The sequence below is a fragment of the Eikenella halliae genome (genome assembly GCF_001648475.1).
GTDB classification, from domain to species: Bacteria; Pseudomonadota; Gammaproteobacteria; order Burkholderiales; family Neisseriaceae; genus Eikenella; species Eikenella halliae.
This window is the reverse complement of sequence record NZ_LXSQ01000022.1, coordinates 1-52,463: the sequence shown is the minus strand read 5'-3', so window position 1 is coordinate 52,463 and position 52,463 is coordinate 1. Positions and strand designations below refer to the sequence as shown.

General features: G+C 55.5%; 50 protein-coding genes, 5 tRNA genes and 3 pseudogenes. 19 read left to right on the top strand and 39 right to left on the bottom strand.

The window, feature by feature from the left end; genetic code table 11:
- The 7 genes and pseudogenes from A7Q00_RS13635 to A7Q00_RS09635 all read right to left on the bottom strand — a co-directional run.
- Nucleotides 1–87 (bottom strand): annotated as a pseudogene (locus A7Q00_RS13635) (IS1595 family transposase); the annotation flags it as partial.
- Nucleotides 88–195: 108 nt separating this feature from the next.
- Nucleotides 196–280, bottom strand: a tRNA-Leu gene (locus A7Q00_RS09660).
- 134 nt (nt 281–414) lie between these two features.
- Nucleotides 415–699 carry a ribosome assembly RNA-binding protein YhbY gene (gene yhbY, locus A7Q00_RS09655; protein WP_064090342.1) on the bottom strand — a complete coding sequence of 95 codons (285 nt, stop codon included), beginning with the start codon at nt 697–699 and terminating at the stop codon, nt 415–417.
- A 90-nt stretch (nt 700–789) separates the two neighbouring features.
- Nucleotides 790–1,413 (bottom strand): superoxide dismutase [Mn], encoded by a 624-nt coding sequence (gene sodA, locus A7Q00_RS09650; RefSeq protein ID WP_064090341.1) that lies wholly within the window; start codon nt 1,411–1,413, stop codon nt 790–792.
- Nucleotides 1,414–1,676: 263 nt separating this feature from the next.
- Nucleotides 1,677–2,468, bottom strand: a complete 792-nt coding sequence (locus tag A7Q00_RS09645; RefSeq protein ID WP_064090340.1) for an SPOR domain-containing protein — start codon at nt 2,466–2,468, stop codon at nt 1,677–1,679.
- Nucleotides 2,465–4,195 carry a biotin--[acetyl-CoA-carboxylase] ligase gene (locus A7Q00_RS09640; RefSeq protein WP_064090339.1) on the bottom strand — a complete coding sequence of 577 codons (1,731 nt, stop codon included), beginning with the start codon at nt 4,193–4,195 and terminating at the stop codon, nt 2,465–2,467. Before A7Q00_RS09640 ends, A7Q00_RS09645 begins: the two co-directional genes overlap by 4 nt.
- Nucleotides 4,192–4,695, bottom strand: coding sequence for an adenylyltransferase/cytidyltransferase family protein (locus A7Q00_RS09635; RefSeq protein WP_064090338.1), 504 nt, complete (start codon nt 4,693–4,695; stop codon nt 4,192–4,194). Before A7Q00_RS09635 ends, A7Q00_RS09640 begins: the two co-directional genes overlap by 4 nt.
- Nucleotides 4,696–4,878: 183 nt before the next feature.
- Between A7Q00_RS09635 and A7Q00_RS09630 the strand changes: the two genes are divergently transcribed.
- The 8 genes and pseudogenes from A7Q00_RS09630 to A7Q00_RS09600 all read left to right on the top strand — a co-directional run bounded on the left by A7Q00_RS09630 (nt 4,879) and on the right by A7Q00_RS09600 (nt 11,252).
- Nucleotides 4,879–5,532, top strand: coding sequence for a cell division ATP-binding protein FtsE (locus A7Q00_RS09630; protein WP_064090337.1), 654 nt, complete (start codon nt 4,879–4,881; stop codon nt 5,530–5,532).
- Entirely contained in the window at nt 5,529–6,446 is a 918-nt protein-coding gene (gene ftsX, locus A7Q00_RS09625; RefSeq protein ID WP_064090336.1) for a permease-like cell division protein FtsX, read from the top strand. Before A7Q00_RS09630 ends, ftsX begins: the two co-directional genes overlap by 4 nt.
- A 318-nt stretch (nt 6,447–6,764) precedes the next feature.
- Nucleotides 6,765–6,883 (top strand): annotated as a pseudogene (locus A7Q00_RS14330) (IS5/IS1182 family transposase); the annotation flags it as partial.
- Between the two features lie 14 nt (nt 6,884–6,897).
- Nucleotides 6,898–8,922 (top strand): site-specific recombinase, encoded by a 2,025-nt coding sequence (locus tag A7Q00_RS09620; RefSeq protein WP_064090335.1) that lies wholly within the window; start codon nt 6,898–6,900, stop codon nt 8,920–8,922.
- Between the two features lie 101 nt (nt 8,923–9,023).
- Nucleotides 9,024–9,551, top strand: a complete 528-nt coding sequence (locus tag A7Q00_RS09615; RefSeq protein ID WP_064090334.1) for a hypothetical protein — start codon at nt 9,024–9,026, stop codon at nt 9,549–9,551.
- Nucleotides 9,552–9,851: 300 nt separating this feature from the next.
- Nucleotides 9,852–10,298 carry a hypothetical protein gene (locus tag A7Q00_RS09610; RefSeq protein ID WP_064090333.1) on the top strand — a complete coding sequence of 149 codons (447 nt, stop codon included), beginning with the start codon at nt 9,852–9,854 and terminating at the stop codon, nt 10,296–10,298.
- Nucleotides 10,299–10,325: 27 nt separating this feature from the next.
- Entirely contained in the window at nt 10,326–10,739 is a 414-nt protein-coding gene (locus A7Q00_RS09605) for a hypothetical protein (RefSeq protein WP_156503795.1), read from the top strand.
- Between the two features lie 63 nt (nt 10,740–10,802).
- Nucleotides 10,803–11,252: an EVE domain-containing protein gene (locus A7Q00_RS09600; protein ID WP_064090331.1), complete on the top strand. Its 450-nt coding sequence runs from the start codon at nt 10,803–10,805 to the stop codon at nt 11,250–11,252.
- A gap of 266 nt (nt 11,253–11,518) precedes the next feature.
- On the opposite strand, the gene A7Q00_RS09595 is transcribed toward A7Q00_RS09600, so the two are convergent.
- From A7Q00_RS09595 to A7Q00_RS09560, 8 genes are all read right to left on the bottom strand, one after another.
- A complete protein-coding gene (locus A7Q00_RS09595) occupies nt 11,519–12,325 on the bottom strand; it encodes an RNA methyltransferase (RefSeq protein WP_064090330.1) in 807 nt (268 codons plus the stop codon).
- Nucleotides 12,326–12,333: 8 nt separating this feature from the next.
- On the bottom strand, nt 12,334–12,954 hold the full coding sequence (locus tag A7Q00_RS09590; protein WP_064090329.1) for a lysophospholipid acyltransferase family protein: 621 nt from the start codon (nt 12,952–12,954) through the stop codon (nt 12,334–12,336).
- Nucleotides 12,951–13,571: a riboflavin synthase gene (locus tag A7Q00_RS09585; protein ID WP_064090328.1), complete on the bottom strand. Its 621-nt coding sequence runs from the start codon at nt 13,569–13,571 to the stop codon at nt 12,951–12,953. The genes A7Q00_RS09590 and A7Q00_RS09585 overlap by 4 nt, the downstream gene beginning before the upstream one ends.
- A gap of 68 nt (nt 13,572–13,639) precedes the next feature.
- Entirely contained in the window at nt 13,640–14,191 is a 552-nt protein-coding gene (locus tag A7Q00_RS09580) for a DUF2726 domain-containing protein (RefSeq protein WP_064090327.1), read from the bottom strand.
- Nucleotides 14,192–14,285: 94 nt separating this feature from the next.
- The gene (lptG, locus tag A7Q00_RS09575) at nt 14,286–15,356 is read right to left on the bottom strand and encodes an LPS export ABC transporter permease LptG (RefSeq protein ID WP_064090326.1); all 1,071 of its coding nucleotides are present in this window, start codon (nt 15,354–15,356) and stop codon (nt 14,286–14,288) included.
- A complete protein-coding gene (lptF, locus tag A7Q00_RS09570) occupies nt 15,353–16,465 on the bottom strand; it encodes an LPS export ABC transporter permease LptF (RefSeq protein WP_064090325.1) in 1,113 nt (370 codons plus the stop codon). Before lptF ends, lptG begins: the two co-directional genes overlap by 4 nt.
- A gap of 320 nt (nt 16,466–16,785) precedes the next feature.
- Nucleotides 16,786–17,142, bottom strand: a complete 357-nt coding sequence (locus A7Q00_RS09565) for a RidA family protein (RefSeq protein ID WP_064090324.1) — start codon at nt 17,140–17,142, stop codon at nt 16,786–16,788.
- Between the two features lie 244 nt (nt 17,143–17,386).
- Nucleotides 17,387–18,823 (bottom strand): porin family protein, encoded by a 1,437-nt coding sequence (locus A7Q00_RS09560; RefSeq protein WP_064090323.1) that lies wholly within the window; start codon nt 18,821–18,823, stop codon nt 17,387–17,389.
- 384 nt (nt 18,824–19,207) lie between these two features.
- Here A7Q00_RS09560 and A7Q00_RS09555 point away from each other — a divergent pair, with 384 nt between their 5' ends.
- A complete protein-coding gene (locus A7Q00_RS09555) occupies nt 19,208–20,032 on the top strand; it encodes a factor H binding protein domain-containing protein (protein WP_064090322.1) in 825 nt (274 codons plus the stop codon).
- 202 nt (nt 20,033–20,234) lie between these two features.
- Here the strand turns inward: A7Q00_RS09555 and A7Q00_RS09550 are convergent, their stop codons facing one another.
- A complete protein-coding gene (locus tag A7Q00_RS09550; protein WP_064090321.1) occupies nt 20,235–20,993 on the bottom strand; it encodes a class I SAM-dependent methyltransferase in 759 nt (252 codons plus the stop codon).
- A 417-nt stretch (nt 20,994–21,410) separates the two neighbouring features.
- Between A7Q00_RS09550 and A7Q00_RS09545 the strand changes: the two genes are divergently transcribed.
- Together A7Q00_RS09545 and A7Q00_RS13630 are read left to right on the top strand one after the other, a co-directional pair.
- Nucleotides 21,411–22,205, top strand: coding sequence for a DUF5339 domain-containing protein (locus A7Q00_RS09545; RefSeq protein ID WP_064090320.1), 795 nt, complete (start codon nt 21,411–21,413; stop codon nt 22,203–22,205).
- Between the two features lie 81 nt (nt 22,206–22,286).
- Nucleotides 22,287–22,712: a hypothetical protein gene (locus A7Q00_RS13630; protein WP_156503794.1), complete on the top strand. Its 426-nt coding sequence runs from the start codon at nt 22,287–22,289 to the stop codon at nt 22,710–22,712.
- 2 nt (nt 22,713–22,714) lie between these two features.
- Here A7Q00_RS13630 and rpoC read toward each other — a convergent pair whose 3' ends face one another.
- The 22 genes and pseudogenes from rpoC to A7Q00_RS09440 form a co-directional block, all read right to left on the bottom strand.
- A complete protein-coding gene (gene rpoC / locus A7Q00_RS09540; RefSeq protein ID WP_064090319.1) occupies nt 22,715–26,890 on the bottom strand; it encodes a DNA-directed RNA polymerase subunit beta' in 4,176 nt (1,391 codons plus the stop codon).
- A 193-nt stretch (nt 26,891–27,083) separates the two neighbouring features.
- Nucleotides 27,084–31,265 carry a DNA-directed RNA polymerase subunit beta gene (gene rpoB, locus A7Q00_RS09535; protein ID WP_064090318.1) on the bottom strand — a complete coding sequence of 1,394 codons (4,182 nt, stop codon included), beginning with the start codon at nt 31,263–31,265 and terminating at the stop codon, nt 27,084–27,086.
- 195 nt (nt 31,266–31,460) lie between these two features.
- Nucleotides 31,461–31,832 carry a 50S ribosomal protein L7/L12 gene (gene rplL, locus A7Q00_RS09530; RefSeq protein ID WP_064090317.1) on the bottom strand — a complete coding sequence of 124 codons (372 nt, stop codon included), beginning with the start codon at nt 31,830–31,832 and terminating at the stop codon, nt 31,461–31,463.
- A gap of 45 nt (nt 31,833–31,877) precedes the next feature.
- Entirely contained in the window at nt 31,878–32,381 is a 504-nt protein-coding gene (gene rplJ / locus A7Q00_RS09525) for a 50S ribosomal protein L10 (RefSeq protein WP_064090316.1), read from the bottom strand.
- Between the two features lie 233 nt (nt 32,382–32,614).
- Nucleotides 32,615–33,310: a 50S ribosomal protein L1 gene (gene rplA / locus A7Q00_RS09520; RefSeq protein WP_064090315.1), complete on the bottom strand. Its 696-nt coding sequence runs from the start codon at nt 33,308–33,310 to the stop codon at nt 32,615–32,617.
- Complete coding sequence (rplK, locus tag A7Q00_RS09515) at nt 33,310–33,741, bottom strand: 50S ribosomal protein L11 (RefSeq protein WP_064090314.1); 432 nt, start codon at nt 33,739–33,741, stop codon at nt 33,310–33,312. The genes rplA and rplK overlap by 1 nt, the downstream gene beginning before the upstream one ends.
- A 99-nt stretch (nt 33,742–33,840) precedes the next feature.
- On the bottom strand, nt 33,841–34,383 hold the full coding sequence (gene nusG / locus A7Q00_RS09510) for a transcription termination/antitermination protein NusG (protein WP_064090313.1): 543 nt from the start codon (nt 34,381–34,383) through the stop codon (nt 33,841–33,843).
- A gap of 17 nt (nt 34,384–34,400) precedes the next feature.
- Nucleotides 34,401–34,847, bottom strand: a complete 447-nt coding sequence (gene secE / locus A7Q00_RS09505; RefSeq protein ID WP_064090312.1) for a preprotein translocase subunit SecE — start codon at nt 34,845–34,847, stop codon at nt 34,401–34,403.
- 82 nt (nt 34,848–34,929) lie between these two features.
- A tRNA-Trp gene (locus A7Q00_RS09500) sits at nt 34,930–35,005 on the bottom strand.
- Between the two features lie 7 nt (nt 35,006–35,012).
- The gene (gene tuf / locus A7Q00_RS09495; protein ID WP_003825050.1) at nt 35,013–36,197 is read right to left on the bottom strand and encodes an elongation factor Tu; all 1,185 of its coding nucleotides are present in this window, start codon (nt 36,195–36,197) and stop codon (nt 35,013–35,015) included.
- Nucleotides 36,198–36,245: 48 nt separating this feature from the next.
- Nucleotides 36,246–36,320, bottom strand: a tRNA-Thr gene (locus A7Q00_RS09490).
- Between the two features lie 13 nt (nt 36,321–36,333).
- Nucleotides 36,334–36,407 (bottom strand) — tRNA-Gly (locus A7Q00_RS09485).
- 23 nt (nt 36,408–36,430) lie between these two features.
- Nucleotides 36,431–36,514 (bottom strand) — tRNA-Tyr (locus A7Q00_RS09480).
- Nucleotides 36,515–36,619: 105 nt separating this feature from the next.
- Nucleotides 36,620–36,877: a YfhL family 4Fe-4S dicluster ferredoxin gene (locus A7Q00_RS09475; RefSeq protein WP_064090311.1), complete on the bottom strand. Its 258-nt coding sequence runs from the start codon at nt 36,875–36,877 to the stop codon at nt 36,620–36,622.
- A 135-nt stretch (nt 36,878–37,012) separates the two neighbouring features.
- Nucleotides 37,013–37,579: a 16S rRNA (guanine(966)-N(2))-methyltransferase RsmD gene (gene rsmD / locus A7Q00_RS09470; protein ID WP_064090343.1), complete on the bottom strand. Its 567-nt coding sequence runs from the start codon at nt 37,577–37,579 to the stop codon at nt 37,013–37,015.
- Nucleotides 37,580–37,838: 259 nt separating this feature from the next.
- A complete protein-coding gene (gene rpsJ, locus A7Q00_RS09465; protein WP_002642322.1) occupies nt 37,839–38,150 on the bottom strand; it encodes a 30S ribosomal protein S10 in 312 nt (103 codons plus the stop codon).
- Between the two features lie 16 nt (nt 38,151–38,166).
- Nucleotides 38,167–39,351, bottom strand: a complete 1,185-nt coding sequence (gene tuf / locus A7Q00_RS09460; protein ID WP_064090310.1) for an elongation factor Tu — start codon at nt 39,349–39,351, stop codon at nt 38,167–38,169.
- Between the two features lie 133 nt (nt 39,352–39,484).
- Complete coding sequence (fusA, locus tag A7Q00_RS09455) at nt 39,485–41,590, bottom strand: elongation factor G (protein ID WP_064090309.1); 2,106 nt, start codon at nt 41,588–41,590, stop codon at nt 39,485–39,487.
- Nucleotides 41,591–41,608: 18 nt separating this feature from the next.
- Nucleotides 41,609–42,082, bottom strand: coding sequence for a 30S ribosomal protein S7 (rpsG, locus tag A7Q00_RS09450; protein ID WP_023887596.1), 474 nt, complete (start codon nt 42,080–42,082; stop codon nt 41,609–41,611).
- A gap of 117 nt (nt 42,083–42,199) precedes the next feature.
- Nucleotides 42,200–42,571: a 30S ribosomal protein S12 gene (rpsL, locus tag A7Q00_RS09445; protein WP_003824684.1), complete on the bottom strand. Its 372-nt coding sequence runs from the start codon at nt 42,569–42,571 to the stop codon at nt 42,200–42,202.
- Nucleotides 42,572–42,803: 232 nt separating this feature from the next.
- Nucleotides 42,804–42,910: pseudogene (locus tag A7Q00_RS14325) on the bottom strand (IS5/IS1182 family transposase); the annotation flags it as partial.
- A 74-nt stretch (nt 42,911–42,984) separates the two neighbouring features.
- Entirely contained in the window at nt 42,985–44,520 is a 1,536-nt protein-coding gene (locus A7Q00_RS09440) for a helicase HerA-like domain-containing protein (RefSeq protein ID WP_064090308.1), read from the bottom strand.
- A 408-nt stretch (nt 44,521–44,928) separates the two neighbouring features.
- Here A7Q00_RS09440 and pyrB point away from each other — a divergent pair, with 408 nt between their 5' ends.
- The 8 genes from pyrB to A7Q00_RS09405 all read left to right on the top strand — a co-directional run bounded on the left by pyrB (nt 44,929) and on the right by A7Q00_RS09405 (nt 51,910).
- The gene (gene pyrB / locus A7Q00_RS09435; protein WP_064090307.1) at nt 44,929–45,849 is read left to right on the top strand and encodes an aspartate carbamoyltransferase; all 921 of its coding nucleotides are present in this window, start codon (nt 44,929–44,931) and stop codon (nt 45,847–45,849) included.
- Between the two features lie 278 nt (nt 45,850–46,127).
- On the top strand, nt 46,128–46,433 hold the full coding sequence (locus A7Q00_RS13900) for a hypothetical protein (protein ID WP_179946227.1): 306 nt from the start codon (nt 46,128–46,130) through the stop codon (nt 46,431–46,433).
- Nucleotides 46,403–47,287 carry a glycoside hydrolase family 16 protein gene (locus tag A7Q00_RS09430; RefSeq protein WP_082887815.1) on the top strand — a complete coding sequence of 295 codons (885 nt, stop codon included), beginning with the start codon at nt 46,403–46,405 and terminating at the stop codon, nt 47,285–47,287. Before A7Q00_RS13900 ends, A7Q00_RS09430 begins: the two co-directional genes overlap by 31 nt.
- A 69-nt stretch (nt 47,288–47,356) precedes the next feature.
- Nucleotides 47,357–47,815, top strand: a complete 459-nt coding sequence (pyrI, locus tag A7Q00_RS09425) for an aspartate carbamoyltransferase regulatory subunit (RefSeq protein ID WP_064090305.1) — start codon at nt 47,357–47,359, stop codon at nt 47,813–47,815.
- 117 nt (nt 47,816–47,932) lie between these two features.
- Nucleotides 47,933–48,376: a hypothetical protein gene (locus A7Q00_RS09420; protein ID WP_064090304.1), complete on the top strand. Its 444-nt coding sequence runs from the start codon at nt 47,933–47,935 to the stop codon at nt 48,374–48,376.
- Nucleotides 48,377–48,461: 85 nt separating this feature from the next.
- Nucleotides 48,462–49,160 (top strand): 6-phosphogluconolactonase, encoded by a 699-nt coding sequence (gene pgl, locus A7Q00_RS09415; protein ID WP_064090303.1) that lies wholly within the window; start codon nt 48,462–48,464, stop codon nt 49,158–49,160.
- A 367-nt stretch (nt 49,161–49,527) separates the two neighbouring features.
- Nucleotides 49,528–50,742, top strand: coding sequence for a sodium/glutamate symporter (gene gltS, locus A7Q00_RS09410; RefSeq protein ID WP_064090302.1), 1,215 nt, complete (start codon nt 49,528–49,530; stop codon nt 50,740–50,742).
- A 259-nt stretch (nt 50,743–51,001) separates the two neighbouring features.
- Nucleotides 51,002–51,910, top strand: coding sequence for an acetamidase/formamidase family protein (locus A7Q00_RS09405; RefSeq protein ID WP_064090301.1), 909 nt, complete (start codon nt 51,002–51,004; stop codon nt 51,908–51,910).
- A gap of 177 nt (nt 51,911–52,087) precedes the next feature.
- On the opposite strand, the gene A7Q00_RS09400 is transcribed toward A7Q00_RS09405, so the two are convergent.
- Nucleotides 52,088–52,463: integrase core domain-containing protein (locus A7Q00_RS09400; RefSeq protein WP_156503792.1), on the bottom strand; the 376-nt coding region annotated here is incomplete at its 5' end.

Genomic DNA, 52,463 nt, shown 5'->3' with positions numbered 1-52,463 from the left:
AGCGGAACGGGTGGTAACTTGGAGTACGAAAAATTCAAGCAGTTTATTTTGAACTCTCTTGCTTAATTTACAATTGGTTATCTGCATTTTCGTAGCCTAGCATAACTACTAATCTACGTCAGCCCCAAAAGAAAAACGCCCGATGACGTAATTTGCACCAAGCGTTATATAACAATATGAAAAATATGAATATATTGGTGCGGACGGAGAGACTCGAACTCTCACACCTCTCGGCGCCAGAACCTAAATCTGGTGCGTCTACCAATTTCGCCACGTCCGCAGGAAAGGCGGCATTATACTGCAATATGCCGGTTTGGCAAGATGCTGTTTGAAATCGGATATATTGCGGAATAACAAATCAACCGCCACCGATACAGCTTTGGCCTGCCCTGCATGAAAAAATGCACAGCCGCCCTACTCTTTTTCTTCGGGCTTCGGCCGCCACAGCACCAGCTGTTTGCCGATGTGCTGCACCAGTTCGGCACCGGTGGCGGCGCAGAGGGCTTCGGCGATGGCGATGCGCTCCTGCCTGTCGTCGCCGGCCACTTGCACTTTAATCAGCTCGCGGGCGGTAAGGCGGGTGTCGGTTTCTTTGATAACGGCTTCGGTGAGCCCTTGTTTGCCGATGAGCACGGTGGGGCGCAGTTGCTGGGCTTGTTGTTTGAAGCGGCGGATGTCTTCGTTGCTGAGTGTTGCCATTTTATTGATTGGTATTTGCTAAGTAATTGGAAAAGGCTACCTGAACATGCCGAACGGGCTTTCAGGTAGCCTGTTTCATCAGGCAGGCGCTTAGGCGGCCACGCTTTCAAAACGGCGGGCGGCTTCGTCCCAGTTGACCACTTGCCAGAAGGCTTTGATGTAGTCGGGGCGGCGATTTTGGAACTTCAGGTAGTAGGCATGTTCCCACACATCCAAGCCGATAATCGGGTAGCCGGATGCGCCGGATACGGCCTGCCCCATCAGTGGGGAGTCTTGGTTGGCGGTGGAAACGACTTTGAGCTTGCCGTCTTCATACACCAGCCAAGCCCAGCCTGAACCAAAACGGGTGGCGGCGGCTTTTTCAAACTCGGCCTGGAAGGCTTCCACGCTGCCGAAATCGCGCTCGATGGCGGCTTTGAGCTTGCCTTGCAGGGTGGTGCCGGTTTTCAGGATTTGCCAAAACAGGCTGTGGTTGGCGTGGCCGCCGGCGTTGTTGCGCAGCGGGGTGCGCACGTTTTCAGGCAGCTCGGCCAGGCGGGCAATCAGCTCTTCGGCCGACAGTTTTTCCCACTCGGGCAGGTTGGCGAGCACGGCATTGGCGTTGTTTACATAGGCCTGATGGTGCTTGCTGTGGTGGATTTCCATGGTTTGCGCATCAAAATGCGGCTCCAGCGCGTCGTAGGCGTAGGGCAGTGCGGGCAGTTGGTATGCCATAATCAGTTTCCTTTTTCAGATGTGTTTTGCGAATGGGCAATGATAAGTTTTATCCATTGGCAGTTCAAGGTTTTTCTCAAAGAAGAAGAGGCTACCTGAAATCCGGGCGGCGCGGAAACCGCGCTGCGCCACGTTTTAACTTCGTTGAAGCTAAAGTTTTCAGGTAGCCTTTTTATTGTTTGCCGCCGAAATACTTTTCCTACTCCTGCCTGCGGCTCGCCTCCATGTGAAGGAGCATTATTTCAGCCACACGCTTCGGTTGTTTATTTGCGGCAGGGGGCGCGGCGCAGGTGGGAGTAGCGGCCGATGACGCTGCTGATACCGGCGGCGGCGTTGTCGTCCACATTCATAAACGTTACCTGCATTTTGGATTCGCCCAATTCAGCAGATTGGTCGCCGCCGGATGCGCCGGTGCGGGCGATCTGCGGATTGAGACCGGCTTGGCGGGCTTTGACGGCGGTTTGCTCGGCCTGCTGTTCGCTGCTAAACGAACCGAGGCTCATGCGGCCGCCGGCGACGCTGGCGTTGCGGAAGCCCTGCGAGCGCAGTTTGGCGGTGAATTCCTGCACGTCGCCTTCGATGGTAACGCTCACTTGGTAGCGTTCACTGCCACGCTGAGCGTGGCCGGAATCGCGGCGGCGCTCCACCACTCGGGTGGCGGCGTGCGGCCAGCGGGCGAGCAGGCCTTTGATGCGGTGGTAGTCGTCTTCCGGCAACACGGCCACGGCAGTGCAGGCGGTGTTGGGCGCGCGGATGCCGCTTTCGGGGGTGGGCTTGGGCTGGGCTTCACCGGCGGGTTTGGCCGGGGTGTTGGGGCGGCCGGGGGCAGCAGGCACGGTACGGGGGCGGCCTGTATCCACCGGCGGCACGGGTGTGGCCGGTTGCTGCGGGGCGGCGGGCTGGGCGGGGGCGGTTTGCACCACCACGGTGGTGGGCTGCGGCTGTTGTTGCTGCACAACGGGCACGGGCTGCTGCTGTTGCGCCATGCGCGTTACCAGCATCCCGCCGAAGACGATGATGTTTAATGCTACCAAAACGGCAAACAGCCACTTCATGTTTGTGCAGCCCAGTTGAGTAATCCGTGAAGCACGAGATTATCCACAATTTGAATGGGGTTGTCCAAAGCAAATTGTTCAGGTAGCCCTTGTTTTACTTTGGCAGCGCCGCCGCCGGTGATGATCACGGCCACGGTTTGGCCAGGGTGTTTTTGCTGCAGGCGGGTGTGCATCAGCAAAACCGCGCCGCAGATGGCGTCGAGCATGCCGCCGGCCATGGCGTTGGCGGTGGTGGTGCCGAAGGGGTAGGCGCGGCCGGCGGGGCGGTTGAGGTTGGCGGTGTGTTGCGCCATCGCCTCTTTCATCAGGTTGAAGCCGGGCATGATGCTGCCGCCCAAGTAATGATTGTCGGCGGTAAGGGCGTCGATGGTTACGGCGGTGCCGCAGCTCACCACCACGCAGGCGTGTTCAGTGAAGAGGCGGCTGCCGAGGATATTGAACCAGCGGTCGGCACCGTGTTCGTTCACGCGGCGGTAGTGGTTGCGGATGCCCAAAGCCTGCGGCATCGAGCCGAGCCATTCCGGCGTGCGGCCGAGCTGTTCGGCCACGGCCTGCTGCTTGGCTTCACCGCACACTGCCGAGCCGATGATGCGCACATGTTCGCCGCCGTACTGCTGCCAACTGTGGGCAAGCGGCTCGAGATTCCAATAGGCGGCTTTGTCTGCCGCCGTGATGCGGCCGTTTTCCACCCAGGCCCATTTGAGCTTGCTGTTGCCTGCATCGAGCAGCAGCATTTTGCCCTGTTTGTCATCGGGCGCTGCGGCGTTTTGGTTGTGCAGCGGGCGCAGGCTGATTTCGCCGCTCACCACATGGTGCTCCATACCTTCGGCATCGCGAATCCGCAACGCACCTCCTTCATCCACGCCCAAGGCCGTGCCTTGCAGCAGGGTTTGCCCGTCGCGCAGCAGGCGCACGGGTTGGTTTTGGTCGCGGTGGCAGGCGTGGTAGCCCGCGAGGAAGGGGGCAAGGCCTGCGCGGTCGAACTGCTCAAAAGTGTTCGCCAGTTCAGGCAGCAGGCGTTCGGTGAGGCGGCTCACGGCTATATTGGGCGCGCTGCCCTGCACGGCTTCAGCATCGGCCACCGCTTTGGGCTGCACGAAATTGATGCCGATGCCGATCACAACCGCCGTTTGGCCGTTGCAGCGCACGGTTTCGGTGAGGATGCCGCCGAGCTTTTCGCCGCCGATGACCAAATCGTTCGGCCATTTAATCTGCGCGGGCACGCCCAAATCGCGCAGCACGCGGCAGCAGGCCAACGCGGCGGCGAGCGTGAGGCCGCCCAACTCGGCCGGCGGGCGGGAAAAACACCAGCCTGCGCTGAACATTAAGCATTCGCCGATGCGGCTCTGCCAACTGCGCCCCTGGCGGCCTCGGCCTTGGGTTTGATCGTGCACAAACGCGATGCGGCGGTGGATCGGACTGCCGGATTTGGCTTGGGCGATGAGGTAACTGTTGCTGGAGGGGTGCTCGTGCAGCAGTTCGGCCTGCCAGCCTGCGGCTGCGGCCTGTTGTTGCAAAACGGCGTTGTCCAAAATCGCTAGCGGGCGCACCAGCCGCCAGCGGCCGTCTTGCTGGCGCAGCAGGCCGCGGATGTGCGGCGGCACTTGCTGCCAAAGCGCGTTGAGCTGCGGCGGCTTGCGGCCGATGAGGCGCGCCAGTTCGGTAACGTGGTGCGGCCGGCCGTCTGCCAAGGCGGCCAGCAGCTGCCAGTGTACGGCCTGCATCATGAGCCTTGCTCCGCGGCACGGATTTTGGCCAGGGTTTGGGTGGTGGAGGTTTGGTGCAGGAAGGGGATGGAATAGACTTTGCCGCCGCGCGCCAGGGTTTCGGCGGCGCCGACGATGTTTTCAGGTAGCCAGTCGCCGCCTTTCACTAGGATATCGGGGCGCACCAATTCGATGAGTTCGGCCGGGGTGTCGCTGTCGAACCAGGTAACCAAATCCACGCTCGCCAGCGAGGCGGCCACGGCGGCGCGGTTGGCCAGCGGGTTGATGGGGCGGTCGCTGCCTTTGCCCAACCGGCGCACGGAAGCGTCGGTATTGAGCGCGAGCACCATCGCCGCGCCTAGCGCGCGGGCTTGGGCGAGGTAGGTAACGTGGCCGCGGTGCAGGATGTCGAAGCAGCCGTTGGTGAACACCAATGGGCGCGGCAGCCCGGCCAATTTCCCGGCCAGCGCCTCGGGCGGGCAGATTTTGCGTTCGAAATCGGGGGTAGGCCAGGCAGTCATGGCGGCTCTTCCAAAGTAATAAAGCGCGGATGATACCATTTTTGCGCCGCCGCTTGGTGTTGGGCGGGCGGAAATTGCCGTATAATCCGCAGGCTGTTTTCAGGTAGCCTCCCGTTTCAGGTAGCCTTAAACGGCGTTTCCCCAAAGGCTACCTGAAACCCATTCACTCCCAATCCCCACATCATGATCCGTTTCGAACAAGTTTCCAAAACCTATCCCGGCGGCTTCCGCGCCCTGCAAAACGTCAGCTTTAAAATCAGCAAGGGCGAGATGATTTTCGTGGCCGGGCATTCCGGCGCGGGCAAATCCACCGTGCTCAAGCTGATTGCCGGCATCACCAAGCCCACTTCCGGCAAAGTGTGGATGAACAACCAAGACCTCGGCACGCTCAACGACAGCCGCCTGGGCTATCTGCGCCAGCACATCGGCCTGGTGTTTCAAGACCACAAAATCCTGTTCGACCGTAACGTGCTGCAAAACGTATTGCTGCCGCTGCGCATCATCGGCTACGACCGCGCAACCGCCGAAAAACGTGCCCGCATCGCCATTGAAAAAGTGGGCTTGGGCGGGCGCGAAACGGCCGATCCGATTACCCTGTCCGGCGGTGAGCAGCAGCGCCTGTGCATTGCCCGCGCCGTGGTGCACCAGCCCGGCCTCCTGATTGCCGACGAGCCTTCCGCCAACCTCGACCGCGCCTACGCGCTCGACATCATGGAGCTCTTCAAAACCTTCCACGAAGCCGGCACCACCGTCATCGTGGCCGCCCACGACGAAACCCTGATGGCCGACTACGGCCACCGCATTTTGCGTTTGCAGGAAGGCAGGTTTGCTGCATGAAACACTATCTCTCTCTGCATCTGGAAGCCGCCTGCCAGGCCTTTGCCCGCCTCGTGCGCCAGCCCTTGGGCACATTGATGGTGCTGCTGATGCTGGCCGCCGCCATGACCTTGCCGCTGATGCTCTATTTGGGCGTGCAAAGCAGCACCGAAGTGCTCGGCCGGCTCAACCAAGCCCCGCAGATGACCATCTACCTCACGCCCGAAGCCGCCGAGGCCGACATCGCCGCCATCCGCGCCAAGCTGGCGGAAGACAGCCGCATCGAAAAAGCTGAATACGTGAGCAAACAGCAGGGCATGGCCGAGCTGCAGCAGGCGTTTCAGGGGCAGGATTTGGTGTCGATGCTCGATACCAACCCGCTGCCCGATGCCTTCGTGATCACGCCCAAAGACGGTGCCACCCCCGAAGAGCAAACCGCCCTGCGGGCCGATTTGGCTGCGCTGCCCAAGGCCGAGAGCGTGCAGATGGATGCCGAATGGATGCAAACCCTGTTCCAAATCAACGAATTCGTGCATCAGGTGTTCCGCTTTTTGGTGATCACGCTGGGCGCGGCGCTGGTGTTGGTGGCGTATAACACCAGCCGCCTGCAAATCCTCAGCCGGCGCGAAGAAATCGAAATCACCAAGCTGTTGGGCGCGCCCGCTTCCTTCATCCGCCGCCCCTTCCTCTATCAGGCCTTGTGGCAGGGCGTGCTGTCTTCCGCCTTGAGCCTGGTGCTGTGCGGCTGGCTGATGCGCAGCACCCGCCCGCTGGTGGACCGAATTTTCAGGCCCTACGGCCTGAACTTAGACTGGCGCTTCTTCCACGGCTGGGAAATGGCCGTGATTATCGCCGTGGTGTGCGGCCTGGGCATGGCCGGCGCCTGGCTGGCCGGCAGCCGCCATTTGCAGGAATTCAAGGCCAAGAGCCATTAACAGCCAAAGGCTACCTGAAAGCCCTCAAACCATTTTTCAGGTAGCCCGATGCCATACCGTCAAGGCTACCTGAAAAACCAAAGGCTCCGATAAACCTCAACCCCCTTAGCATAAAGTTTCAGGTAGCCTTTAATCACACCATGAGGCTACCTGAAAAGCGGAAACCCTTTGCCAATCCATCTTCAGCCCACCATCATCCCTTCCCATTTCCCAGCCCGCCCTTTTTGCCCCAAACGGCAATCTGTTACAATCGCTCCCCCTTTTTTTCGTGAGGCTACCTGAAAAGGTGGCCACTGTTTTTCGCACATCCGCTCCCGGCTCCGGCCGGAACAATATAGTGGATTAAATTTAAATCAGGACAAGGCGGCGAGCCGCAGACAGTACACACGTTACGGCAAGGCGAGCCAACGCTGTACTGGTTTAAATTTAATTCACTATAAAAAGGAAAACCATGTTCACACGCAAACCCCGACACACGCTACCTGAAACCATCAGCCGATCCGCCGCCGAAGGCAACGCGCTGGGCGTGTTGCAGGCAGTGGTGACCTGGCTGCGGCAGGGCGGCGTGGCGGGCGCGCCGGTGCGTTTCGGCATTTTGTGCAACCATTTGCGGCAAGAAGGCGAAGGCAAAACCATCGCCACCCTGCTGTGCCGCTGGCTCTCCAGCGTGCGCGTGTATCCCACTCTGATCACCATCGGCATCTTCTCCCGCTCCGGCTTCGGTCACGAATTCCGCCACCGCCTCTACGAGCGCATCAACCCCGCCTATAAAGACTGCAACAACCTGCGCGACGTGCTCACGCTGCTGTTTTGCGGCGGCAACGACGGCGAATGGCTCGCCGCCATCCCACTTTCCGCCTGGCTGCGCCTCCTGAGCACCATCCAGCGGCAAACCGAGCCCGCCGTGCGCGAAATGTGCGGCCGCCACCTGCGCGACGAAAGCCTGTATGCCGTGGAAATGCTCTCCATCTGGGTGGCTGCCGAAGACCTCGACCACGACCTCATCCGCCTCGAGCCCAAACTGCTGGACGTGGATTCGCCATTCGTCGGGCTCATGCGCGAAGTGTCCGACTGGCTCGACTTCCAACGCAGCCGCCAGCCCGGCTCCCGCACCACCTACGATGCCGGCCATTTAGACGTGATGCTGGCGCAATGCCGCACCCTCATCGAACGCCTGCAGCGCAAAGGCACCGGCGCCGGTGCCGGCTCCTCCATGGCCGTGGCGCACCTGTTGCAACGCCTCCAGCAAACCCTCACCCGCATGGAACGGCTCATGGCGCTGTTTGCCGCGCGCACCCGCACCCAAAGCCTGCTGCGCACCTTGCTCCTGGCCAACGAAATCGCCGTGGCCGTGGTGGCGCAGCGGCGCATCCTGCCCCTGTGGCGCAGCAACGTGAAAATGCTCGCCCGCAGCATCAGCCAAAACTCCAGCCGCCACGGCGAACACTACATCACCCGCAACCGCAGCGAATACTGGGGCATGCTGCGCTCCGCAGCCGGCGGCGGCGTGCTCATCGCCCTGATGGCGCTGCTCAAAATCCACATCGGCAGCCTGCCCGGCGGCCACCTCTACCACGCCGTGCTCGCCAGCCTCAACTACGGCATCGGCTTCGTGCTCATCCACATACTGCACTTCACCGTGGCCACCAAACAGCCCGCCATGACCGCCGCCCGATTCGCCCAAGCCGTGGAACGCAGCAGCAGCGGCCGCGCCGTAAACCAAAAGCTCGCCCAGCTATTGATTGACGTAATCCGTTCGCAGGGCGTGGCCGTATTCGGCAACGTAGTCGTCGCCGTGCTGCTCGCCACCTTCATCAGCCACGCCTTCGCCCACCATTTCGGCAGCCCCCTGCTGGATACGGCCACCACCGCCTACCAGCTCAAATCCCTCGCCGTATTCAGCACCCCCGCGCTCTTGTTTGCCGCCATCGCCGGCGTGTGGCTGTTTTGCTCCGGCATCATCGCCGGTTTCTTCGACAACCGCGCCGACTACCTCAACCTCAAACTGCGCCTGCGCGAACACCCCCTGCTCAAACGCATCCTGCCCGCCGCCTGGCGGCAACGTTTGGCCGACTACATCCACCACCACTACGGCGCCATCATGGCCAACTTCTGCTTCGGCTGGCTCCTCGGCATGACCGGCTACCTCGGCCACCTCACCGGCCTGCCGCTCGACATCCGCCACGTTGCCTTCTCCTCCGCCAACCTGGGCTACGCCGCCGTGAGCGGCGACATCGGCTTCTTCTCCTTCACCGCCAATTTATTGATGGTGCTACTCATCGGCGCAGTGAACCTGCTGGTGAGCTTCTCCATCACCCTGTGGGTGGCCCTGCGCTCACGCGACGCCGTGCTGGACAACCCGCTGCAAATCATCGGCAGCACCATCTCGCTGGTGAAACAAAAACCCAAAAGCCTGTTCTTCCCGCCCAGCGACACGCCCGAAGCCGAGAAAAAACCCGCCGCGCCGGGAAAATAGCGGTATAGCGGGTAGGGAAAGGCTACCTGAAACCACTTGAGCATAACGGCCGTCCCGCCCAAGCTGCACTTGCCATAACCTATTTTTATAGGGATGAAAGCATGGATACCCAAAATTATCTTGTAAAAACCTTGTCGAAATTACGTGATATTAATGGTTCAGAATTAAAATATTCTCCCGGATACGAAGTTGAAAAAATCCCGACCTTGAAAAAAGGGGTCTACAGAAAGGCCTCCCCAATGCTATCCGTTAGATATTGCCAATATTCATCAATTTTAGACGCCACACATGGCGATTGGCTTTCCATTAGCGAAATGGAGGATTTATGGCTTCCTTACAAACAGATAAATGATGAAAGAGTAAGCGGCATAAAACACTCTTTGAGATCAAACATCAAAGAATGGGATAACAATGCTGGAAGCATTTTCCAACACGACAGATTATCCTTATTTGCCGGGAGTGCTTATACTTATGAGCAAGTCTATCTTCTGTGGTTAGATGATTATATCGAGCCGCAGATTTGGGTTTACGATGCCAATGGAAATTCACGATTTGACAACCTTGATGATTATTTAATCGCCTTCTTAAAAGGCAATTCATACGAGCAGAGCAAACCGATGATTTGGTAACCGTGAAATATAGCAAGTGTAACCTGCATAGATAGGGCGTATGCGGAACGCACGCCGTTTTAACTGCGTTGAAGCAAGCATAAGTTGGGCTGAATCCAACGTTTTCAGGTAGCCCTTCCCCTTTCAGGCTACCTGAAAAAGGTTTGGGCGAAGCAGCCGCCGCTCGGACTCTTGAACCCGGCATTTCAGGCATGACGGCAACAGCTTGCAATAATGGCAACGTTGCAGGTTTGCCGGATACCGGTATCCGGGCTACGCTTACTGCCGAATAATTTTCAGGTAGCCCGTACGAGGAAAGAAATGATTGAAGAAACCAAACCGGGCAACCGCCCATCCGCTTCCAAACCGCCGTATGCATGGCGGGTGCTGATTATTTACAGCCTGTTCGGCCCGCCCTTGGGCATAGTGTCGCTCATACTGTTCCTCACAGTGGAGTTCCATGTTGTCGCGTCTGAGCCACTACCTCCCTCAAATCAGTTTTTCAGAAACATGCCAGAATTCTTCCTGGCCAGTTACTGGTTTGGCGGCATCTCCGCCATCCTTACCGGCCTCTTGGCTATGCTGCTGCGCCTGAAGCGCAACCTGCCCGGCATCGCTGCCGTAACGGCAGCAGGCGCCCTGCTGTCGGTCATCTGTGATGCCGTCATGTTCGGCATGTCTGGTTCGGCTGAGAACTGGATGCTTTTTGGTTGCGGCGCGGCGGCGGCTTTCGTGTTATCGGTATTCCTGCCCAAGCCGGCAAAATAAATTTTCAGGTAGCCTGCCGAGGAAATCATGATGGAAGAGCCCAAACAAGATCATCTCAATCGTTCCGCCTCCAAACCGCCGTATGCGTGGCGGGTGCTGATTATTTACGGCCTGTTCGGCCCGCCCTTGGGCGCGGTGTTGTTGCTGCTTGGTTCCGGCTTGACCGACCCTAATCCAGAACAGGCTTTCCAGCTGATTCCTATTGCCATTCTGTTCAGCTATCCGGTAGGCGGCCTGCCCGCCTTCCTTACCGGCCTCTGGGCCATGCTGCTGCACCTGAAGCGCAACCTACCCGGCATTGCCGCCATAACGGCGGCGGGAGCGCTGCTGTCGGGCATTTGGTGGTTGCTCATGGATATGTTCAGCGGATTCGCCTTTGCTGCCTGCGGCGCGGCGGCGGCTTTCGTGTTATCGGTATGCCTGCCCGAACCGTCAAAATAAATTTTCAGGTAGCCTTCTGCCGGCCGCATAAGGCTACCTGAAACCCATCTGAAAAGGATACCTATGAAATACTGGATAGGCACGGTTTCCAAAGAGCACGTCCTGCGCGGCGTGGCAGGCGGCTTCTGCCAAGTGTGCCACGGCAAGGCCGCGCCGCTCAACCGCATGCAACGCGGCGACTGGCTGCTCTACTACAGCCCGAAAATCCGTTTGGACGGCCACGACAAACTGCAATCTTTCACCGCTCTCGGGCAGATTACCGACGACCAGGCCTACCCGTTTCAGATGAGCGCAAGCTTTATCCCCTTCCGCCGCAACGTGGCCTATGCCGAAATCCGGCGCGAATGCCCGATTGCCGTTATCCGCACGCATCCGGAATGGAAAAAATATGCCGTCCGGCTGCGCTACGGCCATTTTGAAATCAGCGAAGACTTCTTCACCTTCGTGCACGACTATATGCTGGCAGAATCCGAAACGCCCGCAACCGGCGCCCGCCAGGAAAGTTTGTTTTAACCGCCGCAGGCCGCTCCTGAATCCGACGCCCCGCCCAAAGGCTACCTGAAAAACTGCGCGGGCGGTAATCGCCCGCCTTTGCAGGGCATACGGGGATTAACAGGCAAACGCCCATCCTGCCCATGTATCGCCTCTTTCGCGTGCAGGCCATATATAAACCTAAGGCTACCTGAAAGTTTCAGGTAGCCTTTTGCACGATTGGCGGATTCAATTCAAACCAGTACGGCCTTGCCCTGATTTTTGTTAATCCACTATAAAAGCGCCGTTTAATCCTTCAGCCGCTGCGAAATCCTGTTCCACAGGCCGCGCAGCAGGTCGATGTCTTCTCGGCTGGGGGAGGCGCGGTTAAAGAAGCTGTGCAGGCGGCGCATCATGCGTTCTTGGTTGCGGCGGTTGGCAAAGCCGGTTTGTTCGATGATTTGCTCCAAGTGCTCCACCATGCCGCGCGTTTGGCTTTGCGTGGCGGGCGTGTGCGCCTGTTGCAGCTGGCTCATGCCGATGCCGGTTTGGCTGAAAATTTCGTAGCACACCACTTGCACGGCCTGGGCGAGGTTGAGCGAGAAATAGGCGGGATTGCCGCTGATGGTGAGCAGGCGGTTGCAGCGCTGCACTTCGTCGATATTCAGACCGAAGGTTTCGTTGCCGAATACGAGGGCTACCTGAAAACCTTGCTGCGCGGCCTGCAACAGCTCGGGCACGAGTTCGCGCGGGGTGTGCAGCGGGGCGGAGAGTTCGCGGCGGCGGCTGGTGAGGGCGCAGCTCAAGACGGTGTCGGCCAGCGCTTCATCCAAAGTAGCCACAATTCGCGCCTGCTCCAGCACGTCGCGCGCGCCGGAAGCGAGGATGAAGCTTTCTTCCGGCAGCCGGAACGCGGCAGCCTGGGCGGCATCGAAAGCGGGCGGCTCGGGAGTCATTGGCGTGGCCATCAGGTTGGGCGCGACCAGGGTGAGGCGGCTCAAGCCCATGGTTTTCATGGCGCGGGCGGCGGCGCCGATGTTGCCGGGATGGCTGGTGCGGGCGAGCACCACGCGGATGTGGCGCAGGTAGTCGGGAACGGTGGGGGTGTCTGTCATATCAATTATCAATCGGTTTCGGTCATCTGGGTTTCACGCAGCGGCCAAGACAAACGATGTTTATGCTTCGGCTCGATGCCGTGAAACAGCGCGGCCAGTGCGGCGTGGTCGGCGGCCATGTCGGCGGTGGGGGTAAACAGCGGCAGGAAGCGCACTTCGCGCCGCCCGTAGTCGATTGCCACCGGCAATACCGGCACACCGGCGCCGCGGGCAATCCGCCAGTAGCCGCTTTTCCATTTGGGCGCGGCGTGGCGCGTGCCTTCCGGCGAGATACCGAGAAACAGCTGCTCGCTGCGGCGGAAAGCGGCCACGGCTTCGTCCACCACGCCGCCGGCGCGTTTCCTATCCAGCGGCATCACGCCCGCCCAGCGCAAAAACGCCGCCAAACCGGGCACGGCAAACAGGCTTTTCTTGCCGAAGATGCTCATTTTCAAATCCAAAGCCAGCATGGCGGGCAGCACATACAGCCCGTCGAAATTCGACGTGTGTGGCACGGCCACCACCACGCATTTGGCCACATCCGGCACGCTGCCTGCAACGCGCCAGCCCAACAGCCGGAGTAAAGCGGCCGCCACCCGGCGGCTGATTCCGCCGCCCCGGCGCGGCACTTGCGGCGGCAGCGGCATCATGCCTTGTCCTTTTCCGCCAAAATCCGCGCCACGGTGTCCACAATCACCTGCGTTTGCGGATCGATTTCCACATTCACCCGCTCGCCAACGCGGCGGCTGCCAAACAGCGTGCGGTTCAAGGTTTCGGGGATGAGGTGTACATTGAATTCGCTGTCGCTTACCGTGCCGACGGTGAGGCTGCAGCCGTCCAGCCCGATGAATCCTTTAGGGAAAACATAGCCTTTCAGGTTTTCAGGTAGCCTGAACCACACGGTGCGGTTCAGCCCGTTCGCTTCGATGCGGCTGATTTCGGCGGTGGCGGTGATGTGGCCGCTCATGCTGTGGCCGCCGATTTCGTCGCCGAAGCGGGCGGCGCGCTCGATGTTTACCTTGTCGCCCGGCTGCAATGCGCCCAGATTGGTTTTGGCCAGCGTTTCGCCCATTAGGTCGAAATCCGCCGCGCCGTTTTCGTGTACGCGGGTGATGGTGAGGCAGCAGCCGTTGTGCGCCACCGATGCGCCCACGCGCAAATCGGCATCCGCACCCTCGGGCAGGCGCACGGTGTGGCTGCGGAAATCGGGCGCGCGCTGATCCACGGCCAGCACTTCGCCCAAGCCTTGTACGATTCCTGTAAACATGGTTTCTCCTTGATTATATTGGTTTTACAACAGAATAAAGGCTACCTGAAAAACGCCAAGCCCGGTTTTCAGGTAGCCTTTTGTTTCCGTGTCATCCGCTCCTGAAACATTGCTTGCTGCTGCCGTACAAGTGCCAAAATTTGCTCCGCAGAGGGTACATTCTGTTTCCGCCAACGGACGATTTTAATTCCCGCACCGGCCAAGGCCATCTCTTTTCGGCGGTCGGCATCTTGGCGGGTTGCCCTCTCATGCGTTGGATCATCCAATTCGATTACCAACAGGGGATAAGCGCTTTTATTACAAATCAGATAATCGTAACTCATACGACTAATCCGGTTAAGCCACGCCTGATTGTTCTCTCCTCGCTTTACCTTCAATACCCGTGAAGCCTGTACTTGCGCCAGCACTATATAGTCTGGCAAGGCCTGCACCAGCTTCCAATATACCTCTTGTTCATTTTGAGTCATAGCATAGCTAGGGTAGAACGGCCAAGGCCTATTCACGTCATCTGATGTTGTCCGTTGTGCCTTGGCAGCTCTTTTCCTGCCGCCATCTTTCTTTGAACCTGAAACCAAAGCCAAAACAATCACAACCACCAACACAGCCAGTATCAGCATCATTTCTTATTCTCCCGTTTATCCTGTCCATCCTAGCAACAGCACCCATCAATAAGCTACCTGAAAATACCAAGCCTGGTTTTCAGGTAGCCTTTCCTCAACGCGCTTCCTGCCGCCTAATCAGCCAGGCGGCGGCGATGGCGAATACCGTGCCGGGCAGGATGGCGGCGCCAAGGGGCGGCATGTTGGAGAGTTGGGCGATGTAGCCGGAGAGCAGGCCGGCGAAGTGGAAGGCGAGGCCCAGGCAGATGCCGAGGAACAGGCGCACGCCGATGTTGCCGTGGCGCGAACTTTGCGGGGTAAAGGCGAGTGCCACCAAGGCCATCACCGTACAAATCAGCGGATAGAGCAGCTTACGCCACCAGGCGGTGGCATAGGCGGCGGTTTGCTGGCCGTTGCTTTGCAGGTGGTCGATATACATTTTCAAGCTACGGGCCGACATTTGGTCGGTGTCCACCAAAAGCACGCCGAGCAGCTCCACGCCCACGTCGCTGGGCCATTCGGCGCTGGCAAGTCGTTCGGTTTGGGTGCGTTCGGCAGCAATATGGGTGCGCGCCACTTGCTTGAGCGTCCAAGTGCCGTTGCCGTTTACGCGGCCTTCGTCTGCCTGCCAGGCGGATTCCAGTGCGGCGTGTTGGTTGTAGCGGTAGATGCGGATGCCGAGCAGGCGGCCGTCGGGCAGCATTTCGCGCACGTTGATGTTGTCGCTGCCCTGCCGAAACCACAGGCCGCTGCCGCCTAGGCTTACGGTTTGCTGCACGGCATGCAGGCGCAGCCGCTCGGCGCGTTGTTCCATATACGGGGCAACCCATTCGCCCAAAGCCACGCCGAGCAGCCCGGCCAGCAAGCCCACTGAGGCGACGGTGCTAATGATGCGCTTGAGCGACGCGCCGCTGGTGCGGATAACCGTCCATTCGCTGGCGGAGGCGAGCTGGCTCAAGGCGGCCAGGCAGCCGATGAGCACGGCCAGCGGCAGCAGGGTATACATGTGCCCAAACAGGCGCATGCCCACATACAGAATCAGGGTGAGCACGGTGTAGTTGCCGTCGCCCACATCGTCTACGGCGTTAATCACTTCAAAAAACGAGAACAGCGCCACTAAGGCCAAGAGCGCATACAGCGTGGCTGTGCCCAAGCGGCGGATCAGATAGCGGGTGAGCAGTTTCATGCCGGTTTGCCTCCCAAGGCCAGGCGTAAAGCCTGCCAAAACGGTCGGGATGGCTGGCTGCGCACGCGCAACAGCAACACGGCCAGCATCAGCATCAAAAGATGCGGCACAATCAAACCCGGCCACAGCGGAATCTTGCCGCTGCTGATGCCGTCGCGCACCAGCGTGAGGCCGTTTTGATAGAGCAGAAACATGCCGATGGCGCTTAAGAGGCTGTAGCTGCGGCCGCTGCGGTTGTCCATATAGGAAAGCGGCAATGCCAACAGCGCCAAAATCAGCACGCTCACCGGCATGGTGATGCGCCACATCAATTCGCCGCGCAATTCGGGGTTGGTGTTGCCCCACAGCTGGGCCGTGGGCACGGTGCGGCGGTGCATATCGCGCTGCACCAGCTTGGGCGCGGTGCCCACCACCAAATGCAGTCGTTCGAACGATATCTCCTCATAATCTGCCATACCTGGTGTGCCCCTATAGCGGCGGCCGTTAAACAGTTCCAGCGTACGCTTATTGTCGGTTTCGGTAAAACGGCCGCGCTCGGCGGTAATCAGCGTATCGCGCCCTTGGAGGTTGAGCTCGCGGACAAACAAATTGCTCGCTTCGCCGCTGCCTGCATCGAATTTTTCCAGAAAATACACTCCGGCCACTTCTTTATTAAACTCTTGAAACACGCCCGGGCGCACCATAGAAGTATCCTGCCGCCGCTTCAGCACTTCGGCAAATTCGCGGCTGCGCGCATCCGCCCATGGCATCACCAGCATCGACACCAATGCCGTGAGCAGGGCGAAAGGCACGGCAAACGCCATCAACGGCTTAATCCAGCCGTAAAGCGACAGGCCGGACGAGAGCCACACCGCCATTTCGCTGTCGCGCCAATAGCGGGAAAGCACGGTAAGCGCACTGATATAGGCCGTGAGGATGAGCACGATGGGCATCAGCGCCACCGTCCAAAACGCCACCAGCGTGGCCACCGCATCTGCCGCCACCTTGCCGCCGGCCGCGCCACCCAACAGCTTCACCGCCTGCACCGCCACCAAGGTGGCCAAGAGCAGCACGAATACGCCCATCGCCGTTTGTGATACTTCTTTAATGAATTTTCTCTGATAAACCATATCGTTCCGTAGTTATGCCAGTTTCAGGTAGCCTGAAGCAGCTGTGGGCCGACGCCTCTCTTGCACACCAAACAAGATGCCGTTACAAAAAGGGATAAGTGCTTTAGGGGCTGCTAGCAATCACTTTTCCCAGTGGATTTTTGCCCCCAAGTAGCAGATTCAAGGCGGAAACCGCAGTAAGGCTGGACACCTTGCAATGATTTCCAACGTGGAAGACGCCGCCTTGGGGGAGCAAAAAGACGCGGAAACCGGTAATGACCAACAGTCCCTAGCCAGATAAAAAGAAACCGCGCGGATTGTACGGCAGAAGGCCGCTACTGTCATGCGGTGCGCTGCAGCGCCGTAATCTTGATTTCCACTTTCCAGCCCGCATCCGCCAGTGCGGCCTGCACGCAAGCGCGGGCAGGGGCTTTGCCGGGCGCCACCCAGGCATCCCACACGCGGTTCATGCCCGAGTAGTCGGCCATATCGGGCAGGTAGATGACCGCTTCGCAAATATGCGCCTTGTCTGAGCCGCAGTCGGCGAGAATACGGTCGATTTGCGCGAGCACGTCGGCGGTTTGCGCTTCGATATCGGCTTCAGGATTGGCGGGCACTTGGCCGGAGAGGAAAACGAAACCGTTGGCCACCACGGCTTCAGAATAGCGCGCGGCGGGAAGATGGTGGCGGAGGGGCATGGGAAGTCCTTTCTTGGGGAATGGGAAACGGCGAAAAGGCTACCTGAAAACTTGGCTTCACTGAAGTCATGCTTCAGGCACGGCTGAAACCGGTATGACTTCACGCCGGGCGGCAGGCTGCTGTCGGTATGAAAGCGAGGCGAGGCAAATCTAGATTGGTTTGCTCTGGCGGTTGAGTGGGCAGATTATAGGCTACCTGAAATTTTCAGGTAGCCTTTCTTTTGTCCCTTGCCAGCCTGCAACGTTAAAACGAACGCCCAAACTGGATAAACACATTGCCTTTGCGGTAGGGGTAGAAGAAGTGGTTGCTGTTTACGCGCTGCCAAGTGGCCACCAGCTGCGGGGTGATGCCAGCAAATTGCAGTTTGCGGTGGGAGAGCACCAGGCTGGCGGCCAACTCATGGTCGCGGCGGGTGATGCGGAACAGGTCGGGGGCGTCGTAGCTGCGGTGGCCGGCGCTGATTTGAGCGGAGGTGGTGAGCCCCCAGCCCCATTGCTGCGTCCAGCCCAGGCGCAGGCCTTTGCGGGTGTAGGATTCGCTGTTGTCTTCGGCGGTTTTGCGCAGCCAGTCGAGGCCGAAGCTGAAATATTGGGTGGGGCTGCACACGAAAAGCCAGGTGCCGGAAGCGGTGTAGCTGTCGCCGTCGAGCCAGCGGCGGCGGTCGTGCCTCTGCTCGCCGATTTCCAGCGCGCTCAATATTTTATGGCGCGGGGTGAGCCAATATTGCCATTCGGCGCGCACGCCGACTTCGCGCGAGTATTTGTGCGTGCCATACCAGCGGCGTTCGTAATAAGGGGTAACGGCGGCTTCGGCACGAGCGGTTTTGTAGGCGGGGCCGCTGCTAAGGCGGGCGATTTGGTCGTCGAATTTGTGGTTGTTCCAATAGAATTTGCCGTAGTCGTCGAGGCTGAGCCGCCAATAGAGGTTGCCGTGTACGTTCCAGTCGCGATCGGCATTGAGGCGGTAGGCGAAGCCTTGGGCGGATTCGGGCTCGGGCAGTTTCCACACGCCGCGCGGGGTGCGGATTTCGCGCTCGCTGCCGGCGTTGTTTACATTACTGTCGCTGATGAAGTTTACGCTGCCGCCGAAGCTCCAGCGGTCGCGTTTGCGCAGGGCTTCGAGGTATTGCCCGGTAAGCTGTTGCAGCTCGGGTGCGAGATTGGGGGTTTGGCGGAAGTGTTCGAACTCTTGCCGCGCATCTTTGTCGGCACGGTTTTCAAACAGGCTCTGCGCCAGCGAAAGGCGCACGGGCGGGATGTCGGGGTCGGCTGCCAATACGGCTCGGTAGAGGGCGATGGCGCGTTGGTAGTCGCCCTCGGCGCGGGCAATCAGCGCCTGCGCCAAAGCCACCAGCAGCGCATCGTGCGGTCCTGGGAGCTCAAGATAAATCGGCAGCAGCAGCGATGCGCCTTCGGCATTGTGGGTGAGCACGGCATAGCTGAGCGCCTGTTGCAGCAGCTCGGGGCGCTTGAGCAGCTCTTCGCGGCTCATTTGCAGGCGGTTGTCGGGCGGCGCGGCAGCAGGCGCGGGCGCGGCTTCCGCCTGCGGCGCGGCGGCTGGAGTGATGTCGAAGCCCGTGTCCGGCTCGGTTTCCAGCCTGCCTTCCGGTGCGGCCAAGGCTACCTGAAAAGGCAACAGCAGCAGGTAGGCGGCCAAGCAAGGCTTGTTCAGTATGCTCATCCAACGCTTTCTTCACGGCAAAATCTATAAACGGACGGATTATAGCGGATTCGATATGCCCGCCAAACCTGAACTAACATTTGTAAAACGCAGGAAATGATAATGACTCCGCTCCAATACAGCGGCTTCTTGTGGACAAAATGGCGAATTTCTCGCCCGTTTCAAACAGATTCGCCGATCCGGCCTAACCATTCATATCTTTTTCTATCATTTTTACATTCAAAAGGGAACGTAAACTTTCTTGCTTAAATTAACCAACAAACCAGCGGCAAACTACCAATAAATACCAAACTATTTGATATTCGTCATATTTCCTGCCAATCGCCGTGCTATACTGTATCCAGTCCAAGCAGTATCCCTCGCAACGAAACGAAAGGATTTGACATGAAAAAACATCACATTCTTTACATGATTCTCACCGCCCTCACCCTAGGCGGCTGCAGCAGCGCAGGCAGCTCGCTGGCTAATGCGATTACTGATCCGTTTACGCCGAAAGAAGGCGGTTATCGCCAACTGAGCAATATCGGTTCGGATGAATTCACCCGCACAGGCCTTCTGCCGGGAGCGGCGTCCAAAATCCAGGTTACCGATGACCAATTTATCAATACGCCCAATCATGTGAAAGAATACTCCAGCAGAGACTCTATCCAGATCGGCCACAAACGGCAGAATGCCTTCACTGCTCTGCCTTATGTGTTGAAGAATGCTGCCAACCAAGAGATAGAAAACGGCGTTTTGGAAGTCTACAAACAATCCTACTCCGCCGTGGTGGGTGCGCAACTGCACAACAGAATCGAGCCCGGCCATCCGGCCACGCCAACCCGCGACTTCTATGTTCGCTCCATCCAAGGTGAATTCACCAGCAACCTGCCCACCCAAGGCATCATCAACTATAAAGGCCGGGCAATGGCTGGTTCGGATAACAAAAGCAATGGCCTGAACTACCAAATTGATTACGGCGCAAGAAGAGGCCATGGCTCGATTACCGGCTTAAACGGCTTCGGCAATATCGATTTGGCAGACGCACCGATTACCCAAAACCCGAATGGTCATAACGTGATTAACGGCACAGCTCGTTCTGCCACTCACGGGGCGGGTAATTACGAGCTCGGCATTTTTGGCCCGCAGGCCAATGAAATTGCCGGCAAGGCACATTTCAACAATCAGCCGAACAAGGAAGTCGGCTTCGCCGGCGGCCGCGTAAATTAACCCTGCTTGCCGCGGCAGCCAACCGCTTTCTACCCTCTGCTTAGCACGGTTTCCCTGCTGAAAAGCGCACTTCCCAAGGGTAGGGCACGGCTGCCGCCAATAAAGGCTACCTGAAATTTTCAGGTAGCCTTTTTCCATGTTTGCCGACCAGCCGGTTCAGAAGGCGGCGGCAGTTGGGCGGATGCCCGGCCTGATTGGCAAGCTAGGCCTTGCGGCTGTGCACGGCGATATAGCCCATGGTTTTGGCCGGATCGTTGAAGGTACGGTACATGCGTTTGAAGGTTTCGCGGTTTTCGGCTTTGAGCGCGTTTTTCACGATTTGGAAGGCGCGCCGCCAGCCTTCGTCGTAAATCAAGCCTCTGGGCGAGAGCAGGGTCATGCCGCCGCTGATGGTGGTGATGTTGCTGAAGCCGCTGCGGTGGAAAAGATCGGTCCAGGCGTTTTCGGTGAGCGGGGTAACTTTTACTTGGATGGTGTCGCGCAGGCGTTCCACGGCTTCTTCGGTGTTGTGCTCGCTCACCACCACATCGTGCGTGAGCAGCACGCCGCCGGGCTTGAGCACGCGGAAGTATTCGGCCACCGCCATTTCTTTATTGGCCAGCGGTAGCATGGTGAGCATGGCTTCGTTGATGACGACATCGAAGCTATTGTCGGGGAAAGGCAGCTCGGTGGCGTTGGCGTGCTGCACCTGCACCAGATGTTCCAGCCCGGCGGCGCGGATGTTTTGCCGGGCCTTATTCAATGCGTTTTCGTCCAAATCCACGCCGGTAATGTGGCAGCCGAAGCGCTGCGCCAGCCCCACGGCGGTGGTGCCCATATTGCAGGCCACTTCGAGTACCTGCGTATCGGGGGCGAAGCGGGTTTGGTTGATCAGCCATTCGGTGGCGAAACGGCCGCCGGGGCGCAGGCGGGTTTTGCCGATGCGGGCGAGGAAATGATGGCCGGTTTGGTCTTTTTTCATAAGATTCTCCTGTGCGGATGCGGTGAGCGGGGCTGCCGCGCCCCAGGGTTTGCGTGTAGAAGGTTCAAAATAAGAATGTTGTTGCGTTGGTTCGCCTTACCCCATTCTTAATTTTGGTTCACTGCATATCCTGCCACGCAAACGATTGGGCAAAAGGCTACCTGAAAAACAGACGGCATTTCAGCACACACGCGGATGCGCGGCGGCCGGCGGCAGTTGGGGGAAACGGTGAAGTGGTTTGACGCGCCGATGAATAATGATGTTGTTGTATGTGGCGCGGAGGTGGTTATACTGCAAAAGCGTGCCTGCGGCAAGCGGCAGGCTACCTGAAAAGGCTGCCCGGCAACCGGCCGAAACGCCGCAAAAACCGCCCTGCCCTACCGCCGCCCTTCCCGAGCGGCACGGCTTGCGTGTAAGATGCGCAACGGCAACCGCCCCACACCCATATTCATCATGATGCAAGGCAAACCAAACTGGAAACAATACCGGCAGCGGCTGCAGGCCAAACTGCACGCTCTGCGGCCAAAACGGCAAGCTAAACCGCAAACCCCGCAACCCAAACCACCGGCAAAGCTGCGCGCCCTGTGGCAGAAACTGCGGGATAAACTGCGCACCCTGCCGCAGCAGTTGCGGGCAAAACCGCAGCTGCCGGCCGCGGCCGCCATCGTGGCCGGCTGCCTGCTGCTCGCCTTCGGGCTTTTATCCGGCGGCAACCGCAAACACCCCGCCCCCGCCGCCGAAACCGCAGCTTCGCAGGCCTCGGCACCGGCCGCAGGCAGCGCATCCGGCGTCGAAACGGCCACCGTATCGGTGGAACTGGTTACTCCCGAAGTGTCGGACGGCAATGCCGAAGACGACCCGCTCACCGCCGCCGAAGCCAACCCCGAGCCGGAACATGCCCTGCCGCCCACTACCGCCGACCACATGAACCCCGTGTGCGAAACCTATTTCCAACGCGCCCGCGCCTGCTTCCGCCAAGCTCCCGACGGCCAGGCCGATGCGCTGTTGCAATCGCTGGAAGCCACGCGCGGCGACCTCTCGCAACTGGATGCCGAAGGCTGCGAAGTGGTGAACCGCCAGTTTGAAGAAATGGTGCAGCAGATGGGCTGCGAACAAAAAGCTGCCGAGGGCAAGCCTGCCAAACCCCCGGCTCAGCAGGCCAAACCCGCCGAAGCCAAACCGCAGGCCGCCTCGGCAGCGCATAAGCGTTGAGGAGCAATACGAAAAAGGCTACCTGAAATTTCAGGTAGCCTTTCCCGCTCGGCCGAGCTGTGCGTTGTGTGAGGATATTGGATGAACAAAACCGCTAAAGATTGGCTCGCCTTGCCGTACTCCTTGTGCTGTCTGCGGCTCGCCGCCTTGCTCCGTTTTTGTTCATCCACTAAACGCATTTTTAAACGATTCGGCTTCAACCCCCCATGGGCACGTGGGTTGGACAACCCAACGGCAGCCGCACCTGCTTGGTTTGGTTACGCCTGCGGCCGACCCAACCGCTGCAACATCAAATATCGGATTCGAGAACCCGGCCTGCGGATTTCAGGTAGCCTTCAGCTAGGATGGCATCATGGGCGCTCGCCCTTCGGGGTCGCTTGGATTCTTGAATCCGACATTTCGTGTAAAGGCTACCTGAAAACAGAATTTCATCGGCTTCCTACCCATTTCACCCGAAAAAAGGCTGAAACCGCGCCTTACGGTTTCAGCCTTTTGCTTTTCAGGTAGCCTTATTCGACATCATCCACCTGGTCGTTCACTTGCGCTTCGTGATGCGCCTGCCACTGCGCACGGCGGCTGCGGTGGTAAGTGAGGCCGGTACCGGCCGGAATCAGGCGGCCGACAATCACGTTTTCCTTCAGGCCGCGCAGGTCGTCTTTCTTGCCCATGATGGCGGCTTCGGTGAGCACGCGGGTGGTTTCCTGGAAGGAAGCGGCGGAAATGAAGCTGTCGGTGGAGAGCGAGGCTTTGGTGATACCCAGCAGGATATTGTCGAAGCGTGCCGGTTCTTTGCCTTCGGCAACGGCGCGTTCGTTGGCCTGCATCACGTCGCCGCGCTCCACCTGCTCGCCGGTGATGAAGCCGGTTTCGCCGGCATCGGCAATGTTCACGCGGCGCAGCATCTGGCGGATGATTACTTCGATATGCTTATCGGAAATGCGCACACCTTGCAGGCGGTACACTTCTTGCACTTCCTGCACGATGTAGCGTGCCAGCGCTTCGATGCCTTGCAGGCGCAGGATGTCGTGCGGATCAACCGAGCCGTCTACGATAATCTCGCCACGGTTCACCACTTGGCCGTCGTGCACCAGAATCTGTTTCTCTTTGGAAATCAAAGTTTCGTGTGCCGCACCCTCCAAGTCGGTAATCACCAGGCGCTGTTTGCCTTTGGTTTCTTTACCGAAAGACACCGTGCCGGTTACTTCGGCCAGCATGCCGGCATCTTTGGGCACGCGGGCTTCAAACAGCTCGGCCACGCGCGGCAGACCGCCGGTAATGTCGCGGGTTTTGGAGGAGGCCTGCGGGATACGCGCCAGCACGTCGCCCTTGCCCACTTCCTGATCTTCGCGCACGGTAATCACCGCGCCCACGGGGAAGGCCATGGAAACGGGGGTTTCGGTGCCGGGCACGGTAACCTCTTCGCCGTTTTCGTCCAACAGCTTCACGGTGGGGCGCAGCAGCTTGCTGGTGCTGGTGCGGCGTTTGCCGTCGATCACCACCAAAGTGGAGAGGCCGGTGATTTCGTCGGTTTGACGGGTAACGGTTACACCTTCTTCCACGTTTTCGAAGCGCACGCGGCCGGCGTATTCGGTAATCATCGGGCGGGTATGCGGATCCCAAGTGGCCAGGGTTTGGCCGGCTTTCACCGCAGAGCCGTCCTGCACCAGCAAAGTGGCACCATAGGGCACTTTGTGGCGTTCGCGCTCGCGACCCACTTCGTCGTGAATCACCAGTTCGCAGGAGCGGCCAATCACCACCAATTCGCCTTTGTTGTTGGCCACATAGCGCATCTGGCTACTGAAACGGGCGGTACCGTTGGATTTGGCTTCCACTTGGCTGGCGGCAGCGGCACGGGAGGCGGCACCACCGATGTGGAAGGTACGCATGGTCAGCTGTGTGCCGGGCTCGCCGATGGATTGGGCGGCAATCACGCCAACGGCTTCGCCGGTGTTCACCAGCTTGCCGCGTGCCAAGTCGCGGCCGTAGCACTTGGCGCACAAGCCGTAGCGGGTTTTACAGGTAATCGGGGTGCGGACTTTCACTTCGTCCACGCCCGAGCGGTCGATCAGATCCACCAGCTGCTCGTTGAGCAGGGTGCCGGCTTCCACCAAAGTAGCGCCGCTGGAAGGGTCTACCACGTCTTGCGCGGTAACGCGGCCAAGGATGCGGTCGCGCAAGGCTTCAATCACGTCGCCGCCCTGTACCACGGCTTTCATTACGAAGCCGTCGTTGGTGCCGCAATCGTCTTCCACCACAACCAAGTCTTGGGTTACGTCCACCAAGCGGCGGGTCAGGTAACCTGAGTTGGCGGTTTTTAATGCGGTATCGGCCAAACCTTTGCGCGCACCGTGGGTGGCGATAAAGTATTGCAATACGGTGAGGCCTTCGCGGAAGTTGGAGGTAATCGGGGTTTCGATAATCGAACCGTCCGGCTTAGCCATCAAACCGCGCATACCGGAAAGCTGTTTAATCTGGGCGGCAGAACCACGCGCACCGGAGTCGGCCATCATGTAGATGGAGTTGAACGACTCCTGATCCACTTCTTTGCCTTCGCGGTCGATTACTTTCTGTTTGGAAAGATTGTCCATCATCGCCTTGGCAATTTTATCGCCGGCACGGCCCCAAATATCCACCACTTTGTTGTAGCGCTCGCCGTTAGTCACCAAACCTTGGCGGTATTGGTCTTCAATTTCCTTCACTTCGGCGTTGGCTTCGGCCAAAAGTTTGGCTTTCTCTTTCGGCACTTCCATATCGTCCACGCAGATGGAGATGCCGCCTTTGGCTGCGAAGCTGAAGCCGGTGTACATCAGGTGGTCGGCAAAAATAACCGTATCGCGCAAGCCGCACAGGCGGAACGAGGCGTTAATCAGGCGGGAGATTTCTTTTTTCTTCAGCGCCTTGTTGATGTATTCAAACGGTAAGCCTTTGGGCAGGATTTCAGACAGCAGAGCGCGGCCAACCGTGGTTTCGTAGCGTTTGGTAACCGGCTCGAACTCGTCTTGGTCGTTTTTCACCCATTCCTGCAGGCGCACGGTGATTTTGGTGCCCAATTCCACCTGCTTGGTGTAGTAAGCACGGTGCACTTCTTTCACGTCGGAGAACAGGCTGCCTTCGCCTTTGCCGTTGATTTTATCGCGGGTCATGTAGTAGAGACCCAATACGATATCTTGAGACGGCACGATAATCGGCTCGCCGTTGGCGGGCGAGAGCACGTTGTTGGAGGCCAGCATCAGGGTACGGGCTTCCATTTGCGCTTCCAGGCTCAACGGCACGTGTACTGCCATTTGGTCACCGTCGAAGTCGGCGTTGAACGCGGCGCACACCAAGGGGTGTAGCTGAATGGCCTTGCCTTCAATCAGAATCGGCTCAAAAGCCTGAATACCCAAGCGGTGCAGGGTCGGGGCGCGGTTGAGCATAATCGGATGTTCGCGGATCACTTCATCCAAAATATCCCACACCACCGGCACTTCCTGCTCCACCAGCTTTTTCGCTGCTTTCACGGTAGCCGCTTCACCGCGCACTTCCAGTTTGTGGAAGATGAACGGTTTGAACAGTTCCAAAGCCATGCGTTTGGGCAGGCCGCACTGGTGCAGGCGCAGGTAGGGGCCTACGGTAATCACAGAACGGCCGGAGTAGTCGACGCGTTTACCCAGCAGGTTTTGACGGAAGCGGCCGCCTTTACCTTTAATCATGTCGGCCAGCGATTTGAGCGGGCGTTTGTTGGCGCCGGTCATGGCTTTGCCGCGACGGCCGTTGTCCAACAGGCTGTCTACCGCTTCCTGCAGCATGCGTTTTTCGTTGCGCACGATGATGTCGGGCGCGTGCAGCTCCAGCAGGCGTTTGAGGCGGTTGTTGCGGTTGATCACGCGACGATAAAGGTCGTTCAAATCGGAAGTGGCGAAACGGCCGCCGTCCAACGGCACCAGCGGACGCAAATCGGGCGGCAGCACGGGCAGCACGTCCATAATCATCCATTCCAGCTTCATGCCGCTGCGCTGGAAGGCTTCCAATACTTTCAGGCGTTTGGCCAGCTTTTTGATTTTGGTTTCGGAACCGGTGCTTTCCAATTCCTGGCGCAGGATTTCGATTTCAGCCGGCACGTCCAGCAAACGCAACAATTCGCGAATGCCTTCGGCACCCATTTTGGCATCGAAGTCTTCGCCGTATTCATCCAGCTTGGCGTAGTAGTCTTCTTCAGTCAGCAGCTGGCGGCGTTGCAGCGGGGTCATGCCGGGGTCGGTTACCACAAAGGCTTCGAAATACAGCACACGCTCAATATCGCGCAGGGTCATGTCCAACACCATGCCGAGGCGGGAAGGCAGTGATTTCAAGAACCAAATATGGGCAACAGGCGCGGCCAGCTCGATATGCCCCATGCGCTCGCGGCGCACTTTGGAAAGGGTAACTTCCACACCGCATTTTTCGCAGGTTACACCTTTAAATTTCAAACGCTTATATTTGCCGCACAAGCATTCGTAGTCTTTTACCGGGCCGAAGATTTTGGCGCAGAACAAGCCGTCGCGCTCCGGCTTGAAGGTACGGTAGTTGATGGTTTCCGGCTTCTTCACTTCGCCGTAAGACCAAGAGCGGATGGTTTCGGGCGAGGCGATGCCGATTTTGATGGCATCGAATTCTTCTTCCATGCCGGCAGCTTGCAGGGGGTTAAACAGGTTCGACAGATTCATTTTTGCTCCCAATCAGGATTTTGTATTTTGCTCACTCTGTTTCAGACAGCCTTTGAGGCTACCTGAAAAATATGGGCGGGCGGCTTGGCCGGATTTTGCCCGGCGGCAAACGGCAGCTCGGCGGATATATTGCGCCGGCACAGTGGCCGTTTCTATTTTCAGGTAGCCTCAGAGGCTACCTGAAAAGCCCCGTTTAATACCGCTCCATATCAATATCCAAGCCCAGCGAACGGATTTCTTTTACCAACACGTTAAACGATTCGGGCATGCCGGCTTCGATTTTGTGTTCGCCTTTAACGATGTTTTCGTACATCTTCGTGCGGCCGGTTACGTCGTCCGATTTCACGGTCAGCATTTCCTGCAGCGTGTAGGCGGCGCCGTAGGCTTCCAGCGCCCACACCTCCATCTCACCGAAACGCTGGCCGCCGAACTGGGCTTTACCGCCGAGCGGCTGCTGGGTAACAAGCGAGTACGGGCCGGTTGAACGGGCGTGCATTTTTTCGTCCACCAAGTGATGCAGTTTCAGATAGTGCATCACGCCCACGGTTACCTTGCGGTCGAACGGTTCGCCGGAGCGGCCGTCATACAGGGTGATTTGGGTTTTGGTATCGTTGAAGCCCAGTTTCTGCACTTCAGGGTCGTCGCTCGGGTAGGCCAATTCGAGCATGTCGTAAATTTCCTGCTCTTTGGCACCGTCGAACACCGGCGAAGCGAAGGTGGCGCCGCCCTTGAGGTTTTCGGCCAAAGTGAGGATTTCTTCGTCGCTGAGCGATTTGAGGTCTTCCTTCTTGCCGCTGCCGTTGTAGAGTTTTTCTAGGAAGGCGCGGATTTCCTTCACTTTGCGCTGTTCAGCCAACATTTTTTCAATGCGTTGGCCGATGCCTTTAGCAGCCCAGCCCAAATGCACTTCCAGAATCTGGCCGATGTTCATACGCGAAGGTACACCCAGCGGATTGAGCACGATGTCTACGGTGCGGCCGTCGGCCATGTAGGGCATGTCTTCCACCGGCAGAATGCGCGATACCACGCCTTTGTTACCGTGGCGGCCGGCCATTTTGTCGCCTGCCTGCAGGCGGCGTTTGATGGCGATGAACACTTTGACCATTTTCTGCACACCGGGCGGCAGCTCATCGCCCTGGGTCATTTTTTTCTTCTTGATTTCGTATTGTTCGTCGGCCTCTTCTCGTTTCTGCTGCAGGCTGAGCTTAATCAATTCAAGCTGTTTGGCCAGCTCTTCATCCGACAGGCGGATGTCGAACCAATCGTGCTTGCTCGGCAGGGAAGCCAGGTATTCGGCAGTAATTTCTTTGCCTTTGCCCAGTTTCATCGGGCCGCCATTGGCTTTTTGGCCGACAATCATGCGCTCGATACGGTCGAAAGCATCGTTGTCAAAAATACGCAGTTGGTCGTTCAAATCCAAACGATAGCGTTTCAACTCGGCATCAATAATGGATTGGGCACGTTTGTCGCGCTGGATGCCTTCTCGGGTAAACACTTGTACGTCGATAACCGTACCGCTCATGCCGGTGGGCATACGCAGCGAGGTATCTTTCACGTCGGAGGCTTTTTCACCGAAGATGGCACGCAGCAGCTTTTCTTCCGGCGTGAGCTGGGTTTCGCCTTTTGGCGTTACTTTGCCCACCAATACGTCGCCTGCTTCCACTTCGGCGCCGATATATACGATGCCGCTTTCGTCCAAACGGTTTTGCATGCGTTCGGACAGGTTGGGAATATCGCGGGTGATTTCTTCTGCACCCAGCTTGGTGTCACGAGCCACCACATTGAGTTCTTCGATATGGATGGAGGTGTAGCGGTCGGCGGCAGCCACTTTCTCGGAAATCAAAATCGAGTCTTCGTAGTTGTAGCCGTTCCAAGGCATGAAGGCGATGGTCATGTTCTGGCCAAGCGCGAGTTCGCCCAGATCGGTAGAAGCACCGTCGGCAATCAAATCGCCGCGCTGCAACACATCACCGGCTTTCACCGCCGGGCGTTGGTTGATGTTGGTGGATTGGTTGGAGCGGGTGAATTTCACCAAGTTGTAGATATCCACACCTACTTCGCCCGCTACGGTTTCTTCATCGTGTACGCGAACCACGATACGGTTGGCATCCACGTATTCCACCACGCCGCCTCGACGGGCCACGATAGCGGTGGCAGAGTCCACAGCCACGGAGCGCTCGATGCCGGTGCCGACCAACGGTTTTTCGGCACGCAAACAGGGCACGGCCTGACGTTGCATGTTGGCACCCATCAAGGCGCGGTTGGCGTCATCGTGCTCCAAGAAGGGAATCAGCGAAGCGGCAACGGATACCACTTGGCCGGTGGCCACGTCCATATACTGCACGCGGTCGGCGCTGGCCATGATGGTTTCGCCTTTTTCGCGGCAGGTAATCAAATCACCTTTCAGGTAGCCTTTCTTATCCACTTCGGCGTTGGCCTGCGCAATCACATAACGGCCTTCTTCAATGGCAGACAGATAGTCGATTTCATCGGTAACCTTGCCGTCTACCACGCGGCGGTACGGCGTTTCCAAGAAGCCGTAATCGTTGGTGCGGGCATAAACCGATAATGAGTTAATCAGACCGATATTCGGACCTTCAGGCGTTTCAATCGGGCACACGCGGCCATAGTGGGTCGGGTGTACGTCGCGCACTTCGAAGCCGGCGCGTTCACGGGTTAGGCCGCCCGGGCCGAGTGCTGATACACGGCGCTTATGGGTCACTTCCGACAGCGGATTGGTTTGATCCATAAACTGTGACAATTGGCTGGAGCCGAAGAATTCTTTGATCGCAGCCGATACCGGTTTGGCATTGATCAAATCGGTCGGCATCAGGTTGTCGGCCTCTGCCTGATTCAGGCGCTCTTTTACCGCACGTTCCACACGGGCCAAGCCGGAGCGGAACTGGTTTTCGGTCAGCTCGCCCACCGAACGAACGCGGCGGTTACCCAAGTGGTCGATATCGTCCACTTCACCATGGCCGTTGCGCAATTCAACCAGTGTGGCGATGGAGGCAACAATGTCTTCAGTACTAAGAACAAATCCGCCTTTTTCAGCTGCTCCAGCCAAAGTTTCATTCAACAGACGACCGTACCACGATTGCTGCTGGTCTTCAGACAGCTTCTGCTCGTAGGTGCGGGTATTGAATTTCATGCGACCAACACGAGACAGATCGTAGCTGGCTTCATTGAAGAACAGGCGATCAAACAGCATTTCCACTGCTTCTTCGGTGGGCGGCTCGCCAGGGCGCATCATGCGGTAAATAGCAATACGTGCAGCCATTTGGTCGGCAGTTTCATCCACTTGCAATGTAGAGGAAATATAGCCTCCATGCCCCAATTCGTTGATATATAGGGTTTGGATTTCGTTCACGCCATGAATTTCCAACTGCGCCAACAATTCTTCAGTGATTTCGCTGTTGGCCGGCGCCAGAATTTCACCGGTATCGGGCACGATAACGTCTTTGGCCAGCACTTTGCAGATTAGGGTCTCAGCATCCACCCGCAGGCGCTTCAAGCCAGCTTTCTCAATATCGCGCAACCCTTTGGCAGTAACTCGTTTGCCTGCAGCCACCAGCACTTTGCCATCCTCATCGCAAATATCGGTTTTCACGGTTTCGCCTTTCAACCGTGACAGAACCAGCTCGGTCTCCACGCCATCTTTGCTTAGATAGAATGTTTCCTTATCGTAGAAGGTATCCAAGATCTGTTCAGCACTGTATCCCAATGCTTTCAGCAAAATGGTTACCGGCATTTTGCGGCGGCGGTCAATACGGAAGTAGAGCAAATCTTTTGGATCAAACTCCAAATCCAGCCATGAACCGCGATAAGGAATAATACGTGCAGAAAACAGAAGTTTGCCCGAAGAGTGGGTTTTACCTCGGTCATGTTCGAAGAATACACCCGGAGAACGGTGCAACTGAGACACAATGACGCGTTCAGTACCGTTAATAATGAATGAGCCATAGGGTGTCATCAGCGGGATTTCGCCCATATAAACTTCATTCTCACGCACTTCTTTCACCACATTGGGCTTAGAAGATTCTTTATCTAAAATCACCAAGCGGATACGGGCGCGCAAAGGAGCCGCGTAAGTGATACCACGCAGTTGGCATTCGGCAATATCAAATAATGGCTCACCCAAGATGTAATGAGTAAACTCCAACCGGGCATATCCGTTGTGGCTCACAATCGGGAAAATAGAATTGAATGCAGCCTGCAAGCCTTCATCCAAACGCTTATCAAAAGCAGTTTCCTGCTGGAGAAATTTTCGGTACGACTCCAGCTGGGTGGCCAGCAAATATGGCACTTCCAGCACGCTGTCGCGTTTGGCAAAGCTCTTTCGAATACGTTTTTTTTCAGTCGCTGAATAACTCATTGTTGAACACTCCGGATAACGAGAGGAATTGATTCCCACTTGAACGGCAACAATACCCATCACCGCTCTAAAATTTACATATATTTATCATCAAAGCTGGCTTTTATAGCAAATATATGTAAATTATTATTTCATCCTAACTCCTAAGCGAAACAAGGCTGGCAGAAACCTGCCAGCCTGTCAGCAAAAAAGTACTTATTTGATTTCCACTTTGGCGCCAGCTTCTTCCAGCTGTTTCTTGATTTCTTCAGCTTCAGCAGGAGTAACGCCTTCTTTGATGGTTTTCGGAGCACCGTCAACCATGTCTTTAGCTTCTTTCAAGCCCAAGCCAGTAATGGCACGAACCACTTTAATTACGCCTACTTTCTGATCACCGGCGGCAGCCAAAATAACATCTACCTCAGACTTGGCTTCAGCAGCACCATCCGTAGTACCAGAACCAACTGCCACAGCTACGGCAGCGGCAGAAACGCCAAACTTGGTTTCAAATTCTTTTACCAAGTCGTTCAACTCCATTACAGTCAAACCACCAATTGCTTCCAAAATGTCTTCTTTAGTAATAGCCATGCTATCAAACTCCTAATTGAATAAATAAGTAAAATATAAAAATGATTAAGCAGATGCTTCTTCAGCAGCTTTTTTCTCAGCCAAAGCAGCCATACCGCGAGCCATGCCAGACAACGGAGCCTGCATGAGGAACAGCAATTTAGACAGCAATTCTTCACGACTCGGAATTGCAGCCAGCTGACCTACCTGGGTTGCATCCATCACCGCACCGTCATAAGAGCCCGCTTTAATGATCAGCTTCTCATCTTTTTTAGAGAATTGGTGCAACACTTTTGCAGCAGCTACAGCATCTTCAGATGCTGCATATACCAACGGGCCAACCATATGCTCGGCCAACCCTGCAAAAGAGGTGCCTTCCACCGCACGACGAGCCAGCGTATTCTTCAGAACACGCAAGTACACGCCTTCTTTACGAGCATTGGCACGCAATTCGGTCATGCTAGCAACGCTGATACCGCGGTATTCGGCAAGCACCATGGTCTGAGCATTGCCGATACCGGCAACAATCTCTTCCACAACTGCTTTTTTAGTTTCAATACTAAGACTCAAGGTCTACCTCCTACTGTTTATCAAAGAATGTCTAACGACATCCACCAGCTCGGCAACCTGAAAAGACATTTTGCAAGCAATTGCTTGCTCATAATCTCAGGACCACCGTCTACGTAGGGTAAAATATTAAATCTTACGATCCCTACGGTCTTGGACTCTACTTACAATCAAGCATAAGCAGTCCACATTTCAGGTAGCCTCAACAACTTGCAGAGGCTACCTGAAAACTTCCTTTAACTAGCTACGCTACCGACATCCACACGGACACCAGGACCCATAGTGCTAGACAATGCGATTTTCTTCAGATATTGGCCTTTAGTAGCAGCAGGTTTTGCCTTTACCACCGCATCCAACAAGGTATTGAAGTTTTCACGCAAATCAGCCGCCGCAAAAGAAGCTCGACCAATTGTGGCATGCACCACACCAGCCTTATCAGTACGATACTGAACTTGACCAGCCTTAGCATTACGCACAGCCTCTGCTACATTTGGCGTAACCGTACCCACTTTCGGATTCGGCATCAAACCACGCGGCCCCAAGATGGTACCCAACTGACCAACGATACGCATTGCATCAGGAGAGGCAATAACGACATCAAAATCCAAATTCCCTGCTTTTACCTCTGCAGCCAGATCCTCAAATCCAACCACATCAGCGCCTGCTTCTTTTGCAGCCTCAACATTGGCACCTTGAGTAAATACTGCCACACGAACAGTTTTACCAGTACCTTTCGGCAGCACAACAGACCCACGGATTACCTGATCAGATTTACGCGAATCCACACCCAAATTGATAGCAACATCAACCGACTCATCAAATTTGGCCGTAGCAGTTTTCTTTACCAACTCAATCGCCTCATCAATTGAGTAATGTACATTTGGATCAATAGAAGAGCGCAAACCTTGGAAACGTTTAGATAACTTAGCCATTACACACCCTCCACATCCAAGCCCATGGAACGGGCAGAACCAGCAATAGTACGAACTGCCGCATCCAAATCAGCTGCAGTCAAATCAGGCTCCTTAGTTTTGGCAATCTCTTCCAACTGAGCACGGGTAACCTTACCCACTTTGTTAGTCAGCGGATTTGAACTGCCTTTCTGCAAACCAGCAGCCTTTTTCAGCAAAATACTGGCCGGAGGAGTCTTCATTACAAATGTAAAAGACTTATCCGCAAATGCAGTAATTACCACAGGAATAGGTAACCCAGGCTCCACATTTTGCGTAGCCGCATTAAATGCCTTACAGAACTCCATGATATTCAAACCGCGCTGACCCAATGCCGGGCCAACTGGAGGGGAAGGATTAGCCTTCCCTGCAGGAATCTGCAACTTAATATAACCTACAATTTTCTTTGCCACATTTAGCTCCTAAATAACGGGTATCACGCAGAAATTCTGCTCCCCAAAAACTAAGCCTTATATTATAAATAAAATCTTACTTATTGCCAAGCAGTCAAGCTAAATCTTCTCTACCTGACTAAAATCCAACTCAACGGGTGTTTCTCGACCAAAAATTTGCACCAAGACCCGAAGCTTATTGCGTTCATAATCGACAACATCAACCAATCCGTTAAAATCAGAAAATGGCCCTTCACTTACTCTGATCTGCTGCCCAACCACAAACTCAACTCGCGGTTTCGGTTTTTTCTCCGAACCAGTAACATCCGACACTTGAGATATTATTGCATTCACTTCCCGTTGAGAAATTGGTAACGGACGGTTAGCCGTACCCCCAATAAACCCATTAACCCTAGGTGTACTCTTAACCAAGTGCCATGACTCATCCGTCATTTCCATTTCTATTAACACATAGCCTGGAAAAAACTTACGCTCACTAACTGTCTTCCGACCATTCTTAATACCAACAACCTCTTCAACAGGCACCAGAATCTGACCAAAAAACTCCTCCATTCCCTCTCTAGCGATCCGCTCCTTCAGAGTCTTCTGAACATTCTTCTCGAACCCAGAATAAGCTTGAATGACGTACCAATTTTTAGCCATTTTCTCGCCCCTAAAAATTACTCAGCAATTTTTGTAAATAACCACACCAAAAAAGAATCCACCAACCACAAAAATAAGGTTAGCACTGCCGTGAATATCAAAACAAAGAATGTATTACGCCAAGCCTCATTTTTAGGTGGCCAAACAACCTTCTTGATTTCAACAACAGAATCCTTGATATATCGAATCAAACTGGGACCAGTATCACACCAAAAGAAAACAATTAGCCCAGAGAGCAACAAAGAAATCCCTAAAACGGCACCTCGTACATATAGTGGCTGCTGAGATAGAAATGAAAAGCCAATCGCCCCAGCAACAATCAGAGCAGCTGCTAAAAATAATTTAGCGCCATTTCCTCTTCCAGTCTTACGTTGAGCACCCTGCCCTCGATCACGCAACTCCTGACGGGCCTGCTTCAACGAAGCCACTGACATTTCTTTCACTTTCTGTTTACGATCACTCATTTGCAACCACCCTAAACTTCACAGTTCTTTATAAAACAGCATAAAACAAAAGACTAACCGGCAGGCCGGTTAGTCTTTCTTTTGGCAGGCCAGGAGGGTTTCGAACCCCCAACCCTCGGTTTTGGAGACCGATACTCTACCAATTGAGCTACTGGCCTCTAACCTTTAAGCGATCACGGAAGCCACCACACCGGCACCTACCGTACGGCCACCTTCGCGAATCGCAAAGCGCAGACCCTCTTCCATAGCAATCGGAGCAATCAGTTCTACGGTGATGGTTACGTTCTCACCAGGCATAACCATTTCTACACCAGGTTCCAGCTCTACAGCACCGGTTACGTCAGTGGTACGGAAGTAGAACTGTGGGCGGTAGTTGGCGAAGAACGGGGTGTGACGACCACCTTCTTCTTTGCTCAATACGTATACTTCGGCTTTGAACTTGGTGTGCGGAGTGATGGTGCCGGGTTTAGCCAATACTTGACCACGCTCAACTTCTTCACGTTTGGTACCGCGCAGCAGTACGCCTACGTTGTCACCGGCCTGACCTTCGTCCAGTAGTTTGCGGAACATTTCCACGCCAGTACAGGTAGTTTTCTGAGTGGGCTTCAGACCAACGATTTCGATCTCTTCGCCCACTTTGATGATGCCGCGCTCTACACGACCGGTTACTACGGTACCACGGCCGGAGATAGAGAATACGTCTTCGATCGGCAACAGGAAGGGTTTGTCTACAGCACGTTGAGGAGTGGGAATGTAGCTATCCAAAGCGGCAGCTAGTTCGAAGATTTTTTCTTTGTAACCGGCATCGCCCTCGAGGGCTTTGAGAGCGGAACCTTGTACGATCGGGCAGTCGTCACCAGGGAAGTCATAGCTGGAGAGCAGGTCGCGGATTTCCATCTCAACCAACTCAAGCAGCTCGGCATCGTCTACCATGTCGCATTTGTTCATGAATACGAGGATGTAGGGTACACCTACCTGACGAGCCAACAGGATGTGTTCGCGAGTCTGAGGCATAGGACCGTCGGCAGCGGATACCACCAGGATGGCGCCGTCCATTTGGGCAGCACCGGTAATCATGTTTTTTACGTAGTCGGCGTGACCGGGGCAGTCTACGTGAGCATAGTGACGACCTTCGGTTTCGTACTCTACGTGGGCGGTGTTAATGGTAATACCGCGGGCTTTTTCTTCCGGGGCATTGTCAATCTGGTCGTAAGCTTTAGCCTGACCGCCGAATTTCTCAGCCAAAATGGTGGTCAATGCTGCTGTCAATGTGGTCTTACCATGGTCAACGTGACCAATGGTGCCAACGTTTACGTGCGGTTTGCTACGTTCGAATTTTTCCTTAGCCATGGCAATTTCCTATTAGCTTAAATTAAGAGAACAAAGGGATAAAATAGATGGTGCCCATGGGCAGATTTGAACTGCCGACCTCTCCCTTACCAAGGGAGTGCTCTACCCCTGAGCTACATGGGCCTTAAAAATCAATTGGAGCGGGTGAAGGGAATCGAACCCTCACCGTAAGCTTGGAAGGCTTCTGCTCTACCATTGAGCTACACCCGCCCTTAATGCCCCAACATAGTAATTGGTGGTGGGAGAAGGATTCGAACCTTCGAAGCTCTCGCAACAGATTTACAGTCTGCCCCCTTTGACCGCTCGGGAATCCCACCAAGAGAGAAGAGAAATATAGCGACTTTCCTAAGCAATCGTCAAGCAAAATTTTCTCTTCTACCTCAAATTATCCGCAACTCAATATTTTTAATTGAAATTCAGCTCTATCCTTTTTTCAACAAAATAATCTTTTCATACTTCGCTCGTAGCTGTTCCTCAGTTTCCGGGTGCTCCTCATCAATCAAAATACAGTCTACCGGACAAACCTGCTGGCATTGTGGTTCATCGTAATGTCCAACGCACTGCGTACACAAATTAGGATCGATTTCGTAGATTTCCTCACCCTGTGAAATGGCATCATTTGGGCACTCTGGCTCACATACATCACAGTTGATGCACTCATCTGTAATAAAAAGAGACATGCGTTCCTCTTAATATCTTATAAGTTATCCAAAATTAAGGGGCGGGATTATAGCACAGGCTAGCCTTCAGGTAGCCTCATCCTTAGCAAATATAAAATTTTCTTCTTTGATAACAATTATTAAAATAGGGCAGCTTCATTTCTTCTTAAGTAGCACATATTTACTTACCCCTGATTGTCCTGTATTCAACTCCAGCAGATAATCAGGCCAAACAGGCAAGTCTCCTGCCTCAACATATATGTATGCACCATCATGTAAACACCGTTCCAGGCACATAAAAAGCTCAGCCCAACCCTGCCAAACAAATGGCGGATCCAAGAACACCACATCAAACTGCTCATTTGTTTTTTCTAAGAATCCAAAAGCGTCAATTGATTGAATCTCTATTTTTTCAGGTAGCCTCAATTCCTGCATTTGCTGTTGCAAACTTGCTGCAGTCCGCCAATTATTTTCTACCAATACAACCCGTTTTGCCCTCCGTGAGGCAGCCTCAAAGCCCAAGGCACCGCTACCTGCAAATAAATCCAGTACCGTTTGACCGGTTAAATCCTGCCCTAGCCAATTAAATAACCGTTCGCGCACACTATCAGCAGTTGGACGTAAGCCTTCTGCATCTACAAACCGGACTTTCCGTCCACGCAATTCTCCACCAATGATACGAACTTGATTTTTATGTCTATTATGCTTATTTTGTTTTTGCATACCTGTTCCACAAAATGGGAAAACCATTTCCCAAAAATATTTATAGCTGAAAGACTTATTCCTTCATACCAAGCGGCTAGCCACAAGCAATACCGTCAACACCGCAAAGAAATCCAACATCATAAGGAGAAACAAGTATTTTAGCTATAGATACTACCCTTCTCTAAGAGGCCAGCTTACCCTACTAACTCAATAAATCTCTTGACTACAAAAAGCCGAACGGAGACTCCGTTCGGCTTTAGTATTATCTGCAAGCAGATTACTGAACTTTAATTTCCACGTCCACACCTGCCGGCAAATCCAGCTTCATCAGGGCATCAGTAGTCTTATCAGTCCAATCTACAATATCCATCAAGCGCAGATGAGTACGAATCTCCAACTGTTCACGTGAAGTTTTATTCACGTGTGGAGAACGCAGGATATTGAAACGCTCGATTTTGGTCGGCAACGGGATTGGACCTTTTACCACAGCGCCAGTGCGCTTGGCAGTTTCAACGATTTCCTGAGCAGAACGGTCGATCAGGCTGTAATCATAAGCTTTCAGACGGATACGGATTTTTTGGTTTGCCATTTATTCGATACCCTTCTTAAGCGATCACGGAAGCCACCACACCGGCACCTACCGTACGGCCACCTTCGCGAATCGCAAAGCGCAGACCCTCTTCCATAGCAATCGGAGCAATCAGTTCTACGGTGATGGTTACGTTCTCACCAGGCATAACCATTTCTACACCAGGTTCCAGCTCTACAGCACCGGTTACGTCAGTGGTACGGAAGTAGAACTGTGGGCGGTAGTTGGCGAAGAACGGGGTGTGACGACCACCTTCTTCTTTGCTCAATACGTATACTTCGGCTTTGAACTTGGTGTGCGGAGTGATGGTGCCGGGTTTAGCCAATACTTGACCACGCTCAACTTCTTCACGTTTGGTACCGCGCAGCAGTACGCCTACGTTGTCACCGGCCTGACCTTCGTCCAGTAGTTTGCGGAACATTTCCACGCCAGTACAGGTAGTTTTCTGAGTGGGCTTCAGACCAACGATTTCGATCTCTTCGCCCACTTTGATGATGCCGCGCTCTACACGACCGGTTACTACGGTACCACGGCCGGAGATAGAGAATACGTCTTCGATCGGCAACAGGAAGGGTTTGTCTACAGCACGTTGAGGAGTGGGAATGTAGCTNTNCAAAGCGGCAGCTAGTTCGAAGATTTTTTCTTTGTAACCGGCATCGCCCTCGAGGGCTTTGAGAGCGGAACCTTGTACGATCGGGCAGTCGTCACCAGGGAAGTCATAGCTGGAGAGCAGGTCGCGGATTTCCATCTCAACCAACTCAAGCAGCTCGGCATCGTCTACCATGTCGCATTTGTTCATGAATACGAGGATGTAGGGTACACCTACCTGACGAGCCAACAGGATGTGTTCGCGAGTCTGAGGCATAGGACCGTCGGCAGCGGATACCACCAGGATGGCGCCGTCCATTTGGGCAGCACCGGTAATCATGTTTTTTACGTAGTCGGCGTGACCGGGGCAGTCTACGTGAGCATAGTGACGACCTTCGGTTTCGTACTCTACGTGGGCGGTGTTAATGGTAATACCGCGGGCTTTTTCTTCCGGGGCATTGTCAATCTGGTCGTAAGCTTTAGCCTGACCGCCGAATTTCTCAGCCAAAATGGTGGTCAATGCTGCTGTCAATGTGGTCTTACCATGGTCAACGTGACCAATGGTGCCAACGTTTACGTGCGGTTTGCTACGTTCGAATTTTTCCTTAGCCATGAGCTAATTCCTTTTCATATAAAGATCGATTAAAAGAACAAAGGCTACCTGAAAATTAGCTTCATCACCTGAAATGGTTTTCAGGTAACCTGTAAACAGCTGCCCATCTCAAAGGACAGCCTAGATTGCAAAGTTAACCTTTGCGGTCTGCTACTACTTTTTCTGCCACATGAGCCGGAGCTTCTGCGTATTTCTTGAACTCCATGGTGTAGGTGGCGCGACCCTGGGTAGCGGAACGCAGGTCGGTTGAATAACCGAACATCTCAGCCAACGGCACTTCAGCACGTACTTTCTTACCGCCGATACCGTCGTCGTCCATACCCAATACGATGCCACGGCGACGGTTCAAGTCGCCCATTACATCGCCCATGTAGTCTTCCGGGGTTTCTACTTCCACAGCCATAATCGGCTCCAGCAGTACCGGAGAGGCTTTACGCATACCGTCTTTGAATGCCATAGAAGCGGCCAATTCAAACGCGATTTGCGAAGAGTCCACATCGTGGTAAGAACCGAAAGTCAGACGAACGCGGACGTCCACCACCGGATAACCGGCTACGATACCATTTTGCAGAGTGTCGCGGATACCCTTATCGACAGACGGGATGAATTCGCGCGGAATCACACCACCTTTAATTTCATCGATAAATTCATAGCCCGCACCACCCGGCTCCATCGGCTCCATTTTGATCACAACATGACCATACTGACCTTTACCGCCAGACTGTTTAACGTGTTTGGCTTCGGACTCCACTTCCTTACGGATAGTCTCGCGGTAGGCTACTTGAGGCGCACCTACGTTGGCTTCCACACCAAATTCGCGTTTCATGCGGTCCACAATAATTTCCAAGTGCAGTTCGCCCATACCGGAAATAATGGTTTGGCCGGACTCTTCATCAGTACGCACACGGAAAGACGGGTCTTCCTTCGCCAAGCGGTTCAAGGCAATACCCATTTTTTCTTGGTCGGCTTTGGTTTTCGGCTCAACGGCAACGTGGATTACCGGCTCAGGGAATTCCATGCGTTCCAAAATAATCGGCGCATCTTCGGCAGCCAAAGTTTCACCGGTGGTTACGTCTTTCAAACCGATGGCGGCGGCAATGTCGCCGGCACGCACTTCATCAATCTCGTCACGGTCGTTCGCAGTCATTTGCACCAAACGGCCGATACGTTCGCGAGTACCCTTCACAGAGTTCACCACGCTGTCACCAGACTTCAGTACGCCTGAATATACGCGGATAAAAGTCAGCTGGCCAACGTATTTGTCATTCATCAGCTTGAATGCCAAAGCAGAGAACTTAGCATCATCACTCGCTTCACGGCTATCCGGCTCATCAGTTTCGGGGTTTACGCCCTGTACCGGCGGAATATCGGTCGGAGCAGGCAGAAACTCCACAACAGCATCCAGCATACGCTGCACACCTTTGTTTTTAAATGCAGAACCGCACAATACCGGCTGAATCTCACCAGCCAGAGTACGCTGACGCAACGCACCAACGATTTCTTCCTCAGACAGCTCTTCACCGCCCAAGTATTTGTCCATCAGCTCTTCACTGGCTTCAGCAGCGGCTTCGATCATATTCTGACGCCATTCTTCGGCAGTAGAAACCAAATCAGCCGGGATATCGCCATATTCGAAAGTTACGCCTTTATCAGCTTCATTCCAAATAATGGCTTTCATCTTCAGCAGGTCCACTACGCCTTCGAAGTTATCTTCAGCACCCACCGGAATCACCACCGGAACGGGATTGGCGCGCAGACGGGTTTTCATCTGCTCAACCACGCGGAAGAAGTTGGCACCCTGACGGTCCATTTTATTTACAAAAGCCAAACGCGGCACTTTGTATTTATTGGCCTGACGCCATACGGTTTCAGACTGGGGCTGCACACCACCCACCGCACAGTAAACCATCACACCGCCGTCAAGGACGCGCATAGAGCGTTCCACCTCAACGGTAAAGTCTACGTGTCCGGGAGTATCGATAATGTTAAAGCGGTGTTCTTTAAACTGGCCGGCCATACCTTTCCAATAGGCGGTTACGGCAGCGGAAGTAATGGTAATACCGCGTTCTTGCTCCTGCTCCATCCAGTCGGTAGTGGCTGCACCGTCGTGCACCTCGCCGATCTTGTGAGTCAGGCCGGTGTAGAACAGAATACGTTCGGTAGTTGTGGTTTTGCCCGCATCAATGTGGGCGGAAATACCGATATTACGGTACAAATTAATCGGGGTTTTACGAGCCATTTCAATCGCCTTTCAAAATTAGAAGCGGAAGTGGGAGAAGGCTTTGTTGGCTTCAGCCATGCGGTGTACTTCTTCACGTTTTTTCATGGCGCCGCCACGGCCTTCCGCCGCATCAATCAGCTCGCCGGCCAGGCGCAAATCCATGGATTTTTCACCACGTTTGCGGGCCGCATCGCGCACCCAGCGCATTGCCAAGGCCAAACGGCGGGAAGGACGAACCTCAACAGGAACCTGGTAGTTGGCACCACCAACACGGCGGCTTTTCACTTCCACGATAGGTTTGGCATTGTCGATGGCTTCGTTAAACACTTCGATTGCTTCTTTGCCCTGTACTTTCTTGGCAATTTGCTCCAGAGCACCGTACACGATACGCTCGGCAACCGATTTTTTACCGTCAACCATCAAGACATTCATAAACTTGGTCAGTTCAACGCTGCCGAACTTCGGATCCGGCAATACGTCGCGCTTGGGGACTTCTCTACGTCTTGGCATTTCAATTTCCTTTAATCTATTCAGCTGGGATAATTCCCGCGAATGCCCATTGGGGAGCATTCACTTACTCGGCCGGCTTATATCAGCAATAACGGCCGACGTGCCTGTATTAAAAAATTATTTCGGGCGTTTGGCACCGTATTTGGAACGTGCCTGTTTGCGGTCTTTCACGCCGGCAGTATCCAAAGAACCACGAACAGTGTGGTAGCGCACACCCGGCAAGTCTTTTACACGACCGCCGCGAATCAGCACCACGCTGTGCTCTTGCAAGTTGTGGCCTTCACCGCCGATATATGAAATCACTTCAAATCCGTTGGTTAGGCGCACTTTGCACACTTTACGCAAAGCGGAGTTCGGTTTTTTCGGAGTAGTGGTGTACACACGGGTGCATACGCCGCGTTTTTGCGGGCAGGCTTCCAGTGCGGGCACCTTGTTTACGTACTCGGGCTTTTTGCGGCCCTTGCGTACTAACTGGTTAATAGTTGGCATATTTTCTCGTCCTGTTGAGTTAAATATTTACCGACACCATGTCGGCAAGGGCGGAATTATAGTTCTTTTGCAAGCAGCGGGTCAATGGCAGAATCGGAATATACCTTAGCTTTTCGTGGTTTACGGGCGGGCCTGTTGTTTTCTGCACAGAAGAAAAGAAGTCTCTCCCATCAACCAGCCAAACAACGAGGCTACCTGAAACCGTCCTAGTCGGTTTTCAGGTAGCCTTCTTATATAGTGAATTAAATTTAAACCAGTACAGCGTTGCCTCACCTTGCCGTACTATTTGTACTGTCTGCGGCTCGCCGCCTTGTCCTGATTTAAATTTAATCCACTATATATAAAGCATCTGCTTTGGGCTTGGCCGAGTCTCTGCTTCTAGCAGCAAACCGGCTACAGCTTTCAGGTAGCCTTTACTTTATCGCATTGCGGATCACACCCATGATGCTGCGGGTAATGCTGCGGGTAATCTGCTTGTTCACCTGACTACCGAGCGAATCAGCCAAGTCATAGCCCAAGCCTTGGTTGGCGCGTTTACGGCTGCCGAACAGGCCGCCGAGGAAACCGTCCAGCAGGCCGCCTTTGTTGCTTTCGGCTTTTTGGGCAGATGCGGCTGCGGCATTTTGCGCTTTGGCTTCGGCTTCTGCCTGAGCGGCGGCGGCCTGTTCCTGTTCCAGCTGCTGCAAGGCTTCGTAGGCGGAGAAGTTGTCCACCGCATCTTTGTAGTGGCGGTAAAGAATGTCGTTTTGGAAACGGCTGTCGCGTTCGGCGGCAGAAAGCGGGGCAAGCTGGGATTGCGGCGGCAAGATGAAGGCGCGCTCCACGATGCCGGGCATGCCTTTTTCATCAAGGAAAGACACCAGTGCCTCGCCCACGCCCAGTTCGGTAATCGCCTGCGCCACATCCAAATTCGGGTTGCTACGGAAGGTTTCGGCGGCGGCGCGCACGGCTTTTTGATCGCGCGGGGTAAAGGCGCGCAGGGCGTGCTGCACGCGGTTGCCGAGCTGGCCGAGCACAGAGTCGGGCAAATCGAGCGGGTTTTGGGTAACAAAATAGACGCCCACGCCTTTGGAACGGATCAGGCGCACCACTTGCTCGACTTGCTTGAGCAGGGTGTCGGCTGCGTTGTCGAACAGCAAATGAGCCTCGTCGAAGAACATGACGAATTTGGGTTTGTCCAAATCGCCTGCTTCAGGCAGGGTTTCGAACAGTTCGGCCAAGAACCACAGTAAGAACGCGCTATAGAGGCGCGGCGAGCGCATCAGTTTTTCGGCATTCAGGATATTGATTACGCCCTGCCCACCTTCGGTTTGCAGCCAGTCTTGCAGATTAAGCTCCGGCTCGCCGAAAAACACATCGCCGCCCTCGCTTTCCAGCTGCAACAGCTGGCGCTGGATGGCGCCGACGCTGGCGGCGGAAACGTTGCCGTATTGGGTGCGGTATTCTTTGGCATGCTCAGCCACGTATTGCAGCATGCCGCGCAGGTCTTTCAAGTCGATCAGATGCCAGCCTTTATCGTCGGCGGCTTTGAATACCAGGTTGAGCAGACCTTCCTGCGTGTCGTTCAGCCCCATCAGGCGGGAGAGCAGCAGGGGGCCCATTTCGGAAATGGTTACGCGCACGGGAATGCCGGTTTCGCCGTATACATCCCAAAAGCGCACCGGGCAGCCTTTCAGGTAGCCTTCCGCGTCCAGACCGAATTGGGCCATGCGCTCGCCCACCTTGCCCTGCCCGTCGCCCGGGTTGGCGATGCCGGAGAGGTCGCCCTTCACGTCGCTCATAAACACGGGGATGCCTTGCGCGCTGAAGCCTTCGGCCATTTTGCGCAGGGTAACGGTTTTGCCCGTGCCGGTAGCACCGGCAATCAGGCCGTGTCGGTTGGCCATCTGGCCGAGCAAGAATAAATCGCGGCCTTCGGCCACGGTTTTGGCAATGTGGAATTCAGCCATTGCGCCTCTCCAACTGAAAATTGATAACGGGCGATATTGTAACGGAATTGCGGCGTTTGACGGCAAATTTGTTTGGCTGCGGAGAGAGCATGTTTTCAGGTAGCCTGTTGCGCCAACATAAGGCTACCTGAAAGCACTCACTGCCACGAAGTATAAAGAAGTGAAAACTGCTCCTCCAAATTTTCAGGTAGCCTGATTGCCGATTTTAAAGAGGCTACCTGAAATATTAAGAGAGGGACAAGGCGGCGAGCCGCAGGTAGCACACTCGATGCGGCAAGGCAAGCCAACGCTGTCGCCTTCTTAATTTTGATTCACTATGGCAACCAGGCCTCCCCACCGTTTTCAGGTAGCCTCTTCCCGGCAAACAGCGCATAATACGTCCGTTTGCCAACCCGCCCGGAGCCACCCATGCCCAACCCACTCTACGGCCAGCACCTCATCTCCATTCCCGATCTGAGCAACGAACAGCTCGAATGCCTGCTGGATACCGCCCTGCGCCTCAAGCGCGAACCGCGCCGCAACCTGCTTGAAGGCCGGCTCATCGGCTCCTGCTTCTTCGAGCCCTCCACCCGCACCCGCCTCTCCTTCGAAACCGCCGTACAGCGGCTCGGCGGTAAAGTTATCGGCTTTTCCGACGGCGCCAACACCAGCGCCAAAAAAGGCGAAACCCTGGCCGATACCGCCCGCATCATCTCCAGCTACACCGACGCCATCATCATCCGCCACCCCAAAGACGGCGCCGCCCGCGTGCTGGCCGAATTCTCCGCCGTGCCCGTCATCAACGCTGGCGACGGCACCAACCAACACCCCAGCCAAACCCTGCTCGACCTCGTTACCATCCAAGAAACCCAAGGTCGGCTGGACAAGCTCGTTATCGCCATGGCCGGCGATCTCAAATACGGCCGCACCGTCCACTCCCTCGCTCAAGCCATGAAACGGCACCAAGCCGAATTCATCTTCGTCTCCCCGCCCAGCCTCGCCATGCCCGACTATATCACCGAAGAGATCGACGCAGCCGGCTGCCGCTACCAAATCCTGCCCAGCCTCGAAGAAGCCGCCCGCCACGCCGACATCCTCTACATGACCCGCGTGCAGCGCGAACGCTTCGACGAGCAAGAATTCGCCAAAATCCAAGGCAAATTCAACCTCGAAGCCGCCACCCTCGCCCAGGCCAAACCCAACCTGCGCGTACTGCACCCCCTGCCCCGCGTCGACGAAATCCATCCCAACGTGGATGGCACGGTTTATGCTTACTATTTCGAACAAGCCAAAAACGGTGTATTCGCACGCATGGCCATGCTGTCATTGGTGTTAAATAAAACCATATAATGTCAATATTTGTAACAGGCTACCTGAAAACGGCAGTTTTAATGCAGCCCACATAATTGCTTCCGCCTGCCGCGCATACACACTATCTGCCCATTTGGGGAAGTGTCCACTTCCCCATTTCATCAGATTTTTCTAACAAAGGGATTGATTGATCATGTATGCAAAAAAAGTTTTAGCCCTAGCATGTATAGCCGTGCTGGTGAGCGGTTGTAAAGAAGACGAAAAAAACCGGCACAATAATCATTCGGCAGGTTTTACCAGCGGCGGCTACTCTCGTGATGCGAACATATCCGTTCCCAACGGACCGCAGTCTGAAGCGCAGCCGCAACCTCAACCACAGCCTCAACCGCAGCCGCAGCCGCAGCCGCAGCCCCAACCGCAGCCGCAGCCCCAACCGCAGCCGCAGCCCCAACCGCAGCCTCAACCACAGCCGCAGCCCCAACCGCAGCCCCAACCGCAGCCGCCAATTACCGGTTGTCCGTCGGCTACTGATGCATCGGGCAGGTGGACCAGCGTCAAATGCTATGAGTTTACCAATGGCGAAACATCCGATATGGCGGCCAAACTCATCCCTAATCATTTAGGCAGCCACCTTTCCTACCTCCCAGGCAACATCGCGCCGGTGGAAAACAAATACATCCAAATCACCACCCGCCGGCATTGCGTTGCCCGCCAAGGAGATCCGCTTACCGATCAAAACTTCACCACAGGCCCCTGCCCGGCCAACACGGTTGCCCAATATTCAAGCGGCCGCTTGGAATCCGGCCAGATTGTAGACGGCGGGAAACCTTTCCGTGCCGAGATCCGAGCCAAAATCAACTGGAACGGCTCAAGGGGTATGCGCACGGCGCTATGGATGCGCAACAGCGAAAACTTGCAAAATTGCCTCCAAAATCCTGCCGCCAACGACCCTTACGGCGAACTCGATATCTTGGAATGGTATTCCTCCGCAAGGGCATATGCTTGGTCTTCCACGCATGCCAGCTGCTTTTACAGTCACAAAAGACACTTTTGGCGCACCCGCCTCTTCGTACACCGTTTGGAACAGCACATCAACCGTCAATCCACCCCGCTAGATGGCGATTGGCATGTATGGGCAATCGAGTTTGACGGCCATAAAGTGCGCTACTATATGGATGGCAAGCTCATCCCCGTTTCCCACTACACAGTGGACGACAACACCACGGTGGACGTTATCGACCGCAGCCAGACCGACGCATCAGGCGGCTATCCTTCCACCATGCCGGATGAAGACTTTGCCAAACTCAAAGTCAACCGCCAAATGCTGGATCAGGTATTCAGAGTTAAAGGCCCTTGGTATTTCATTCTGAATGACTACGTGGAATGGGAAGACAATCTAGAACCGCCCCGCCCCACCGACCCGTTCCCGGTCCAAACCACCTTGATCGACTACGTGCGGCTGTATCAGAAAAACTAACCCGGCTCTTGCAGGCTACCTGAAATTTCAGGTAGCCTTTATTCCATCCAACCTAATTCGGAAACCCAAATGGACAACAAAAGCCTCAGCGTCAAAGCCATCGAAAACGGCACCGTTATCGACCACATCCCCGCCGGCCTCGCCCTCACTATCCTGCGCCAATTCAAACTACTGCACGAGGGCTGCGCCGTAACCGTCGGCTTCAACCTGCCCAGCAAACGGCACGGTCGAAAAGACATCATCAAAATCAACGGCATCCGGCTCAACGAAGCCGCCGCCAACCGCCTCGCCCTGTTCGCCCCCGAAGCCACGGTAAACCTCATCGCCAACTTCAAAGTCGAGCAAAAAATGCCGCTCCGGCTGCCCGAAACCATCGGCGAAGTGTTCCGCTGCCCCAACCCCAACTGCGCCAGCCACGGCGAGCCCGTTGCTAGCCGCTTCTACGTGCGCCGCCTAGGCAGCCAAACCCGACTCAAATGCCACTACTGCGAAAAAACCTACGACCGTAGCCTCGTAACCGAAGCCTGAAACAGCAAGCACAACAAAAGCCTCCTCTGTTTTTCAGGTAGCCTCGATGGCAACTGCCATTCATCCTAAGATATAATTCGAACTGATTTACATACTTAACCCCAATGGAGACCTACCATGAGCTCTGACGAACGCTATCGCCCCCCGCAAAGTGAAAACTTTGGTTCAGAAGCCCCTGCCTTGTGGAATCCGAATGCAGCTGCTTGCTGGTCGCTGCTGTTTTCCCCTATTTTCGGTGCTGCGCTGCATATGTTCAACGCCCGCGCCATGGGCGATACCGAGCTGGAAAAGCTGAATAAGGGCTTTATATGGGGCACGCTGGCCGTACTGGTGGTCGCTATCCTCCTCGTGATTTTCTCCGGAGTAAAAGTCAACTTTGTCGGCCCTGCCGTACTCATCGCCTGGTATAGCGTGGCAGGGCGCAAGCAAGTAGCCTTAGTGAAAGAACGATATGGATCAGACTATCCACGCCGCTCATGGGGCAAGCCCATATTGTTCGGTGTCCTCGGCATCGTCGCGTTGTATGTTTGTATCTTTATCTTGCTTTTTATTGCCTCTTAACGAGACCTAAATCAAGCCGTCTCCTCCTTTCAGGTAGCCTTACAGGCTACCTGAAATTTTGCACTTAACCACCGGAAAATCTTTTATGCCCCCATCCCTCACCTGGCACACCTTCCCCACCCCAGCCGCCCAAGCTGCCGCACTGGCCGAAGCCATAGCCAACAGCCTGCGCGACTGCCTGCACACGCAAGGCCGTGCCGTGCTGGCCGTATCCGGCGGCCGCTCGCCCGTGGCGTTTTTTGAAGCTCTGGCGCAGCAAAAACTGGATTGGCCACGCATCACCATCACCCTGGTGGACGAGCGGCTCGTGCCGCCACAGCACGCCGACAGCAACGCCGCGCTGGTGCGCCGCCACCTGCTGCAACACGCCGCCGCTGCCGCCCGCTTCCTGCCACTGGTGGGTGAACAAACCGATGTATCCGACCCTGCCGCCGCCCTGGCCGAAGCCGAGGCTGCCTTTCCTACGCCCGACATCGCCGTGCTCGGCATGGGCGCGGACGGTCATACCGCCTCGCTGTTCCCGCAAGCCCCGCAGCTGGCCGCGGCCGTGTCGCCCGCATGCCTCAGTCAACTGGTGCACACCAGCCCGGTTACTGCTGCACACGAACGCATCGGCATGAGCCTGAACGCACTCGCCGCCGTGCCGCAGCTGTTTTTATCGATTCAGGGCGCAGACAAGCGCGCCGTGCTGGAACAGGCCGCCGCTACACCCTCAAGCGAACACCCCATCAGCCTGCTGCTGCATCGGGCAAATGTACGTTGCCAAGTGTATTACGCCGATTGAAACAGCAAACCCGGCAACAAGCCTTCCTGCACGGCTGCTACATACTAAAAGGCTACCTGAACGTTTTTCAGGTAGCCTTTTGATTGGCCATATCATGGCGCCAAGCCACGCCAAAGCAAGCGGCAGATATCAACCCTACCCTTTGCCATACCAAGCATCACCCAGATACAGCGCCAAAAGAGTTAAAACCCCATAACTATCAAACATTACAGCCCCCTGCCGTTTTTCAGGTAGCCTCTGCCTATTGTAAAAAATAATCCATAGTCTTTGACAATTTTTAACTGCTATCCTAATATTTGCCCGAGGCCTGTTGGCGGACAACAGGCCTGCATTTAATTATTTCTCTATTTTCAATAGGAATAAAGTCATGATAGAAGTGAACAGCTACTACACCCTGATTGCAGCCACCATAGTACTGCTATTGGGTAAACTGATGGTTAACAAAATCAAGTTTTTGCGGGATTTCAACATTCCCGAGCCGGTGGCGGGCGGCCTGGTGGCGGCTATCTGCCTGTTTAGCCTGCATGCGGCCACGGGCATCGGCTTCCAGTTTCAAAAACCGCTGCAAGACGCATTTATGTTGATTTTCTTTACCTCCATCGGCCTGAGCGCGGATTTCTCCCGCCTGAAAGCCGGCGGTATTCCGCTGGTGGTGTTCACCGCCATCGTGGGCGCATTTATCTTTGTGCAAAACATTATCGGCGTGGGTTTGGCCAGTGTGTTCGGCCTGCACCCGATGACTGGCCTGATCACCGGCTCTATCACCCTCACCGGCGGCCACGGCACGGCAGCCGGCTGGGCGCCCGACTTAATCAAATACGGTGTGCCTGCCGCTGCCGAATTGGGCATGGCTTCAGCCACCTTCGGCCTAGTGGCCGGCGGCATCATCGGCGGCCCAGTGGCACGCCGCCTCATCAATAAAATGGGGCGTAAGCCTTTGGATTCTACTGTTTCGGCAGATGACCAGGCTCACGACAGCACCGACAATATGTTCGAGCGTGCTGAGCAAACCCGCCTGATTACCGCCACTTCGGCCATCGAAACCCTGGCCATGTTTGCCGCCTGCCTCTCATTTGCCGAAGTGATGGACGGTATCGACAAACAATACCTGTTCGACCTGCCCAAATTCGTATGGGCGCTGTTTGGCGGCGTGGTATTGCGCAACGTATTGGTGAGCGCGTTTAAATTCAATATGTTCGACCGCGCCATCGACGTGTTCGGCAATGCCTCACTCTCGCTCTTCCTGGCCATGGCCCTGTTGAACCTGCAACTGTGGCAGTTGACTGACTTGGCAGGGAAAGTAACCATCATCCTGCTGATTCAAACCGTGGTGATGATTCTGTATGCCACCTACGTTACCTACGTATTCATGGGCCGCGACTACGATGCCACCGTGCTGGCCGCCGGCCACTGCGGCTTCGGCCTCGGCGCCACCCCCACCGCCGTGGCCAATATGCAGTCCATCACCGAGCGCTTCGGTTCTTCGCACAAGGCCTTCCTGATTGTGCCGCTGGTGGGCGCGTTCTTCGTGGACATCATCAACGCGCTGATTCTGGCCGGCTTCGTGAACTTCCTGAAATAGCCTGCCCCGGCATGAGCAAACGGCATCCGATTGGGGATGCCGTTTTTGTTCGCCGATTATCAGAGAACGCCAAAAAGGCTACCTGAAAATGTATAGTGAATTAACAAAACCAGTACAGCGTTGGCTCGCCTTGCCGTAACATGTGTACTGTCTGCGGCTCGCCGCTTGTCGTGATTTTTGTTAATTCACTATAGAGCCCAAACCAATTTTCAGGTAGCCTTACAGCCAACCCATTTCCCTAACCTCAAGGACACCCGCCATGACCACACTCCCCACCATTCCCGCCAGCCAAACCGTATTCGCCATGTCGCCCGACAACGCCCCCGTGCTGCGCGTCGCATCCGGCAGCCGCGTGCGTTTTGAAACCTGCGACTGCTTCACCGACCAAATCCAAACCCCCGACGACACCTTCGACAATCTCGACTGGAACCGCATCAATCCCGCCACCGGCCCCCTGTTTGTGGAAGACGCCGAGCCGGGCGACACCCTGCGCGTGCACATCCGCCGCATCGAACTGGGCAAACAGGCCGTGCTCGCCACCCTGCCCGGCGCAGGCGTGGCCGGTAAGCGGCTGGAACGCGGTCGCATCGACATCGTGCCGGTGGAAGACAACCACGTTGTCTTGTTCGGCAAAGTGCGCCTGCCGCTCAACCCGATGATCGGCGTCATCGGCACTGCCCCCGCCGAAGGCACCATCAGCTGCGGCACGCCCGATGCACACGGCGGCAATATGGACACCAAAATCATCGCCGAAGGCACCACGCTGCTCCTGCCGGTAAACGTGCCCGGCGCGCTGCTGGCCATGGGCGATTTGCACGCCGGTATGGGCGACGGCGAGGTAGGCATTTCCGGCCTGGAAATCAAAGGCGCGGTGGAAGTGGACGTGAGCGTCATCAAAGGCCGCCCCTATCCCCTGCCGCTGGCCGTGACCGCCGACTGCTGCTACACCATCGCTTCCAGCCCCGATTTGGATCAAGCCGCCGAAACCGCCACCCTGATGGCCACCGACCTGCTCACCGCCCACGGCGGGCTCGATGCCAACCAGGCCATCGCCCTACAAAGCATCGCCGGCGATTTGCAGGTGTGCCAAGTGGTCGATCCCAACAAAACCTGCCGCTTCGCCCTGCCGCGCAAGGTAACGGAACAATTAGGGGTTGAGTTGCCATAACGCGTTTGGCCTAGAATGGAAGCGGCAAAAGGCTACCTGAAAACGGGAGAACCGTTTTAGCCGGTTACCGTAAAACCAAAACAGGCTACCTGAAAAGCGGCACGGCAAGATTGCTGCGTCGTTTTTCAGGTAGCCTTTTATGCGAGTGCGCAACTATAGTGGATTAAATTTAATTCACTATAAAACTAATGATAATGTGTAGGAAATCGTCGCGTTGTTTACACCACAGGTTGAGAGTGAAGCCTGCAAGACCTCAAACGGCATATCGCCGTCCAAACTGCGGTGCAGCTTCACCGTATTATAGAAATTAACAAAGCGGCACAGCTCCTTTTGCCGATGCTCCGGACCGTCAAACGACTGTTTCCCATGCCACCTCTCCATCAGGGTGCGGATAACCCGTTCCGCCTTACCGTTGGTCTGCGGACAGGCAACCCGGGTAAACTTTTGACCAATCCCGTTCTCATAACAGGCTACTCCGAAAGCATGGTTGGCCGAGCCTTTGTATTCCGTACCGTTGTCGGAGTAAACGTGCTCAATCAGGTAGGGGCAGGGA

Coding starts and splice junctions, on each gene's coding strand:
- yhbY (WP_064090342.1), bottom strand. CDS start 699: ATGGCAACACTCAGCAACGAAGACATCCGCCGCTTCAAACAACAAGCC.
- sodA (WP_064090341.1), bottom strand. CDS start 1,413: ATGGCATACCAACTGCCCGCACTGCCCTACGCCTACGACGCGCTGGAG.
- A7Q00_RS09645 (WP_064090340.1), bottom strand. CDS start 2,468: ATGAAGTGGCTGTTTGCCGTTTTGGTAGCATTAAACATCATCGTCTTC.
- A7Q00_RS09640 (WP_064090339.1), bottom strand. CDS start 4,195: ATGATGCAGGCCGTACACTGGCAGCTGCTGGCCGCCTTGGCAGACGGC.
- A7Q00_RS09635 (WP_064090338.1), bottom strand. CDS start 4,695: ATGACTGCCTGGCCTACCCCCGATTTCGAACGCAAAATCTGCCCGCCC.
- A7Q00_RS09630 (WP_064090337.1), top strand. CDS start 4,879: ATGATCCGTTTCGAACAAGTTTCCAAAACCTATCCCGGCGGCTTCCGC.
- ftsX (WP_064090336.1), top strand. CDS start 5,529: ATGAAACACTATCTCTCTCTGCATCTGGAAGCCGCCTGCCAGGCCTTT.
- A7Q00_RS09620 (WP_064090335.1), top strand. CDS start 6,898: ATGTTCACACGCAAACCCCGACACACGCTACCTGAAACCATCAGCCGA.
- A7Q00_RS09615 (WP_064090334.1), top strand. CDS start 9,024: ATGGATACCCAAAATTATCTTGTAAAAACCTTGTCGAAATTACGTGAT.
- A7Q00_RS09610 (WP_064090333.1), top strand. CDS start 9,852: ATGATTGAAGAAACCAAACCGGGCAACCGCCCATCCGCTTCCAAACCG.
- A7Q00_RS09605 (WP_156503795.1), top strand. CDS start 10,326: ATGATGGAAGAGCCCAAACAAGATCATCTCAATCGTTCCGCCTCCAAA.
- A7Q00_RS09600 (WP_064090331.1), top strand. CDS start 10,803: ATGAAATACTGGATAGGCACGGTTTCCAAAGAGCACGTCCTGCGCGGC.
- A7Q00_RS09595 (WP_064090330.1), bottom strand. CDS start 12,325: ATGACAGACACCCCCACCGTTCCCGACTACCTGCGCCACATCCGCGTG.
- A7Q00_RS09590 (WP_064090329.1), bottom strand. CDS start 12,954: ATGATGCCGCTGCCGCCGCAAGTGCCGCGCCGGGGCGGCGGAATCAGC.
- A7Q00_RS09585 (WP_064090328.1), bottom strand. CDS start 13,571: ATGTTTACAGGAATCGTACAAGGCTTGGGCGAAGTGCTGGCCGTGGAT.
- A7Q00_RS09580 (WP_064090327.1), bottom strand. CDS start 14,191: ATGATGCTGATACTGGCTGTGTTGGTGGTTGTGATTGTTTTGGCTTTG.
- lptG (WP_064090326.1), bottom strand. CDS start 15,356: ATGAAACTGCTCACCCGCTATCTGATCCGCCGCTTGGGCACAGCCACG.
- lptF (WP_064090325.1), bottom strand. CDS start 16,465: ATGGTTTATCAGAGAAAATTCATTAAAGAAGTATCACAAACGGCGATG.
- A7Q00_RS09565 (WP_064090324.1), bottom strand. CDS start 17,142: ATGCCCCTCCGCCACCATCTTCCCGCCGCGCGCTATTCTGAAGCCGTG.
- A7Q00_RS09560 (WP_064090323.1), bottom strand. CDS start 18,823: ATGAGCATACTGAACAAGCCTTGCTTGGCCGCCTACCTGCTGCTGTTG.
- A7Q00_RS09555 (WP_064090322.1), top strand. CDS start 19,208: ATGAAAAAACATCACATTCTTTACATGATTCTCACCGCCCTCACCCTA.
- A7Q00_RS09550 (WP_064090321.1), bottom strand. CDS start 20,993: ATGAAAAAAGACCAAACCGGCCATCATTTCCTCGCCCGCATCGGCAAA.
- A7Q00_RS09545 (WP_064090320.1), top strand. CDS start 21,411: ATGCGCAACGGCAACCGCCCCACACCCATATTCATCATGATGCAAGGC.
- A7Q00_RS13630 (WP_156503794.1), top strand. CDS start 22,287: ATGAACAAAACCGCTAAAGATTGGCTCGCCTTGCCGTACTCCTTGTGC.
- rpoC (WP_064090319.1), bottom strand. CDS start 26,890: ATGAATCTGTCGAACCTGTTTAACCCCCTGCAAGCTGCCGGCATGGAA.
- rpoB (WP_064090318.1), bottom strand. CDS start 31,265: ATGAGTTATTCAGCGACTGAAAAAAAACGTATTCGAAAGAGCTTTGCC.
- rplL (WP_064090317.1), bottom strand. CDS start 31,832: ATGGCTATTACTAAAGAAGACATTTTGGAAGCAATTGGTGGTTTGACT.
- rplA (WP_064090315.1), bottom strand. CDS start 33,310: ATGGCTAAGTTATCTAAACGTTTCCAAGGTTTGCGCTCTTCTATTGAT.
- nusG (WP_064090313.1), bottom strand. CDS start 34,383: ATGGCTAAAAATTGGTACGTCATTCAAGCTTATTCTGGGTTCGAGAAG.
- secE (WP_064090312.1), bottom strand. CDS start 34,847: ATGAGTGATCGTAAACAGAAAGTGAAAGAAATGTCAGTGGCTTCGTTG.
- tuf (WP_003825050.1), bottom strand. CDS start 36,197: ATGGCTAAGGAAAAATTCGAACGTAGCAAACCGCACGTAAACGTTGGC.
- A7Q00_RS09475 (WP_064090311.1), bottom strand. CDS start 36,877: ATGTCTCTTTTTATTACAGATGAGTGCATCAACTGTGATGTATGTGAG.
- rsmD (WP_064090343.1), bottom strand. CDS start 37,579: ATGCAAAAACAAAATAAGCATAATAGACATAAAAATCAAGTTCGTATC.
- rpsJ (WP_002642322.1), bottom strand. CDS start 38,150: ATGGCAAACCAAAAAATCCGTATCCGTCTGAAAGCTTATGATTACAGC.
- fusA (WP_064090309.1), bottom strand. CDS start 41,590: ATGGCTCGTAAAACCCCGATTAATTTGTACCGTAATATCGGTATTTCC.
- rpsG (WP_023887596.1), bottom strand. CDS start 42,082: ATGCCAAGACGTAGAGAAGTCCCCAAGCGCGACGTATTGCCGGATCCG.
- rpsL (WP_003824684.1), bottom strand. CDS start 42,571: ATGCCAACTATTAACCAGTTAGTACGCAAGGGCCGCAAAAAGCCCGAG.
- A7Q00_RS09440 (WP_064090308.1), bottom strand. CDS start 44,520: ATGGCTGAATTCCACATTGCCAAAACCGTGGCCGAAGGCCGCGATTTA.
- pyrB (WP_064090307.1), top strand. CDS start 44,929: ATGCCCAACCCACTCTACGGCCAGCACCTCATCTCCATTCCCGATCTG.
- A7Q00_RS13900 (WP_179946227.1), top strand. CDS start 46,128: ATGCGAACATATCCGTTCCCAACGGACCGCAGTCTGAAGCGCAGCCGC.
- A7Q00_RS09430 (WP_082887815.1), top strand. CDS start 46,403: ATGGCGGCCAAACTCATCCCTAATCATTTAGGCAGCCACCTTTCCTAC.
- pyrI (WP_064090305.1), top strand. CDS start 47,357: ATGGACAACAAAAGCCTCAGCGTCAAAGCCATCGAAAACGGCACCGTT.
- A7Q00_RS09420 (WP_064090304.1), top strand. CDS start 47,933: ATGAGCTCTGACGAACGCTATCGCCCCCCGCAAAGTGAAAACTTTGGT.
- pgl (WP_064090303.1), top strand. CDS start 48,462: ATGCCCCCATCCCTCACCTGGCACACCTTCCCCACCCCAGCCGCCCAA.
- gltS (WP_064090302.1), top strand. CDS start 49,528: ATGATAGAAGTGAACAGCTACTACACCCTGATTGCAGCCACCATAGTA.
- A7Q00_RS09405 (WP_064090301.1), top strand. CDS start 51,002: ATGACCACACTCCCCACCATTCCCGCCAGCCAAACCGTATTCGCCATG.